Annotated in this window: 47 protein-coding genes and 2 tRNA genes (1 of these 49 only partly in view); 28 read left to right on the top strand and 21 right to left on the bottom strand. The window is 69.6% G+C overall.

The window, feature by feature from the left end; all coding sequences use genetic code 11:
- Positions 1-3: 3 nt before the first annotated feature.
- The 4 genes from VH569_RS05670 to VH569_RS05655 form a co-directional block, all read right to left on the bottom strand.
- Positions 4-79 (bottom strand) — tRNA-Glu (locus tag VH569_RS05670).
- A gap of 68 nt (positions 80-147) precedes the next feature.
- Positions 148-223, bottom strand: a tRNA-Glu gene (locus tag VH569_RS05665).
- Between the two features lie 55 nt (positions 224-278).
- Positions 279-1301, bottom strand: a complete 1023-nt coding sequence (locus VH569_RS05660; protein ID WP_423314515.1) for a threonine aldolase family protein — start codon at positions 1299-1301, stop codon at positions 279-281.
- A 27-nt stretch (positions 1302-1328) separates the two neighbouring features.
- Positions 1329-1646: a hypothetical protein gene (locus tag VH569_RS05655; RefSeq protein WP_098735696.1), complete on the bottom strand. Its 318-nt coding sequence runs from the start codon at positions 1644-1646 to the stop codon at positions 1329-1331.
- 64 nt (positions 1647-1710) lie between these two features.
- On the opposite strand from VH569_RS05655, the gene VH569_RS05650 reads away from it, so the two are divergent.
- The 4 genes from VH569_RS05650 to VH569_RS05635 all read left to right on the top strand — a co-directional run bounded on the left by VH569_RS05650 (position 1711) and on the right by VH569_RS05635 (position 5461).
- Positions 1711-2757, top strand: a complete 1047-nt coding sequence (locus VH569_RS05650) for an RluA family pseudouridine synthase (protein WP_423314506.1) — start codon at positions 1711-1713, stop codon at positions 2755-2757.
- Positions 2758-2918: 161 nt separating this feature from the next.
- The gene (gene rpoH, locus VH569_RS05645; protein ID WP_376966495.1) at positions 2919-3809 is read left to right on the top strand and encodes an RNA polymerase sigma factor RpoH; all 891 of its coding nucleotides are present in this window, start codon (positions 2919-2921) and stop codon (positions 3807-3809) included.
- 37 nt (positions 3810-3846) lie between these two features.
- Positions 3847-4368, top strand: coding sequence for a GNAT family N-acetyltransferase (locus VH569_RS05640; protein ID WP_423314505.1), 522 nt, complete (start codon positions 3847-3849; stop codon positions 4366-4368).
- Positions 4369-4441: 73 nt separating this feature from the next.
- The gene (locus VH569_RS05635; RefSeq protein ID WP_423314504.1) at positions 4442-5461 is read left to right on the top strand and encodes a GNAT family N-acetyltransferase; all 1020 of its coding nucleotides are present in this window, start codon (positions 4442-4444) and stop codon (positions 5459-5461) included.
- 22 nt (positions 5462-5483) lie between these two features.
- Here the strand turns inward: VH569_RS05635 and VH569_RS05630 are convergent, their stop codons facing one another.
- The 8 genes from VH569_RS05630 to VH569_RS05595 all read right to left on the bottom strand — a co-directional run bounded on the left by VH569_RS05630 (position 5484) and on the right by VH569_RS05595 (position 11089).
- Positions 5484-5828, bottom strand: coding sequence for a gamma-glutamylcyclotransferase family protein (locus tag VH569_RS05630; protein ID WP_423314503.1), 345 nt, complete (start codon positions 5826-5828; stop codon positions 5484-5486).
- Complete coding sequence (locus VH569_RS05625; RefSeq protein WP_423314502.1) at positions 5821-6207, bottom strand: bleomycin resistance protein; 387 nt, start codon at positions 6205-6207, stop codon at positions 5821-5823. The genes VH569_RS05630 and VH569_RS05625 overlap by 8 nt, the downstream gene beginning before the upstream one ends.
- Positions 6208-6214: 7 nt before the next feature.
- On the bottom strand, positions 6215-7021 hold the full coding sequence (locus VH569_RS05620) for a PhzF family phenazine biosynthesis protein (RefSeq protein WP_423314501.1): 807 nt from the start codon (positions 7019-7021) through the stop codon (positions 6215-6217).
- Positions 7022-7106: 85 nt separating this feature from the next.
- Positions 7107-8123, bottom strand: coding sequence for a threo-3-hydroxy-L-aspartate ammonia-lyase (locus VH569_RS05615; RefSeq protein ID WP_423314500.1), 1017 nt, complete (start codon positions 8121-8123; stop codon positions 7107-7109).
- Positions 8124-8167: 44 nt separating this feature from the next.
- Positions 8168-8602 (bottom strand): GNAT family N-acetyltransferase, encoded by a 435-nt coding sequence (locus tag VH569_RS05610; RefSeq protein WP_423314499.1) that lies wholly within the window; start codon positions 8600-8602, stop codon positions 8168-8170.
- Positions 8603-8606: 4 nt separating this feature from the next.
- Positions 8607-8858 (bottom strand): DUF1127 domain-containing protein, encoded by a 252-nt coding sequence (locus tag VH569_RS05605; RefSeq protein WP_244592324.1) that lies wholly within the window; start codon positions 8856-8858, stop codon positions 8607-8609.
- A gap of 345 nt (positions 8859-9203) precedes the next feature.
- Positions 9204-9869: a DedA family protein gene (locus VH569_RS05600; protein ID WP_423314498.1), complete on the bottom strand. Its 666-nt coding sequence runs from the start codon at positions 9867-9869 to the stop codon at positions 9204-9206.
- A 185-nt stretch (positions 9870-10054) separates the two neighbouring features.
- Positions 10055-11089, bottom strand: a complete 1035-nt coding sequence (locus VH569_RS05595; RefSeq protein ID WP_423314497.1) for an aldo/keto reductase — start codon at positions 11087-11089, stop codon at positions 10055-10057.
- A 142-nt stretch (positions 11090-11231) separates the two neighbouring features.
- Here VH569_RS05595 and VH569_RS05590 point away from each other — a divergent pair, with 142 nt between their 5' ends.
- Complete coding sequence (locus tag VH569_RS05590) at positions 11232-12149, top strand: LysR family transcriptional regulator (RefSeq protein ID WP_423314514.1); 918 nt, start codon at positions 11232-11234, stop codon at positions 12147-12149.
- Positions 12150-12211: 62 nt separating this feature from the next.
- Here the strand turns inward: VH569_RS05590 and VH569_RS05585 are convergent, their stop codons facing one another.
- Complete coding sequence (locus tag VH569_RS05585; protein WP_423314496.1) at positions 12212-13645, bottom strand: MFS transporter; 1434 nt, start codon at positions 13643-13645, stop codon at positions 12212-12214.
- 142 nt (positions 13646-13787) lie between these two features.
- Here VH569_RS05585 and VH569_RS05580 point away from each other — a divergent pair, with 142 nt between their 5' ends.
- Positions 13788-14702 carry a LysR family transcriptional regulator gene (locus VH569_RS05580; RefSeq protein WP_423314495.1) on the top strand — a complete coding sequence of 305 codons (915 nt, stop codon included), beginning with the start codon at positions 13788-13790 and terminating at the stop codon, positions 14700-14702.
- An 81-nt stretch (positions 14703-14783) separates the two neighbouring features.
- Positions 14784-15839, top strand: coding sequence for an L-glyceraldehyde 3-phosphate reductase (gene mgrA / locus VH569_RS05575; RefSeq protein WP_423314494.1), 1056 nt, complete (start codon positions 14784-14786; stop codon positions 15837-15839).
- Between the two features lie 60 nt (positions 15840-15899).
- Here mgrA and VH569_RS05570 read toward each other — a convergent pair whose 3' ends face one another.
- The 3 genes from VH569_RS05570 to VH569_RS05560 all read right to left on the bottom strand — a co-directional run bounded on the left by VH569_RS05570 (position 15900) and on the right by VH569_RS05560 (position 19781).
- Positions 15900-17015 carry an NADH:flavin oxidoreductase/NADH oxidase gene (locus VH569_RS05570; RefSeq protein ID WP_423314493.1) on the bottom strand — a complete coding sequence of 372 codons (1116 nt, stop codon included), beginning with the start codon at positions 17013-17015 and terminating at the stop codon, positions 15900-15902.
- 94 nt (positions 17016-17109) lie between these two features.
- Positions 17110-18510, bottom strand: a complete 1401-nt coding sequence (locus VH569_RS05565) for a M20/M25/M40 family metallo-hydrolase (RefSeq protein ID WP_423314492.1) — start codon at positions 18508-18510, stop codon at positions 17110-17112.
- A gap of 182 nt (positions 18511-18692) precedes the next feature.
- Entirely contained in the window at positions 18693-19781 is a 1089-nt protein-coding gene (locus VH569_RS05560; RefSeq protein WP_423314491.1) for a ParA family protein, read from the bottom strand.
- 233 nt (positions 19782-20014) lie between these two features.
- On the opposite strand from VH569_RS05560, the gene VH569_RS05555 reads away from it, so the two are divergent.
- The 3 genes from VH569_RS05555 to mmsB all read left to right on the top strand — a co-directional run bounded on the left by VH569_RS05555 (position 20015) and on the right by mmsB (position 23678).
- On the top strand, positions 20015-21514 hold the full coding sequence (locus VH569_RS05555) for a CoA-acylating methylmalonate-semialdehyde dehydrogenase (RefSeq protein ID WP_423314490.1): 1500 nt from the start codon (positions 20015-20017) through the stop codon (positions 21512-21514).
- Between the two features lie 57 nt (positions 21515-21571).
- Positions 21572-22717, top strand: coding sequence for an isobutyryl-CoA dehydrogenase (locus tag VH569_RS05550; RefSeq protein ID WP_423314489.1), 1146 nt, complete (start codon positions 21572-21574; stop codon positions 22715-22717).
- A gap of 79 nt (positions 22718-22796) precedes the next feature.
- Entirely contained in the window at positions 22797-23678 is an 882-nt protein-coding gene (gene mmsB / locus VH569_RS05545; protein WP_423314488.1) for a 3-hydroxyisobutyrate dehydrogenase, read from the top strand.
- A 13-nt stretch (positions 23679-23691) separates the two neighbouring features.
- Here the strand turns inward: mmsB and VH569_RS05540 are convergent, their stop codons facing one another.
- Positions 23692-24597 (bottom strand): LysR family transcriptional regulator, encoded by a 906-nt coding sequence (locus VH569_RS05540; protein ID WP_423314487.1) that lies wholly within the window; start codon positions 24595-24597, stop codon positions 23692-23694.
- Between the two features lie 297 nt (positions 24598-24894).
- On the opposite strand from VH569_RS05540, the gene VH569_RS05535 reads away from it, so the two are divergent.
- Positions 24895-25416: a hypothetical protein gene (locus tag VH569_RS05535; RefSeq protein WP_423314486.1), complete on the top strand. Its 522-nt coding sequence runs from the start codon at positions 24895-24897 to the stop codon at positions 25414-25416.
- 45 nt (positions 25417-25461) lie between these two features.
- On the opposite strand, the gene VH569_RS05530 is transcribed toward VH569_RS05535, so the two are convergent.
- A complete protein-coding gene (locus VH569_RS05530) occupies positions 25462-26205 on the bottom strand; it encodes a DUF3102 domain-containing protein (protein WP_423314485.1) in 744 nt (247 codons plus the stop codon).
- Between the two features lie 20 nt (positions 26206-26225).
- Complete coding sequence (locus tag VH569_RS05525; protein ID WP_423314484.1) at positions 26226-26978, bottom strand: ParA family protein; 753 nt, start codon at positions 26976-26978, stop codon at positions 26226-26228.
- A 366-nt stretch (positions 26979-27344) separates the two neighbouring features.
- Here VH569_RS05525 and VH569_RS05520 point away from each other — a divergent pair, with 366 nt between their 5' ends.
- The 16 genes from VH569_RS05520 to VH569_RS05445 all read left to right on the top strand — a co-directional run bounded on the left by VH569_RS05520 (position 27345) and on the right by VH569_RS05445 (position 52440).
- A complete protein-coding gene (locus tag VH569_RS05520; RefSeq protein WP_423314483.1) occupies positions 27345-32609 on the top strand; it encodes a filamentous hemagglutinin N-terminal domain-containing protein in 5265 nt (1754 codons plus the stop codon).
- A 129-nt stretch (positions 32610-32738) separates the two neighbouring features.
- The gene (gene hmgA, locus VH569_RS05515; protein WP_423314482.1) at positions 32739-34043 is read left to right on the top strand and encodes a homogentisate 1,2-dioxygenase; all 1305 of its coding nucleotides are present in this window, start codon (positions 32739-32741) and stop codon (positions 34041-34043) included.
- Between the two features lie 142 nt (positions 34044-34185).
- Positions 34186-34722 carry a class I SAM-dependent methyltransferase gene (locus VH569_RS05510; protein WP_423314481.1) on the top strand — a complete coding sequence of 179 codons (537 nt, stop codon included), beginning with the start codon at positions 34186-34188 and terminating at the stop codon, positions 34720-34722.
- Positions 34723-34861: 139 nt separating this feature from the next.
- Positions 34862-38005, top strand: coding sequence for an ABC transporter transmembrane domain-containing protein (locus VH569_RS05505; RefSeq protein WP_423314480.1), 3144 nt, complete (start codon positions 34862-34864; stop codon positions 38003-38005).
- A gap of 112 nt (positions 38006-38117) precedes the next feature.
- Positions 38118-39866: a dipeptide ABC transporter ATP-binding protein gene (locus tag VH569_RS05500; protein WP_423314479.1), complete on the top strand. Its 1749-nt coding sequence runs from the start codon at positions 38118-38120 to the stop codon at positions 39864-39866.
- Between the two features lie 293 nt (positions 39867-40159).
- On the top strand, positions 40160-42019 hold the full coding sequence (locus tag VH569_RS05495) for an ABC transporter substrate-binding protein (RefSeq protein ID WP_423314478.1): 1860 nt from the start codon (positions 40160-40162) through the stop codon (positions 42017-42019).
- A 5-nt stretch (positions 42020-42024) separates the two neighbouring features.
- Entirely contained in the window at positions 42025-43056 is a 1032-nt protein-coding gene (locus VH569_RS05490; protein ID WP_376966432.1) for an ABC transporter permease, read from the top strand.
- Between the two features lie 26 nt (positions 43057-43082).
- Positions 43083-44267: an ABC transporter permease gene (locus VH569_RS05485; protein WP_423314477.1), complete on the top strand. Its 1185-nt coding sequence runs from the start codon at positions 43083-43085 to the stop codon at positions 44265-44267.
- 268 nt (positions 44268-44535) lie between these two features.
- Complete coding sequence (locus VH569_RS05480; protein WP_423314476.1) at positions 44536-45849, top strand: glycosyltransferase family protein; 1314 nt, start codon at positions 44536-44538, stop codon at positions 45847-45849.
- Positions 45846-47156, top strand: coding sequence for a glycosyltransferase family 4 protein (locus tag VH569_RS05475; protein WP_423314475.1), 1311 nt, complete (start codon positions 45846-45848; stop codon positions 47154-47156). Before VH569_RS05480 ends, VH569_RS05475 begins: the two co-directional genes overlap by 4 nt.
- Positions 47153-48262: a glycosyltransferase family 4 protein gene (locus VH569_RS05470; RefSeq protein ID WP_423314474.1), complete on the top strand. Its 1110-nt coding sequence runs from the start codon at positions 47153-47155 to the stop codon at positions 48260-48262. The genes VH569_RS05475 and VH569_RS05470 overlap by 4 nt, the downstream gene beginning before the upstream one ends.
- Positions 48259-49014, top strand: a complete 756-nt coding sequence (locus tag VH569_RS05465) for a histidine phosphatase family protein (protein WP_423314473.1) — start codon at positions 48259-48261, stop codon at positions 49012-49014. Before VH569_RS05470 ends, VH569_RS05465 begins: the two co-directional genes overlap by 4 nt.
- Positions 49011-50168: a glycosyltransferase family protein gene (locus VH569_RS05460; protein WP_423314472.1), complete on the top strand. Its 1158-nt coding sequence runs from the start codon at positions 49011-49013 to the stop codon at positions 50166-50168. Before VH569_RS05465 ends, VH569_RS05460 begins: the two co-directional genes overlap by 4 nt.
- A complete protein-coding gene (locus tag VH569_RS05455) occupies positions 50165-50914 on the top strand; it encodes a polysaccharide deacetylase family protein (protein WP_423314471.1) in 750 nt (249 codons plus the stop codon). Before VH569_RS05460 ends, VH569_RS05455 begins: the two co-directional genes overlap by 4 nt.
- 121 nt (positions 50915-51035) lie before the next feature.
- The gene (locus VH569_RS05450) at positions 51036-51503 is read left to right on the top strand and encodes an HD domain-containing protein (protein WP_423314470.1); all 468 of its coding nucleotides are present in this window, start codon (positions 51036-51038) and stop codon (positions 51501-51503) included.
- 91 nt (positions 51504-51594) lie between these two features.
- Positions 51595-52440 (top strand): isocitrate lyase/PEP mutase family protein, encoded by an 846-nt coding sequence (locus VH569_RS05445; RefSeq protein ID WP_423314469.1) that lies wholly within the window; start codon positions 51595-51597, stop codon positions 52438-52440.
- Positions 52441-52523: 83 nt separating this feature from the next.
- Here VH569_RS05445 and VH569_RS05440 read toward each other — a convergent pair whose 3' ends face one another.
- The gene (locus tag VH569_RS05440) at positions 52524-54908 is read right to left on the bottom strand and encodes a cellulase family glycosylhydrolase (protein ID WP_423314468.1); all 2385 of its coding nucleotides are present in this window, start codon (positions 54906-54908) and stop codon (positions 52524-52526) included.
- 560 nt (positions 54909-55468) lie between these two features.
- Complete coding sequence (locus VH569_RS05435) at positions 55469-56092, bottom strand: FMN-binding negative transcriptional regulator (protein ID WP_423314467.1); 624 nt, start codon at positions 56090-56092, stop codon at positions 55469-55471.
- Between the two features lie 100 nt (positions 56093-56192).
- On the opposite strand from VH569_RS05435, the gene VH569_RS05430 reads away from it, so the two are divergent.
- Positions 56193-57671 carry the 5' portion of a PLP-dependent aminotransferase family protein gene (locus VH569_RS05430; protein WP_423314466.1) on the top strand. 36 nt of this gene lie beyond the right edge of the window, so the window shows 1479 of its 1515 coding nt (coding positions 1-1479); its start codon is at positions 56193-56195; the stop codon falls past the right edge of the window.

The following is a 57671-nucleotide window of genomic DNA, read 5'->3' as shown; positions in this document are numbered from 1 at the left end:
GGATGGCGTCCCCAAGGGGAGTCGAACCCCTGTTACCGCCGTGAGAGGGCGGTGTCCTAGGCCTCTAGACGATGGGGACGTCTGGTCCCGATGCATGGCTGCGGCGGTGGAGGCTGCCACCGGCCGCGCGACCCAACCCTGGAAGGTTGGCGTCCCCAAGGGGAGTCGAACCCCTGTTACCGCCGTGAGAGGGCGGTGTCCTAGGCCTCTAGACGATGGGGACGTCATCGGCGTGGGCGGGTTTCTAACCAAGCCAGCCCCGCCGATCAAGCCTTTTCTTAGAGTCGGCGCAAAATATCCAGCAGCCCGTCCACCACGGCCGCCGGCGTGTCGAACGCAGTCACGAACCGCGCCGTGCCGTCGTCCCAGCGGTAGAAGCCGTAGCCGGCCGCCTCCAGCGCCTCGGCATAGGGCACCGGCAGGCGGACGAACAGCTCGTTGGCCTCCACCGGATGGGCCAGCTCGACGCCGGGCAGCGCCGTCAGCCCGGCAGCCAGACGGTCGGCCATGGCGTTGGCGTGGGCGGCCAGCCGCAGCCACAGCCCGTCCTCCAGCCAGGCGTCGAGCTGCGCCGACAGGAAGCGCATCTTCGACACCAGATGGCCGCCGCGCTTGCGGCCGAAGCCGAAATCCTCGGCCATCGCCGGGTTGAAGAACACCACCGCCTCGGCGGCGAGGCAGCCGCCCTTGGTGCCGCCCAGCGTCAGCACGTCGACCCCGGCGCGCCACGTCACGTCGGCCGGCTTGCAGCCCAGCCGAGCGATGGCGTTGGCGAAGCGGGCGCCGTCCATATGCACGGCCATGCCGTTGGAATGGGCGACCTCGACCAGCGCCTCGACCTCCGCCGGGGTATAGACGGTGCCAGCCTCCGTCGCCTGGGTCAGGCTGAGGGCGGCGGGCTGGACGCGGTGGACGACGCCGACGCCGGCCTTCGCGATGTGGTGCTGCACCGCGTCCGGCGTCAGCTTGCCATGCGCGCCGGCCAGCGGGACCAGCTTGGCGCCGCCGGTGAAGAACTCCGGCGCACCGCATTCGTCGATGGTGATGTGCGCCTCGTCGTGGCACAGCACCGCGCCATAGGGCGGCACCAGCGCCGACAGCGCCAGCGAGTTGGCGGCCGTGCCGGTGGCGACCGGGAAGACGGCGACCTCGGTCTCGAAGATCGCGCACAGCCGCTCGGTCACCCGCGCGGTCCAGGGATCGTTGCCATAGGGCGACGCGGTGCCGGAGGACGCGGCGGCCAGTGCCGTCATCACCTGCGGGGCGGCACCGGCGACGTTGTCGCTGCGGAAATCATGCATCATCTGTGTCCGGATAGGGGAAAACGGTCACTTGCCGGCGGTCACCGTCGCGGTGACGGCGCCGTTGCGCGGGTCGATCAGATAGAGGCGGTCCGGCCCCTGCGGCAGGGTCACCTTGAACAGGACGCGGTTGCCGGCCACCAGCATCTCGCCGATGCGGGCGCCGGCCGGAACGTCCAGCGTCACCTCGGCCGGGCGCTCGGCCGGAACGGGCGCCGGGGCGGTGGCGGTCAGCGAGGCGCGGTTGGGATCCGACATCCGCTTGTACAGCTCCACCCCCAGAAAGGTGAAGCCGGCGAGGATGAGAACGCCCATGATGACGATGAGTGCCTTGAGGATCTGCACGGTTTGGGGTCCACTCCCGGACGATTGAAACAGGACGCGATGCGCGAAGCCGATGCCAGCCGATATGCCAGATGACCTGTCCGACGATTTCCTCGATGCGGACGACGACGCCGGCACCCCCGCCTACGCCGCTCCCCAACTGCTCGCCTACACCATCCCCGACGAGGCGGCGGGCCAGCGGCTGGACAAGGCGTTGGCAGCGGGCCTGCCGGACCTGTCGCGGTCGCGCGTGCAGGCCCTGCTGGAACAGGGCTGCGTGCGCGGCGACGGCCGGACGATAACGGACGCGTCCCTGAGGGTCAAACCCGGCCAGACCTTCGAGGTGCAGGTTCCCGGCGCGGAGGCCGCCGAACCGGTGGCGCAGGACATCCCGCTCGACGTGGTCTATGAGGACGCCGACGTGCTGGTGATCGACAAGCCGGCCGGGCTGGTGGTGCATCCCGCCGCCGGCAATCCCGACGGCACGCTGGTCAACGCCCTGCTCGCCCATTGCGGCGACAGCCTGTCCGGCATCGGCGGGGTGCGGCGGCCCGGCATCGTCCACCGGCTGGACAAGGACACCAGCGGCCTGATGGTGGTGGCCAAGAACGACCGCGCCCACCATGGCCTGTCGGACCAGTTCGCCGACCGCACGCTGAGCCGCACCTATCTGGCGCTGGTCTGGGGCGTGCCTAACCCGACGCAGGGCCGGATCGAGGGCAACATCGGCCGCAGCAGTGCCGACCGCAAGAAGATGGCGGTGGTCACCGGCGGCGGGAAGCCGGCCGGCACCAAATACCGGGTGGTCAAGAGCTTCGGCATGGCCGCCTCGCTGGTCGAATGCGTGCTGGAGACCGGGCGCACCCACCAGATCCGCGTCCACCTGACCCACATCGGCCATCCGCTGGTCGGCGATCCGCTCTATGGCCGCGGGCGGTCGGGGCGGCCGGGTGGCAAATTCGCCTCGCTGCTGGATGAGCCGGTGCGGTCCAGCCTTGTCGGGTTTCCGCGCCAGGCGCTGCATGCCGCGGCCCTGACCTTCCGTCATCCGGTTAGTGGCGAAATTGTGGCATTCCGCTCCTCAATTCCGGCGGATATTCATGAACTAATTGTCACCCTGGAGTCGGTTTAAAACGGTACACCGGGAAATCTTTCTTGGTTAGACTCAGCGTCAATGGCGAGGTTCCTTCGCCCGCTCATTGCGAGGGGCCTATGGAACCCGCGCTGAAGAGCGGCGGCGGTCCCTGAAATCCTTCGGATGGGAACGCCGGCTGTCAGGAGAGGGGTTTTACCATGGCGACGGCATCCAACCTTCCGGCGATCGGGTCCGAGAGCAATCTGTCCCGCTATCTCCAGGAGATCCGCAAGTTCCCGATGCTGGAGCCGCAGCAGGAATACATGCTGGCCAAGAGCTGGCAGCAGCATGAGGATTCCGGCGCCGCCCACCAGCTCGTCACCAGCCACCTGCGGCTGGTGGCCAAGATCGCCATGGGCTACCGCGGCTACGGCCTGCCATTGTCGGAGCTGATCTCCGAAGGCAATGTCGGCATGATGCAGGCGGTGAAGCGCTTCGACCCCGACCGCGGCTTCCGGCTGGCGACCTACGCCATGTGGTGGATTCGCGCGGCGATCCAGGAATACATCCTGCACAGCTGGTCGCTGGTTAAGATGGGCACCACCGCCGCGCAGAAGAAGCTGTTCTTCAACCTGCGCCGGCTGAAGGGCCAGATGCAGGCCATCGAGGAGGGCGACCTGTCGCCCGAGCAGGTCCACGCCATCGCCACCAAGCTGGACGTGCCGGAGCAGGACGTCGTCAACATGAACCGGCGGCTTGCCAGCCCCGACCATTCGCTGAACGCGCCCTTGCGGGCGGAGAGCGAGGGCGAATGGCAGGATTTCCTCGTCGACGAGACCGCCAGCCAGGAAATCACGCTGGCCGACCGCGAGGAGTTGGGCAAGCGCCGCAAGCTGCTGGCGAACGCGATGACCGCGTTGAACGACCGCGAACGCGACATCCTGACCGAACGCCGCCTGCGCGAGGCGCCGACGACGCTGGAGGACCTGTCGCAGAAATACGGCATCAGCCGCGAGCGCGTCCGCCAGATCGAGGTCCGCGCCTTCGAAAAGCTGCAGAAGGCGATCAAGGCCGCCGCGGTCGAGCAGAAGATGGAGAGCGAGGCGTAAGGCGGGACCGGACCGCAAACGGCTCGAGCGCACGAAGATGCAGGATACCCAAGTCACGCTCGCGGTTGTCGAGCCGGGCGATCTGCCGGCCTTCAAGGTCGACATGGAGGCGTCCTTCGCGGTCGCCGTCATCGAGGCGTTCGGGTGCCTTCCCGACGATTCGATCCCACGCGGCAGCGATCTCGACGAGTCGATGGGCGCGCCGGGCACCGAGCTTCTGCATATCCTGTGCGAGGACGAAAGGGTCGGCGGCGCCGTCGTCGTGATCGACGAGGCGACGCAGCGCAATTCGCTGGACCTCTTCTTCCTGTCCCCGACACAGCATGGCCGGGGATTGGGCTTCAAGGCCTGGATGGCGATCGAGCAACGCTATCCCGAAACGCGGGTCTGGCAGACGCACACGCCCTATTTCGAGAAGCGCAACATCCACTTCTACGTCAACAAGTGCGGTTTCAGGATCGTCGAGTTCTTCGGCGCCCATCACCCGGACCCGCATTGGCCGGGGCCCTCCGGCCTGCCCGGCGGCGGCGAGATGTTCCGCTTCGAAAAGATCATGTGAGACCGGCCTGACGCCTTTACAGCCGCTCCCGGCCCGGACATAGTTGTATGATACAACCATGTCTGGAACCGCCATGGCTTCCCAGCCCTCCGTCTCAGCCCCCCTAGCCAATAGGGATGCCGTCCTGCCGATCCGCGACGCGTCGCGCCGGATCGTGCGCGAACTCGGCTTCATGAAGCCGACCCTTGCGGGAACGGAGCTGCCGGCCTCGGCGGTGCATGCGCTGATCGAGATCGGCAACCGGGGCGGCCTGACCGCGACGGAGCTGTGTGACCGGCTCAATCTGGAGAAATCGAGCGTCAGCCGGATGCTGCGCAAGCTCATCGACGGTGGGGATCTGGCCGAGGTGAGCAGCGATACGGACGGACGGTCGAAGCGTCTTACCCTGACCGCGCAGGGGCGGCGGACGCTGGCCGCCATCGACGCCTTCGCCCATGAACAGGTCGGCGGCGCCCTGGCCTGCCTGCCTGCCGCCGACCGTGCCATGGTGGTGGAGGGGCTGCGGCTGTACGCGGATGCGCTGCAAGCCCGCCGGGCCACACCGGGCACCGAATCGAAGGCGACGGCTCCCCTGGCCGTGCGCATCGAACCTGGCTACCGGCCCGGACTGATTGGCCGGGCCGTGGACATGCATGCGCAGTTCTACGCCCGTGCCCATGGCTTCGGCGCCGTCTTCGAAAGCAGGGTCGCCGCCGGGCTGGCGGAGTTCCTGCCACGGCTCGACCGTCCCTGCAACGCCGTCTGGACGGCGCTGGACGGCGACCGCATCGTCGGCACCATCGCCATCGACGGCGAGGACCTGTCCGGCGACGCTCACGGCGCCGGCTCCACTTCCCGTATTGCCCATCTGCGCTGGTTCATCGTCGAGGACGGGCGGCGCGGCGGCGGGCTGGGCCGGCGGCTGCTCGACGAAGCGTTGGCCTTCGCCGACCGCACCGGCTTCGCCGAAACCCGGCTCTGGACCTTCCGCGGGCTGGACGCCGCCCGGCGCCTCTACGAAGCCGCCGGCTTCGTCCTTGCCGACGAATCGCCGGGCAGCCAGTGGGGCACCGAGGTGACCGAGCAATCCTTCATCAGGCCGCGCCCGTCCTGACGGCCCTTCACGCCTTCACCCCTTACGCCTTCACATAGACCCAGGCATCCGCCCCCGACCTCAGCCGGACCATGACGCGCCTGTAATCCGCGACCTCGTAGGAATCGGCGGCGGCCAGTTCTTGCCTGGTGATCTCGAACAGGGTTCCGGCGACTTCGTCGGCCGGATCGCCGCTCTCGCTGACCACGGGATGGAAGCGCTTGCCGCTGGTGAGGATCACCTCGGGATCGGTGATCTCCAGCATGTCGCAGCGATAGCCCGGCAGGGCGTCCGCCCGCCCGGCGAGACGCCGGCCGAAGGACGCCAGCTGCACACTCTCCTGCTGCAAGGTGCCGTAGGAGAACAGAAGGACTCTATCGTCAGCCATCGACGCCCCTCCCCGTTTCCGAACCGACCCGCAGCAGGTTGCCGTCGGGATCGATGTGGGCGAACTCGCGCAGGCCATAGGGGGTGTCGGACACCGCCGTCAGCCGGCCGCCGGCTTCAGCGGCCTTCCACGCCGCATGGAGCGCGTCGGCGTCGCTGACATAGAGATAGCAGGCGACAACCGAGCGTTCGGGATCGAGGTCCGGAACGCGGGTCAGATGCAGGCCGACCCCACCCCAATCGAGGAAGCCGTAGACGGGATCCGCGGCCGCCTCGTCATAGGCAGTCACCGTGAAGCCGAGGCCCCGGTAATGGGCGAGCGCCGCGCGCACGTCGCGCACCGGCAGGATCGGCGCCACCCGGTTGAACTGGACGGTCATCGCAGCCTCACATCAGGATCGAGCCTTCGAGATACAGCACCGCCTGCCCGCCGATCTTCACCCGGTCGCCGGCCAGTTCGCACAGCAGCTCGCCGCCGCGGGCCGAGACCTGACGGGCCTTCAGCACGGTCTTGCCCAGCCGCTCCGCCCAATAGGGCGTCAGCATGCAGTGGGTGGAGCCGGTGACCGGGTCCTCCGGAATGCCCTGGGCGGGGGCGAACAGGCGCGACACGAAATCGACCCCGTCTTCTCCCGGCGCAGTGACGCAGACCGCCCACATGTCCAGCTTCGACAGCAGCGCCATATCCGGCGTCAGCGCCCGCACCGCGTCGGCCGAGTCGTAGACCACCAGATAGTCGCGCCCGCTCAGGATCGCGACCGGCGCCGGCCCGCCCAGAGCCGCCAGCAGCGTCGGGTCGGGGCTCTCCGCCGGCTTGGGCGGCCGGTTGGGGAAATCCAGCGTGTAGCGGTCGCCGTCGCGGGTGACCGTCAGCGTGCCGGCCTGCCGGGTGGCGAAGTCCATGCGCGCGCGGCCCGGCTCCAGGATGGTGGAGATGACGAAGGCGGTCGCCAGCGTGGCATGGCCGCACAGTTCGACCTCCACCGCCGGGGTGAACCAGCGCAGCTCGAACTCCGTGCCGCTGCGGATGAAGAAGGCGGTCTCCGCCAGATTGTTCTCCGCCGCGATGGCCTGGAGCTGCGCGTCGGACAGCCAGGACTCCAGCGGCACGACCGCCGCCGGGTTGCCGGCGAAGACGCGGTCGGTGAAGGCATCGACCTGATAAATGGGCAGGCGCATGGCTTTCCCGGTCATGAATGGGGATCCCTTACGTCTTGGGGGAGTCAGATCCCCTCTCCCCAGCGGGGAGAAGGAGATTTTCGCATCGCAAAAAGCTTCTTCAGCCCGCCTGGACCAGCGAGGCGAAGCGGGCGAGGTCGACGTTGCCGCCGGTGACGACGATGCCGACGCGCTTGCCGCGCACATCGAACTTGCCGGACATCACCGCGGCGGCGGCGAGGCAGCCGGTCGGCTCGACCATCATCTTCATCCGGCTGGCGAAGAAGCGCATGGACTCGACCAGCTGGTCGTCGGTGACGGTCACGATGTCGTCGACCAGCCGCTGGATCACCGGGAAGGTCAGCTGGCCGACCGCCCGGCTCTGGGCGCCGTCGGCGATGGTCTTGGGCGCGTCGATGCGGACGATGGCGCCGCTGCGCAGGCTCTGCTGGGCGTCGTTGCCGGCTTCCGGCTCGACACCGACGACGCGGCAGCCGGGATTCAGCGTCTTGGCGGCGATGACGCAGCCGGACAGCAGCCCGCCGCCGCCGGTCGGCACCACCAACAGGTCGAGCGGCCCGCCCGTCTGCCCCGCCTCCTCGATCAGCTCCTTGGCGACGGTGCCCTGGCCGGCCATCACATGCGGATGGTCGAAGGGCGGGATCAGCACGCCGCCCCGCTCCTCCAGCACGCGGGCGACGGCGGCGTCCGGCGGCTCGGCATAGCGGTCGTACAGCACCACGTCGGCGCCATAGCCGCGCGTCGCCGCCAGCTTGGCCGCCGGGGCGTCCTGCGGCATGACGATGGTGGACTTCACCTTCAGCATCGACGCCGCCAGCGCCAGCGCCTGGGCATGGTTGCCCGACGAATAGGCGACGACGCCCAGCGCGCGCTGGACCGGGGTGAAGCGCGACACCGCATTGTAGGCGCCGCGGATCTTGAAGGCGCCGGTGCGCTGGAAATTCTCGCACTTGAACAGCAGCTCGCCGCCGGTCAGCGTGTCGGCGGTGCGGCTGGTCAGCACCGGCGTGCGGTGGGCGACGCCGGCGATCCGCTCCGCCGCTCCCGCCACATCGGCATAGGAGATGGCGAGGCCAGTCGTATCGGCCACGGCGCTGTTGCTCATGATATCGGGCATGGCGGCGGTGCTCCCCCTCCCCCCGGTGTCTTGGCCCCGGGGTCTTATTCCAGATCGGTGAACAGGAAGGCCTGCTCGTGCCGCTTCAGCCCGGCCTGCTCGTAGAAGCTGATGGCCTTGGGCGCGGACAGCAGCAGGCACATGGTGCCCGGCCCCACCGCGTCGCGGGTGCGGCGCATCAGTTCCTTGCCGATGCCGTGCCCCTGAAGGGCACGGTCGACGGCGAGATCGGACAGGTAGCAGCAATAGACGAAGTCGGTGATCGAGCGGGCGACGCCGACCAGCCGGCCCTCGTGCCTTGCGGTGATGATCAGGCCGGCGTTGCGCAGCATCGCCTCCACCCGGGGACGGTCGCCCACGGGCCGGCGTTCGGCCAGCCCGGAGCGTTCCAGAACGTCGATGAACGCGTCCGCGCTCAGCTCCGGTTCGACCGCATAGTCGATTTGAACGGATTGTCCCTGAATGGATTGGTCGGCCATCGTCTCATCCCCGCCAGAACGGCTTCGACACCTCCTGCTCCGCCTCGGACCGGCTGATTCCGATGTCCTTCAGCAGATAGTCGTCGAGCCCCATCAATGCCTGACGTTGTTTGCGCCGTTCCATCGCGGAAAACAACACGTCGAGCAACCGCCAGAGGGGACGGCGGGCGACACGGGTGACGCGGTTGGCGGCCGGAACGGCGCTCTGGGCTGCCGTGTACAGGCCGGAACTGCGGGTCACATCGGTCTGGCGCATCGGATCCTCCATAATCTGGCGCACAACGCTCGAACAATCGAGACAATCAGGATTATGGAGACGAAATCAGCGGGGTCAAACGGAACATTGTCACCATTACATTTCCGATATCGGATGTATCTTTTCGGCCACAGCCCGACATGGCCCGCAAGACGGGGACAATGGAACAAGGACGGGGACAGTCAGGCAACGTGGCAGGACCGATGAAACGCCTGGGTTTTGACCGCATCCACCGGTGTCGGTTGGACGGCTGGGCACGGCGACGGAGCACTCATCGGCACAAGGGGTACAATCGGCCGGATCGAAATGAGTTGTCACTCCGAACAGTCAGCCCCTGCCAAACAGCTAGCAGCCCGTTCTTTCCGGCGAGCCCTCGACGGGCGGAGCGGGCGCGCAGGACCTCGCCGCCCCCTGCCCGATGCCGCCCTCCGCGGCCGGTGCGGGGCGGTCCCCCACGCCGCTCCTGTCGTAACCGGTCCAGGCGAGATGGCCCGGCGACATCAGCAGCGGCGCCCAGATCACGGCCGACAGGACGTTGAACGCCTGAAATTTCCGGTGGGGCATCGCCATCATGCCGGCCGTCGTCGGCACCACCGCACGCAGCGGGCCGATGAAGCGCGCCAGAAACACGCTCTTGCTGCCATGCCGGAGGAAGAAGGCTTCGCCACGGCCGCGCAGTTCGGGATGCCTGCTGAGGGGCCACAGCCGGAACATGCGCTCGCCATAGCGTCGGCCCAGCCAGTAGGACGTGGCGTCCCCCAGGATGGCGCCGCCCGCAATCGCCAGATAGACCGACCAGAAGTCGAGAACGCCCGCGGCGACAAGCGCGCCGCTCGCGGTCAGCATGACGACGCCGGGGATGAGAAGCCCGACGAGCGTCAGCCCCTCCGCGAAGGCCATCAGGAAGATGATGATCTCCGCCCAGTCCGCGTGCGTTTCGATGAAGCCCGCGAAGGCGGTTCCGTAGGCCGCGAAATCCAGGGCCGTGAAATCCGGAAGCCCCGTCAGCACGGCGTCCGCGCCCGCGTCGTCTCGCGCGTCGAAGGGGGCTGGCGGCCGGGGCGGGGCGGGGGCGGATCGATCATGACGAGGGCCTTATCGCGGGTTCGGGCGCTTCACAGCTGGGCCCGTCGCCATGGCCGTGCAAGACCGCGCCGTTCGGTTTGTGACGCGGGGGGCGGAAAGACCGGCACGCCTCAGACGGGCATCGGATTGAGCCGGGCGAAGCCCTCCTGCGTGCGGTACGGGTAATAGGGGTAGGCGGGCATCGCGTCGCTGGCCGCGTCGAGACGCGTGATCTGGCCGGGTTCGAGCGTCCAACCGACGGCCCCCAGATTGTCCCGCAGCTGCGCCTCGTTGCGGGCGCCGACGATCACTGAGGAGACGGTCGGCCGAGCCAGCAGCCAGGCGATGGCGACCTGGGGAACGCTGCGCCCGGTCTCGGCCGCCACGGCGTCGAGCGCGTCGACGATGCGGTAGAGGCGCTCCTCGTCGACGGGCGGCCCCCACTGGGCGGTGTCGTGGAGGCGGCTGCCCTCGGGGATCGGCTGGCCGCGGCGGATCCTTCCGGTCAGCCTGCCCCAGCCGAGCGGGCTCCAGACCAGCGCGCCGACCTTCTGGTCGAGGCCAAGCGGCATCAGCTCCCACTCATAGTCGCGCCCGGTCAGCGAATAATAGACCTGATGCACGACATGGCGCGGCCAGCCATGACGGTCGGCGACGGCGAGCGCCTTCATCAACTGCCAGCCCGCGAAGTTCGAGGCGCCGATGTAACGCACCTTCCCGGCGCGGACGAGCGTGTCCAGCGTGTGCAGCACCTCCTCCACCGGCGTGAAGGCATCGAAGGCGTGCAGCTGGAGCAGGTCGATATAATCCGTCCCGAGCCGCCGGAGCGCCGCCTCCACCGCACCGATCAGCCGGTGGCGGGAAAGACCGGCGTCGTTCGGCCCGTCGCCCATCGGCAAGCCGGTCTTGGTCGAGATCAGCAGCTTGTCGCGCCGCCCGCGGATGGCGGCGCCGAGCACCTCCTCCGAGCCACCGTCCGAATAGACGTCGGCGGTGTCGAAGAGGGTGACGCCGGCGTCGAGGCAGATGTCGATCAGCCGACGGGCATCCTCGACATCGCTGTTCCCCCAAGCCGAGAACAGCGGCCCCTTGCCGCCGAAGGTGCCGGTCCCAAAGCTGAGCGCGGGCACCTTGAGGCCCGATGCGCCGAGTGTCCGGTACTCCATGTCCTGTCCTTCCGTGATCGAGGCTGTCGCGGCCGCGCCGATGGCGACGGTCGATTGCCAAGGATATAGCCGATGGAGCAGCTGTGAATTAGGCTGCCTCCAGTCTCAGGACTTGTGACTTGGGGGCATCGTTGTGACGCGGATGGAGGTCAACCGGGCGGCCGAGATGGAGGTCTTCGCGCGGGTCGTCGATCTCGGCGGATTCACCGCGGCGGCCCGTGCCTGCGGCCTCACGCCATCGGGCGTCAGCAAGCTCATCACGCGGCTGGAGACACGGCTGGGCACGCGGCTTCTCCACCGGTCGACGCGACGCCTCAGCCTGACGCCGGAAGGTCAGGCCTTCCACGCCCGCGCGCTGCGGATCCTGGAAGAGATGGAGGAGGCCGAGCGGGAGGCCTCGGCCGGTGCGACGCCGCGCGGACACCTGCGCGTCAACAGCAACGTCCCCTTCGGCATGCGCCACCTGATCCCGCTGGTGCCCGAGTTCCTGGCCGCCCATCCCGGCGTCACCATCGACCTCGTGCTGTCGGATGCGGTGGTCGACCTGATGGAGGAGCGGGCCGATGTCGCGATCCGGACCGGCCCGCTGCGCGATTCCAGCCTGATGATCCGCAAGCTGGGAAGCACGCGCATGGTCGTGGTCGCCTCCCCCGCCTATCTGGAGCGGCATGGAACGCCGGGACATCCGGACGAGCTTGCCCGGCACAAGGGAATCGGCTGGACCTTCCCGCGGGCCATCGGCGGCTGGCCTTTCAGGACTGAAAACGGAAGCGACGAAGGGATCGAGGAGCATGTGCCGCCCATCGCCGCACGGGCGAGCGACGGGGACGCCGCGCGCCTGCTTGCCCTGGGCGGCGTCGGGCTGGCACGTCTGGCGCGCTTCCAGGTGGAGACCGACATCGCCGCCGGTGCGCTTGTGCCGGTGCTGGACCGAATGAACCCCGGCGGCAGCGAGGACATCCACGCCGTCTATCTCGGAGGTCCGGGCCCCCTGCCCGCCCGCGTCCGCGCCTTTGTGGACTTTATGGCAAGCCGCTGCCAACTGAGCGATGCCAGCTGACCGATGAGCGATGACCGATAAGCGATGACCGGGGCGCAATCGCGCTGCGCCCGGCCCAACCTTTACCGCCGCCCCGCCGTCCGGACGGCGAGGAGGAGCGCCACGGCGATCAGCCCGGCCGCGACGGCGAAAGTGGTCTGGGTGCCCGCCGCAACGGCCTCCGGCGCCGCGACGGCGACCTCCGTCCCCACCCCCAGCGTGAAGAGTGTCCCCATCACCGAGGCGCCGGTGATCAGCCCCAGGTTGCGCGACAGGTTCAGCACCCCCGACACCACGCCGCGGCGGTCCTTCTCCACATCGGCCATCACCGCCGTGTTGTTCGCGGTCTGGAACAGCGCATAGCCGGCGGTGACGACGACGAGCGGCCCGACATAGCCGGCCACGCCCAACGTCGCCGGCAGCAGCGCCAGCAACACGCAGCCGCCCGCCACCGCCCCCAGCCCGACGACCGTCATGCCGGCGGCACCGAAGCGGTCGACCAGCCGTCCGGCCGGCACGCCGGTCAGCGCCGCCACCAGCGGTCCGGCCGACATCACCATCCCGACCGCCGCCGCTCCCAGCCCCAGGGCACGGGCGAGATGGAACGGCCCCACCACCAGGGTCGCCATCAGCACCGTCGCCACCAGCATGCTCATCGTCAGGCGCCCGCGCAGCGTCCGGTCGCGCAGCATCTCCAGCCGCAGCAGCGGCGACGCCGTCCGCGACTCCACCGCCAGGAACAGCCCGGCCCCGCCGGCCGCCGCCAGCAGAAGCGTCAGGTCGGACCAGCCGAAGCCGCCGCGCCCGCCGGTCATCGCCAGCGCGTAAGTCCCCAGCGTCAGGGCCAGGATCAGCGTGCCGGGACCGTCGAAGCTCCCCCGCCCCGCTCCGCCTGCAGTCTCCACCCGGCGGTCGGCCGGCAGGCAGCGCCGCACCAGCAGGAAGGCCGCGACACCCGGCGGCACGGTGACCAGGAAGATCGCCGGCCAGCCGAAGGCGGCGATCAGCAGGCCGCCCAGCGTCGGGCCGAGCGCGGTGCCGACCGCCGACGTCGTTCCCATCAGCCCCATCGCCCGGCCGATCCGCTCCTTCGGCACCGCATCGCCGACGAAGGCGGTGGCGAGCGCCATCATCGCGGCGGCCCCCAGCCCTTGCACCGCGCGGGCCGCGACCAGCATCCACAGGCTGGACGCGGCGGCGGAGGCGGCGGAGCCCGCCGTGAACAGGGCGATCCCGGCCAGCAGCAGACGCCGCCGCCCGACGATGTCGCCCAGCCGCCCGACCCCGACGATCAGCGTGGTGATCGCCAGCAGATAAGCCAGCACCACCCACTGGACCTCGCGGAACGGCACGTCGAACGCCAGCGCCAGCGCCGGCAATCCGACATTGGCGATGCTGGTGCCGAGCGACGACAGCAGCATCGCCAGCGCCAGCCCCGCCAATCCCCCCTGCGCGACCAGCCCTCGCGCCGGTCCGCCCGCCGCCGCCGCGGCCTGCTCCGCAACCGCTTCCCTCATGACGCCTCTCCTTCCCGAATGACAGGCATCCAGGCTAGGGCGCGGGGTGACATGGCGGAACGCGCAGCATCCGCACTGTATTCGTGCATTTGACGCCATGTCCCGGCAGCGGCGGCGGCCGGCCCGTGCTACGCTCCGGCGCATGACCTCACCCGACCTCAACATGCTCGTCACCCTGGACGCCCTGCTGGCGGAAGGCAGCGTCGCCGGTGCGGCGCGCCGTCTGCGGCTCAGCCCGTCGGCGATGAGCCGGGCGCTGGCGCGGCTGCGCGAAGCGACCGGCGACCCGCTGCTGGTCCGGGCCGGGCGCGGCCTCGTCCCCACGCCGCGCGCGCTCGACCTGCGCGACCGCGTCCGCCTGCTGGTGCAGGAGGCGGAGGCGGCGCTGCGCCCGGCCGAAAATCTCGACATCGGCCGGCTGGCCCGGACCTTCACCCTGCGGACCAGCGACGGCTTCGTCGAAAGCTATGGCGCCGCCCTGCTCACCCTGGTCGCCGCCGAGGCGCCCGGCGTCCGCATCCGCTTTCTGCCCAAGCCGGACAAGGACAGCGGCCCGCTCCGCGACGGCTCGGTCGATCTGGAGACCGGCGTGGTCTCCGCCGGCAGCGGGCCGGAACTGCGCACCCAGGCCCTGTTCCACGACCGTTTCATCGGCGTCGTCCGCCCTGGCCACCCGCTGGCCGCGGGCGGGATCACCGCCGACCGCTTTGCCGCCGGCCGCCATGTGCTGGTGTCGCGGCGGGGCGACGACCGCGGGCTGGTGGACGAGGCGCTGGCGCGGCTCGGGCTTCGGCGCGACGTGGTCGCCACGGTCGGCGGCTTCGCCGCGGCGCTGGCGCTGGTGCGCGGCACCGACCTGGTCGTCAGCGTCCCCGAACGGCACACCGAGGGGCTGCGCGCCGGCCTCCACGGCTTCGCCCTGCCCTTCCCCGCCCCGGAGGTCACCGTCTCCCTGATCTGGCACCCGCGCCTCGACGCCGACCCGGCCCACCGCTGGCTGCGCGGCTGCGTGCGCAAGGTCTGCGCCTCGCCGTCCGGCCCGGAAAGCCGTGAGTGATATGACCGGCGGCGCCATTGCGCACCGGCGCACCGCCGCCCTATGCTGATATATCACTAAAAATCACATCGGGAGTTCGCCATGCAGCCGCCCTACCTCGCCGCCGATAAGCGCTATGGGAGCATGAGCTACCGCCGCACCGGCCGCAGCGGGCTCGACCTGCCGGCCATTTCGCTGGGGCTCTGGCAGAATTTCGGCGGCACCGACGTGTTCGCCACCGGGCGCGCCGTGCTGCGCCGGGCCTTCGACCGCGGCGTCACCCATTTCGACCTCGCCAACAATTACGGCCCGCCGCCCGGTTCGGCGGAGGAGAATTTCGGCCGCATCCTCGCCACCGATTTCCGGCCCTACCGCGACGAGATGGTGATCTCGACCAAGGCCGGCTATGAGATGTGGCCCGGCCCCTACGGCAACTGGGGCTCCCGCAAATATCTGGTCTCCAGCCTGGACCAGAGCCTGACGCGGATGGGCCTGGATTACGTCGACATCTTCTATTCGCACCGCGTCGATCCCCGCACCCCGCTGGAGGAGACGATGGGGGCGCTCGACCACATCGTCCGCCAGGGCAAGGCGCTCTATGTCGGCATCTCCTCCTACTCGCCGGAGATGACGCGGCGGGCGGTGGGCATCCTGAAGCAGCTGGGCACCCCCTGCCTGATCCACCAGCCCTCCTACTCGATGCTGAACCGCTGGGTGGAGGGCAATGGAGGGGGCGGGTTGCTCGACACGCTGGAGGATCTCGGCATGGGCTGCATCGCCTTCTCGCCGATGGCCCAGGGCATGCTGACCAACAAGTATCTGGGCGGCCAGCCTGCCGACGCCCGTGCCGCCAAGGGCGGCAGCCTGCGCGCCAATTTCCTGTCGCCGGAGAATCTGGAGCGCATCCGCGCGCTTGACGCCATCGCCAAGCGGCGCGGCCAGACGCTGGCGCAGATGGCCATCGCCTGGGTCCTGCGCGACCCGCGCGTCACCTCCGCCCTGATCGGCGCGCGGAACGTCGAACAGCTCGACAACTCGCTGGACGCGCTGAACAGCCTGTCCTTCAGCCCGGAGGAACTGGCGGAGATCGACACCCACGCCGTCGCCGACGCCGGCATCAATTTGTGGAGCGCCTCCTCCGCAGCCGAAGCGGGCTGACGCCGCAAAGAAAAACGGCCTGCGGTCATCCCGCAGGCCGTTTCCATTACACCGCCACCCTCAGTCCGCCGTGACGGTGTCGGTGGCCCGATACCGCTCCAGCCAGTGGGCGTAGGGCGCCGGCAGCACCCAGGACGGACGCTCGACGCCCAGCTCCTTGGCGGCACGGTAGGGATAATGCGGGTTGGCCAGATGGGCGCGGCCGACCATCACCAGATCCAGCTGCCCGTCGGCGACGGTGCGGTCGGCGATCTTCGGCGCGTCGATGCCCCAGGCCGCCGCCACCGGCAGCTCCGCCTCGCGCCGCACCCGCTCGGCGACCGGCGCCAGGAAGGCCGGCCCCCACGGCACCTGCGCGTCGGGGGTGGAGAAGCCGACGCTGACGCTCAGCAGGTCGAGCCCGCCGGCGCGGAAGTTGCGGGCGAGTTCGATCGACTCGGCCAGCGTCTGCTCGTCGCGCCCGTCATACTCGATCACGCCGAAGCGGGCGGTCAGCGGCAGGTTTTCCGGCCACACCTCGCGCACCGCCGCCAGCGTTTCCAGCAGGAAGCGGCTGCGCCCGGCAAGGTCGCCGCCATATTGGTCGGTGCGCTTGTTGGCATGGACCGAGAAGAAGCTCTGGCCCAGATAGCCATGGGCGAAATGCAGCTCCAGCCACTTGAAGCCGGCATCGCGGGCGCGCACGGCGGCGGCCACGAAATCGGCGCGGACGCGGGCGATGTCGTCCAGCGTCATCGCGTTGGGCACCTTGGGCAGGTGATGGCCGAAGGGCACCGCCGACGGCGAGATGGTGTCCCAGCCGCGCGGATCGCCCTCGGCGATGTGGTCGTCGCCTTCCCACGGGCGGTTGGCGCTGGCCTTGCGGCCGGCATGGCCGATCTGGATGCCGGGAACGGCACCGGCGGCGGCGATGGAGGCGGCGATGCGCGCCATCCCTTCCGCCTGGGCGTCGTTCCACAGCCCGGTGCAGCCCGGCGTGATGCGGCCCTCCGGCGACACCGCCGTCGCCTCGACGATCACCAGACCGGCGCCGCCGCGGGCAAGGCCGGGATAATGGGCGAAATGCCAGTCGTTGACGACGCCGTCGACGGCGCTGTACTGGCACATCGGCGGAACCGCGATGCGGTTGCGCAGGGTGACGTCCTTCAGCGTGAAGGGCGTGAACAGAGCGGACATGCGAATTCCCGTCTCGATCGTGTCGGTGGCGGCGGGAGACGAGAAGTCAGCCCTCCCCCGCCGCGGATCGGGGAGATTTAGGTCCGCCCAAGCCTCAGCCAACCCTCCCCGCCGCCAAACGCCCCACTATTGCCGCATGGCTGCGGATACCGTTGCGCAGGCATTTCAGCTCGAACTTCTCGTTCGGCGAATGGATGCGGTCGTCGTCCAGCCCGAAGCCGACCAGGATGGTGTCCAGCCCGAGATGCTCGCGGAACCAGCCGACGATGGGGATCGACCCGCCGCCGCCGATCAGCACGCCGTCGCGCCCCGTCGCCTCCTTCAGCCCGCCGCGCACCGCCTGCATCCACGGCGTGTCGGTCGGCACCTCGATGCCGGGCGACGCGCTGAAGCTGCGGAAGCCGACCGTGCAGTCCGCCGGCAGCCTTTCCTCGAAGAAGCGCCGGATCGACGCCTCGACGGCCGCCGGGTCCTGGCCGGGCACCAGACGGCAGCTCAGCTTGCAGGACGCCTTGGCCGGGATGACCGTCTTCGACCCCTCGCCGGTATAGCCGCCCCAGATGCCGTTGATGTCGCAGGTCGGCCGGGTCCAGATGCGCTCCAGCAGCGTCCGCCCGGCCTCGCCATGGCTGCGGGTCAGGCCGAGCGCCGCCAGGAACTGCGCCTCGTCCAGCGGCAAGGCGCGGATCTGCTCCCGCAGCTCCTCCGGCAGCTCGCGCACGCCGTCATAGAAGCCGTCGAAGCGCACCCGCCCGTCGGCATCGTGGATCTGGCCCAGGATGCCGCTCAGCACATTCAGCGGGTTGGGCACCGCGCCGCCGAACAGGCCGGAATGCAGGTCGTGGCTCGGGCCGGTGACGGTCGCTTCCAGATAGAGCAGCCCGCGCAGCCGGGTGGTGATCGCCGGGGTGTCGGCGTCCCAGGCGTTGGTGTCGGTGACGAGACAGAAGTCGGCGCGCAGTTCCTCGGCATGCTCCTTCAGGAAACGCGGCAGCGACGGGCTGCCGGTCTCCTCCTCGCCCTCCAGCAGCACGGTGGCGCGGATCGGGAGGGAACCGTGGACGGCGTGCCAGGCCTCGAAGGCTTCCATGAAGGTCATGGTCTGGCCCTTGTCGTCGGCGGCCCCGCGGGCGACGACACGGCGGCCCCGCTCGGCCTCGACGATCACCGGATCGAAGGGCGGGCTGGTCCACAGCTCCATCGGGTCGGCGGGCTGGACGTCGTAATGGCCGTAATAGAGCACATGCGGGGTCTTTACCCCGTCCGGCCCCGGATGATGGGCGACCAGGATCGGGTGACCGGGAGTGTCGTGGAGGGCGACGGTGAAGCCCATCGCCTTCAGCCTGTCGGCGCACCAGCGGGCGGCGCGGCGGACCTCGCCGGCATAGGCGGGATCGGTGCTGACCGAGGGAATGCGCAGCAGCTCGCAAAGCCGGCCGACCGACTCCTCGAAGGAGGAGTCGACCTTGCGCAGAACGGCATCGACAGGAAGCATGATGGCCTCACCTTAGAACATGGAATCCACCTTTTCCCCCTCTCCCCCCGGGGAGAGGGTCGGGGTGAGGGGGACGCACAGGGTGGAGTAAGTGGGGATCGGACAGTGCGCGATGCTTGAAAATCCTAGCCACGCATCCCCCTCACCCTAACCCTCTCCCCAAGGGGGGAGAGGGGAATCACTCATCCCCCAAGCCCCAGCAGCCTGCCCAGGATCGGCTGCCCGACGGCCGCCCCCAGCGCGAAGCCGCCGACCAGCCCGATCACCAGCCCCAAAAGCCCAAGGCCCATTCCACCGCGGCCGGAGGACTGCGCACGCTCCGCCTGCCGCGCCCCATTGCCCCCGCCGCCGCCGGGCTCGTCGCCCTCGTCGATGGAGGACGCGCGCCGCGCGCTGTAGGAGGTGTCGGTCGCCTCGTGCCAGGAGCGGATGCGCTCCAGCGCCGGCTTCAGCTGGGATTCGTCGGGGGCGGTGCCGCGGCCATGGACGATCTCCCAGGCCAGCGCCGCAAAGCGGCTGGTCGTCCGCGCTTCCGGCGTGAAGATCGCCGCTGGCATACGGCGGTATGTCGCCTTCACCACATCCACGTCATAGGGGAAGGCGGTGCGGAACATCTGTTCGGGGAACTCGTTGCGCAGCTGCGTCAGCGATTCGCGCCCGACCTCGTCGTTGGTGATCGACAGCATCAGGATGCCGGCCAGCGTCAGGCTGGGGTTCAGCCCGTTCTGGATATGCTCCACCACCTGCAAGGTGCGCCGCAGCCCGTCCAGCGCATAGCGGCCGGGGAAGACCGGCACGATCAGCCGGTCCGACGCCGCAAGCGCACCGGCCGCCAGATGGCCCAGTGCCGGCGGGCAGTCGATGACGACATAGTCCGGCGGGTTGCGCGAGAAATGCAGCGCCTTGCGCAAGCCCCGCTGCGAGCCGCCGCGGCTGTCCAGCGCATGCTCCAGCGAGTAGAGCTTGCGCGCGCCGACGATCATCGACAGCCCGTCGAAGGCGGTCGGGGTGATGGCGTCCTCGACGAAGGTTTCCTTGCGCAGCAGGTCGTTGATGCCGACCTTGGCCTTGTCGCGCAGCAGGAAGTTGCTGGTGGCACTGCTCTGCGGGTCGAAATCGATCAGCACGACGCTCTTGCCCAGCGCCGCCAGCGCGAGCGCGAGGTTCACCGACGTGGTCGTTTTGCCGACGCCGCCCTTCTGATTGTAGACCGACAGGATGGTCGGCTGCCGTGTCTCCGGCGTGTCGAAGACGTCTTCGTGGCTGGTCATGTCCATTCCGCTTCGCCGTTTCTGCGGCAATCCCCGCACGGCCCGGATCGGATTCCGGTCCGGACTGCGCGGGCGCACTATAAGCGGTGGGGTTTCAACTCTCCACACACCTTTGGGGACAGGCGCACACCCCTTGCCGCATTCCTGCACAACCGATGCGCAAAGTTTCGGGTCGCCCCGACGGGCCGCTCAGGTCCACATGGTGACAAACAATCCCGAGGGAGGACAATAGGATGACCACCGAACTTCAGCACCTGATCGGCGGCAAGCTGGTTTCCGGCACGTCCGGCCGGTTCGCCGACGTCTACTCCCCGATGACCGGCGAGGTGCGCGCCCGCGTGCCGCTGGCGAGCGTGGAGGAGATGCGCGCCGCGGTCGAGAACGCCAAGCAGGCGCAGCGCGGCTGGGCCGCCACCAACCCGCAGCGCCGCGCCCGCGTGCTGATGCGCTTCCTCGACCTCGTCCAGCGCGATTACGACGAGCTGGCTCTGCTGCTGTCGCTGGAGCATGGCAAGACCATCGTCGACGCCAAGGGCGACATCCAGCGCGGCCTGGAGGTGGTGGAGTTCGCCTGCGGCATCCCGCACCTGCTGAAGGGCGAGTTCACCGACGGCGCCGGCCCCGGCATCGACATCTATTCGATGCGCCAGCCGCTGGGCGTCGTCGCCGGCATCACGCCGTTCAACTTCCCCGCCATGATCCCGATGTGGAAGTTCGCCCCGGCAATCGCCTGCGGCAACGCCTTCATCCTGAAGCCGTCGGAGCGCACGCCGGGCGTGCCGGTCAAGCTGGCCGAACTCATGCTGGAGGCCGGCCTGCCGGCGGGCATCCTGAATGTCGTCCATGGCGACAAGGTGGCGGTGGACGCCATCCTCGACGACCGCGACATCAAGGCGGTCGGCTTCGTCGGCTCCACCCCGATCGCCGAATACATCTACAACCGCGGCTGTGCTGCCGGTAAGCGCGTGCAGTGCTTCGGCGGCGCCAAGAACCACGCGCTGGTGATGCCGGACGCCGACCTCGACCAGGCGACCGACGCGCTGATCGGCGCCGGCTTCGGCGCGGCGGGCGAGCGCTGCATGGCGATCTCCGTCGTCGTGCCGGTCGGCAAGAAGACCGCCGACGCCCTGATGGACCGCCTGATCCCGCGGGTGGAAAGCCTGAAGGTCGGCCCCTCGACCGACAGCAGCGCCGATTTCGGCCCGCTGGTGACGGCCGAGCATCTGGAGCGGGTGAAGTCCTACGTCGATCTCGGCGTCAAGGAAGGCGCCAAGCTGGCGGTCGACGGCCGCGAGTTCAAGATGCAGGGCTACGAGAACGGCTTCTACATGGGCGGCTGCCTGTTCGACGAGGTGAAGCCGGACATGCGCATCTACAAGGAGGAGATCTTCGGCCCGGTCCTCTCCGTCGTCCGCGCCGACAGCTATGAAGAAGCGCTGTCGCTGCCGAACGATCATGAGTACGGCAACGGCGTCGCCATCTTCACCCGCGACGGCGACGCCGCCCGCGACTTCGCGTCCCGTGTCGATGTCGGCATGGTCGGCATCAACGTTCCGATCCCGGTTCCGCTCGCCTACTACACCTTCGGCGGCTGGAAGCGTTCGGGATTCGGCGACCTGAACCAGCACGGCCCCGACGCGGTGCGCTTCTACACCAAGACCAAGACCGTCACCTCCCGCTGGCCCTCGGGCGTCAAGGAAGGCGCCAGCTTCGTCATCCCGACCATGGATTGATCGGCGTAACATTCCCCTTCCCGCCTCCGGCGGGAGGGGGGTTGCACGAGGTGACGCATGTCCTTTGAATTGACCGAAGACCAGGTCGCCATCCGCGACATGGCGCTGTCCTTCGCCCGCGACGAGCTGGCGCCCAACGCTGTCGAGTGGGACCAGAAGAAGCATTTCCCCGTCGACACGCTGCGCGCCGCCGGCGAGCTCGGCATGGGCGGCATCTATGTGTCGGAGGACCATGGCGGCTCGGCTCTCAGCCGCTTCGACGCCGTGGTGATCTTCGAGGCGCTGAGCCAGGGCTGCCCGACCATCGCCTCCTACATCTCCATCCACAACATGGTGGCGGGGATGGTGGACAATTTCGGCAGCGACGAGCAGAAGGCCCACTGGCTGCCGAAGCTCTGCACCATGGAATGGCTCGCCAGCTACTGCCTGACCGAGGCCAATGCCGGCTCCGACGCTGCCGCGCTGCGGACCAAAGCCGTGCGCGACGGCGACAGTTACGTCCTCAACGGCGCCAAGCAGTTCATTTCCGGTGCCGGCAGCTCCGACCTCTACCTCGTCATGGCCCGCACCGGCGAGGACGGCCCCGGCGGCATCAGCGCCTTCCTGGTGCCCAGGGACACCCCCGGCCTGTCCTTCGGCGCCAACGAGCACAAGATGGGCTGGAACGCCCAGCCGACCCGCGCCGTCATCCTGGAGGACGCCCGCATCCCCGCCACCGCCCTGCTGGATCAGGAGGGGATGGGCTTCAAGTTCGCCATGAAGGGGCTGGACGGCGGCCGCATCAACATCGCCGCCTGCTCCATCGGCGGCGCCCAGGCCGCACTCGACAAGGCGCTGACCTACATGAGCGAGCGCAAGGCCTTCGGCCAGACGCTCGACCGCTTCCAGGCGTTGCAATTCCGCATCGCCGACATGGCGACCGAACTTGAGGCCGCCCGCACCTTCGTCCACCGCGCCGCCTCGGCGCTGGATGCGAAGAACAAGGACGCCACACGCCTGTGTGCGATGGCGAAGCGCTTCGCCACCGACACCGGCTTCGAGGTGGCGAACAACGCGCTCCAGCTGTTCGGCGGCTACGGCTATCTGGCGGACTATGGCGTCGAGAAGATCGTGCGCGACCTGCGGGTCCACCAGATCCTCGAAGGCACCAACGAGATCATGCGCCTGATCGTCTCACGCAGCGAGATCGGGCGGATGGCCTGACCAAAACGACCCCTAGTCCCCTCTCCTCGGGGGGAGAGGGGGAAGCACCATAAAAACCAAAGGAACGGGAGACGCGACGATGGCGGTGATCGGTTTCATCGGATTGGGCAACATGGGCGGCCCGATGGCCGCGAACCTCGTGAAGGCGGGGCATCAGGTGGTTGGCTACGACCTCGTGCCCGCCGCCATCGAGGCGGCCAAGGCGGCCGGCGTCACCATCGGTGAGTCGCCCGCCGCCATCGCCGCGGCGGCCGAAGTGGTCATCACCATGCTGCCGGGCGGCAAGCATGTTCTGGGCGTCTATGGCGACATCGCGCCGGTGGCCCGGCCGGGCACGCTGCTGATCGACTGCTCCACCATCGACGTGGACTCCGCCCGCAAGGCGCATGCGCTGGCCGCCGACACGGGCGCCGCCTCGCTCGACGCGCCGGTGTCGGGCGGCGTCGGCGGCGCTGCCGCCGGCACCCTGACCTTCATGGCCGGCGGCGAAGCGGACGCCTTCGAGCGCGCCCGCCCGATCCTGGAGGCCATGGGCAAGAAGATCGTCCATTGCGGCGGCGCCGGTGCCGGCCAGGCGGCGAAGATCTGCAACAACATGATCCTCGGCATCTCGATGATCGGCGTCTGCGAGGCCTTCGTCTTGGCGGAGAAGCTCGGCCTGTCGCATCAGGCGCTGTTCGACGTGTCGTCGACCTCGTCGGGCCAGTGCTGGTCGCTGACCAGCTATTGCCCGGTCCCCGGCCCGGTCCCCGCCAGCCCGGCCAACCGCGATTACCAGCCCGGCTTCGCGGCGGCGCTGATGCTGAAGGACCTGAAGCTGGCCCAGGAAGCGGCCCAGGGCGCCGGTGCCCCCACCCCGCTGGGGGCCGCGGCGGCGCAGCTCTACGCCATGATGAACGCGCAAGGCGAAGGCGGCGCCGACTTCTCCGGCATCATCCGCATGCTGCGCGGCGAAGGCTGAACCACACGGTAAATCAAACGGTTGGCGGGGGCAGGAACAGCGCCTGCTCCCGCCGCACCAGATCGGCGATGTAGTCGGCGGTCATCGAAATCCGCGCCAGCGAGCGCAGATCCTCGTGTACGATCAGCCAGAAGGACCGGGTGATCGTCAGTTCGTCGGGCAGCACCGGCACCAGCTCCGGCTCGCCGGCCGCGATGAAGGCTGGCAGCATGCACAGGCCGGCTCCGGCCAGCGTCGCCTTCAGCTGGGCGACGAGGCTGCTGCTCTTGATGCGCGGCGCGACCTCGCCGATGGTCTCGACATAGTCCAGTTCCGGCGCGAAGATCAGGTCGTCGATATAGCCGATGAAGGAATGGCCGCGCAGGTCACTGCGGCTCCGGATATCCTGCCTTGCGTCGAGATAGCCGGCGGTGCCGTACAGCCCCAGCCGGTAATCGGTCAGTTTCCGCGCGAACAGCCGCCCTTCCTGCGGGCGCGACAGGCTGATGGCGATGTCGGCCTCGCGCTTCGACAGGCTGAAGACGCGCGGCATGGCGACCAGCTGCACCTCCAGCTCCGGATGACGTTCGCACAAGGCCCCGATGCGCGGCGCCAGGAAGCAGCTGCCGAAGCCGTCCGGCGCCCCGATCCGCACGGCACCGGCGAGCGCCAGATCGCCGTCGGCCACCATGCCCTGGGCCAGCAGGGCGGCACTCTCCATCACCTCCGCCGTCTGCTTCAGCCGTTCGCCCTGCGGCGTCAGGGTAAAGCCGCTGGGCCGCCGTTCGAACAGGGTGACGCGCAGCGCGTCCTCCAGCGCGGTGATGCGGCGGCTGACCGTGGTGTGGTCGGCGCGCAGCCGCTGGGCCGCGGTGGTCAGCGTGCCGGCCCGGGCCACCGCCAGGAAGAAGCGCAGGTCGTTCCAGTTGAAATCGGCCATGTCCGCCGGCGCGCCGTCCGTTCTTGCAAGGTGAATGAGGGGCCGGACTCTCCCATCAAGCCGCCCGCCTGACAAGAGCGCCAACCCGCCCCTGCGACAACGCCGCACACCAATGGAAGGTGTACGGCCGAAAGAGCCTGATCCGAAGGAGTACCGCATCTTCCGGGGCAGCGCCCCCATTTCGCGCGGACGAACAGGCGCCCTGTTGCGTTTATCTGTTAAGCGACGCGGATGCGACGGCCAAGAGGATACGGAATGCCGGGCGAAGGCCGGACGGTAAGAGGCAGCGGAGCGGTGATGGCGGCGGCACTTGCGGCCCTGCTCGTCATGCCTGCCGCAGTCCCGGCCGCGGCGGAACCGCTGCTGTCGGCGCCGGAGGTTCAGGAGGCCCACCAGCAGTCCGCCGCCCCCCTGCCCTCCCCCGCCCCGTCGAAGCCGCAGATGGACGCCTTCGATTGCTGGCGGCTCGATCCTGGCCGCCTGGAGCAGGCATCCGACCACGGGCTGTGCGGCGATGCCTTCGCCCGCGCGCCCGAAACCGCGGCGCTGCCGGAGGCCCCTCCCCCGCCGCTGGTCACGCCGTCACGCAAGCCGAAAGCGCCGGACCGCCGCGCCCGCAGCAGCGGCCGCAGCGTCGGCGGCCCGGAAAGCCACAGCATGGCCAGTTCGCCCATGCGCGTGTCGCGCGGCGGCGACGGCGACTTCTTCAGCAATTTCCAGCGGGACTTCCGGTCGCTGACCAACCTGCTGGGCGGCGGCAGCCCGCCGTCGCGCCGCGGCGACGACAGCCCCGCCTCCCACACCTCGCACAATCACTGAACGCTGGCACTGAACGCTGGCACTGAACGCCGGATCGCCCGGTCTTTACCGCCGGTCGTCCTCGGGGTCCGCCCTGATATCCTCCGCCTCGACATCGATGGTGACACCGGCCCGGCCGGAGCGGACATGATCGTCATGCTCCGGGTCGATGCCATGGTCGCGCCGCAGCTCGTCGCGGATTTCCGCCATGCGGACGCGCAGCCGGGCATAGTCCGCCAGCAGCTGCCGGCGCCGGTCGTTCGGCGTCACGTCCTTCGGCGGGCGCAGCGAGCGCTTGAAGTCGATCAGCTGGCGGCGGGTCACGTCGGGACGGATCAGCCCCTGGGCCTTGGCGCGTTCCAGCTCGTCCGGCGTCATGGTGACGATCTGGTAGGCGACGCTTTCCGCCCCCGGCAGCACATCCAGGGACAGCCGGCCGGTGTCCACCGCCTCCGCCACCGCGCGGAAGCGGAAGGCGGTCTCGACCGAGAACGGCATGTCGCTCTCGATCATCGCCTCGAAGTCGCCGTGCGGCAGGATTTCCTTGGCGCGGTTCAGGTACCGGCCGATCGACAGGAACTCCTTGCGGCTGCGGTTCCAGTGATAGCGGATTTCCTGGGCGAATTCCTGCCGGGTGTGGCAGGGCACGATGGCATCGCTGATGTCCGACGCCCGGCGGTCCGCCTTCGACGGCGCCACAGCAGACCCTGACCGCACAGGAGTAGACACTACCTCCGTCTTGGCATCCGGCGGCGGGGCGGCCTTGCCCTGCTCCGCCACCTTCTTCATGAAGGACTTCACATTGGCCATATTCAAATCCCCCCTGGGGTTCAGATCCCCAGCTCGTGCCGGATGAAGTACCAGGCGCCAAGGCATTCGTCGGCGCCATTCACCGCGCCGACATCGACGATGGAGCAGCCGACGTCGTCGACCCGGTGCATGTCCTCGATGTCCGGCACCTCGTGCGGCACCAGCCGGCCGACCCGGCCCAGCTCCAGCTTCGCCTCGCGCAGGCTGACCGACCGGCGCTTGACCCGGTTCAGCAGGAAGGCGGCGGGGCGGCCATAGTCGCGCAGGAACTCCATCCAGGGTATGACGCTCATCTTGTCGAAGCGGCCGACCCCGGTCGGCACCAGCACCAGATCGGCGCGGCGCAGCAGGATCTTGGTCGCCTCCGGATACAGCTCCACCGACGGCGGCGTATCGACGAAGACCACGTCGTAGCGGCCGGGATCGATCTGGGCCAGCGCCGCCTCGATGTCGTCCAGCGTCCCTTCGTAATGGTCGATGGACGCCACATCGTGCGGACGGCGCAGCTCGTGCCACTGCCCCAGCGTGCGCTGTGGGTCGAAATCCAGCGTCGCCACCCGCATGCCGTCCTTGGCCGCGGCCACGGCGGTGTTCTTGCAGCTGGTGGTCTTGCCGGTCCCGCCCTTCGGCGCACTGTACACCACCCAGCGCGCGGGCAGCGGCGCAGCCTTGTTTACCGCGCCGCCGGCGCCCTGGGCTGCCGACCTGCCGCTTGATTTACCTGTGGATTTGCCCGCGGATTTCCTTGTGGCGACGGCGGTCGGATCGGCCATCTGTTCCCCCTGCATCGCGTGCCAGTCGTCTGATGGCTTTCTTCTTAGCGGATCGTCCCGGTCCCCGAAAGGGCAAAGGCGGCACCTGCGCCATGGAAATAGGCGATCTCTGTACCGTCAAAGCCGTTACCGGTAACGCCTCGCCCCCATTTCCGTTACCGGTAACGCTTCCCCCTGCCCCGGTCCAACCGCCTCTGTTGCCACCACGAAACATTCTGTCACCACTTTCGGGATTTCCGTACCCGCGCCCCGTCGCTAAAATGTTACGCATTCCAGGGTTTTGAACAGCGTATTGCCTTCCCGCAAGAGTCGGGGGCGGCAATGGGGGTTGGGTCGGTGATGCGGGGATCGGGGCGGGAGTTGGATGTGCACGGCAGGACGGCGGTCCGCCGGGACGATGCACGGCGGCGGGCGGCATTGCGTCACAGCACGGCTCTGGCCGGGGCCGCACGTCTGGCGATCCTGACCGCCGTCCTCGCCCTGCCCCTCCCCGCACTCGCCAACCCCGAAGGCGGCGTGGTCACCGACGGTGCCGCGACCATCCATACGACCGCCCCCGGCCGGCTCGACATCATCCAGTCGACGCCGAAGGCGGTGATCGACTGGCAGCGCTTCGGCATCGCCGAGGGCGAGCACACCAACTTCCAGCAGCCCGACGCCAGCGCCATCACCCTCAACCGCGTCACCGGCTCCGACCCGTCGGCGATCCTGGGGCGGCTGACCGCGAACGGGCAGGTCTGGCTGGTCAACCCCAACGGCATCCTGTTCGGCCCGAACGCCCGGGTCGATGTCGGCGGGCTGGTCGCCACCACCCACGACATCCGCAACGCCGACTTCATGGCCGGCCGCTACAGTTTCGAGGGCCGCGCCGGCTCCACCGCGACGGTGGAGAACGAGGGCACGATCACGGTGGCCCAGGCCGGTCTGGCGGCACTGGTCGCCCCCGGCGTCGCCAACCGCGGCACCATCCAGGCCCGCATGGGCGAGGTGACGCTGGCCTCGGGCCGCCGCTTCGTCGTCGACCTCTTCGGCGACCAGAAGATCAACATCGCGGTGGACGCCAAAACGGACGCCCGTCCGGTCGGTGCCGACGGCAAGCCGGTCGACGCGCTGGTCAGCAACAGCGGCAAAATCTTCGCCGACGGCGGCCGGGTGCAGATGACGGCGAGCGCCGCCAAGGGGCTGGTCGACCGCGTCGTCAACATGTCCGGCACCGTCCAGGCCCGCCGGGTGGAGCAGCAGGGCGGCGACATCGTCCTGCTGGGCGACGGCGGCGAGGTCGAGGTGTCCGGCAGCATCGATGCCAGCGGCAGCGGCGCCGGTCAGAAGGGCGGTTCCGTCACCGTGTCGGGCAACCGCACGGCGCTGACCGCTACCGCCCGCATCACCGCCTCCGGTCCCGCCGGGGGCGGGGAGGTGCTGATCGGCGGCGACGTGCAGGGCGGCAAGGCGTCAGCCGCCACGCTGGCCGGCTACAACATCCGCCCGGCGCGCAAGCCGGTGCCGCCCTCCATCGAGACGGTGGTGGCGCAGGGCGCGACCATCGCCGCCGACGCCACCGACAACGGCAAGGGCGGCAAGGTGGTGGTGTGGGCCGACGGCAGCACCCGCTTCGACGGCACCGTGTCCGCCCGTGGCGGGGCGGCCGGCGGCAACGGCGGCTTCGTCGAAACGTCGGGCAAGCTGTCGCTGCACGTGCGCGGCAGCGTCGATGCCGGGGCCGGAACAGGGCAGGGGGTGGGGCAGGGGGCAGGGCAGGGGATGGTGGCCGGCGGCTTCTGGCTGCTCGACCCGACCGACATCACGGTGGCTGCCACCGGCGGCACCATCACCGCCGACAATATCCAGACCGCGCTGAACGGCGGAACCAGCGTCACGCTGCAAACCGAATCGACGGGGACCGATGCCGGCGACATCACGGTCGATCAGGCGATCCTGAAGACGGCCGGCGGAGATGCCTCGCTGACGCTGAAGGCCCACCGCAACATCGTCGTCAACCAGAGCATCGTGTCCAGCGCGGGCGCGCTCACCCTCACCCTGAACGCCGCGACCGGCTCCGGCAACGGGATCGTGCGGATGGCGGCGACCTCCGGCACCTCGCCCATCGCCATCACCACCAACGGCGGCGCCTTCATCGTCGGCGGCGGCTCCAACCCGGCGATGAAGCCCGCCACCGGCATCTCCGGCGGCTATTCGCCCAGCTCCGACCGGGTCGGCGTGGAATTCCACGACACAATCGTCTCGACCGGCGCCGGCTCCATCCTGATCAACGGCGACGGCGGCGAGAACAATGGGGACGGCAACCACGGCATCGCGCTGTACGACAGCCAGCTGACCACCGGGACCGGCTCGATCACGCTGAACGGGGCGGGCGGCAACGGCATCTATTACGGCGACAATGTCGGCGTGCTGCTGTCCTCCTCCGCGCTCCAGACCGGGGGCGGCGCCGTTTCCATCACCGGCACCGAGGGGCATGGCGAAAGCTCCCAAGGCAACGATACGATCCGCATCACCGACGACTCCTCCATCACGGTGCAGGGCAACGGGGCCATCGCCATCAGGGCGGGCGCCAACTCCAGCCGCGACATCCAGCTGAGCGGCGCCGTCATCCGCAACGGCGATGCCCCGATCACGGTGGAGTCGGGCGGCAATCTTTTTCTGGATTACGACACCAGCCTGACCTCCAGCGGCGCCGTGACGCTCAGGGCGGCGTCCGGCATCTCCCTGATGGACAGCCACATCGTCGCCGCCGACCGGCCGGTCACGCTGAACAGCAACCGCGGCGGCTATGGCGGCGCCATCAGCCTGGGCAGCAGCAGCATTGCCACCACCGGCGGCGACATCGTCCTGGGCGGCGGCAGCGATCCGGCCAGCATGGCGGCCAAGGCCGGCTACGACGACTGGGCCGGCGTGTCGATCGCCAACAGCTCGCTCTACACCGACCGCGGCTCCATCTCGATCCGCGGCGAGGGCGAGGGGTACAGCAACGGCACCCACGGCGTCCTGATCAACGGCAGCTCGACCATCGGCGCCGCCACCGGCAAGATCGCCATCCATGGCAAGACGACCTCCCAGTCCGACAGCCGCAACGCCGGCGTGCTGATCGAAAGCAACGACGACGGTGGGCCGACCGTCGTTGCCGGCTCCACCGCCGCCGACGCCATCCTGATCGACGGCGACGCCAGCGAGGCGGACTCCATCGAGTCCTGGGGCGTCATGCTCCAGGGCAGGGTGGGGCTGCTGTCGTCCGGCGGCGTCTCCATCGCCGGCAAGGGCGGCGCGTCGTCGGCCGATTTCGAGGTCGCCGGCATCGGGCTGGACGCCGAAAACGACGGCAACATCCAGATCGTGGCCGCCGCCGGAGAGGTGACCCTGCAAGGCACCGCCGGAACCGCCGGCCCCCACGGCACCGCCTCCGCCCTGTACAGGAACGGCGCCGTGACGGTCAGCAGCACGCCGGCTCCGCCGCCACCACCACCGCCGCCCCCACCGCCGCCACCTCCTCCGCCGCCGCCCCCGCCGGTAACGCCGCCGGTGACGGACCCGACGCCGACCGCACCGACGACGCCCACCACTCCGGGCACCGACACCGGAAGCGGTGGCGGATCCGATACGCCGTCCACAAGCACGCCCACCACGCCGACCACCACCACCCCGTCCACCGGGACGGACACGTCCGGGACCGGAACCACGGGCACGGGAACGACCGGCACTGGAACGACGGACACTGCGTCCTCGGGGACAGGAACGACCACGACCCCATCGACGAGCGGCAGCCAGTCCACCGCGTCCGCCTCCAGCTCCGTGCAGGCGGCGCTGCAAACGGTGGCGCAGATCGCCGCCAATCCGCCAACAACAACAACCGGCACCGGCTCGACCGCCGCCACGACGACGGGCAGCAGCGCCACGGCCCGCAGCAGCACCGGCGCGACCACCGGAACCACGGGCACCGGAACCACGGCCGGCGCGACCACGCCGCAGACCCTGCTGGCGACGCTGGAGCAAGGCACCGCCACCCGGACCGCAGAAGGGCAGGGCACCCAGTCCGCCGGAGGCAGTTCCGCCTCCAACGGCGCCCCGACCTCGCCGCCTCCACCGCCGCCGGGGCCGGCGACGGTCGTGCTCGCCTCCGGCCGCTCGGTCTCCTTCACGGCGGACGCGGCTGCTGCCTATTCCTCCGGCGCCACCCTGTCGCAGCCGGGGCCGCAGCTTCTGGCATCCCCGCAGGTGCAGGCGGCGGCCGGCACCCTCATCCAGGCGGCCGGCAACGGCGGCATGGTCCAGGCGGTGACGACCCTGGCGACCGGCGGCCTGTCGCTGCCTGAACAGCGCGCGGTGCTGGCCAGCGTGCCCGTACCCACCCTGATCGGCGGGCTGACCGCCAGCAGCGACCCGGTGGCGGTGCGCGTCGGCGGCATTCTGCAGAACAGCGCGGCGGGCCGGCCCGGCGGCTATGCCCAGGTGCGCGCCGCGGCGGCGCAGGCCAACCTGCCGCCCCAGGTCGCCCGCACCTATCTCGCCATGGTGCAGCGGGTGGAGCGCGAACAGCGCACCCAGGCCTTCTCCGGCGCGCTGCGCCAGCTGGTGGCGAACCCGTCGGCTGCGGACATGTTCGGCCGTCCGGCCGCCGCCTCGGCGCCGCCCAGCCTGCAGCAGGCGCGCGGCGGCCGCACCCGCGGCGGCACCATGACGCTGCGCGGCATCGTCGCCGACAGCGCCAATCTGGCCGAAGCGCGGGTGAACGGCCGCTGGGTCTTCATCGACGAACAGGGCCAGTTCCGCACCAGCATCCCGGTGGAGCCGGGGGCGAAGGAAGCCACCCTGACCATGACCGACGAGGCCGGCAAGACGACGGAGCAGCGCATCGCCATCGACAGCGCGACCTCCGCTCCCGACCCGGCCGCCCCGCCGAAGCCGCGCAAGATCGCCCTGATGATCGCCGTCGACAGCTACCGCGACGGCGCGATCCCGGCGCTCGCCACGCCCGACGCCGACATCAAGGCGGTGGGCAAGGCGCTGAACGACCAGCTCGGCTACGAGACGCGGGTGCTGCGCAACCCGACCAAGGCGCAGATCGGCGAGGCGCTGCGCAAGCTCGGCCGCGAGGTCGGCGAGCAGGACCAGGTGATGGTCTACTACGCCGGCCACGGCTATGAGCTGGCCGAGACCGGCACCGGCTATTGGCTGCCGGCCGATGCGGAGACGACCAGCGCCCGCAACTGGGTATCGAACAACGACATCGGCCGCTTCCTCAGCCGCATGCCGGCCAAGCATGTGATGGTGGTGTCCGACAGCTGCTATTCCGGCGCCTTTACCAAGGAGCAGAAGGTCGATGCCAGCCGCCTCGCCAACGAGACGGAGATCCGGCAGCGCCGCTCGGTCATGGCCCTGTCGTCGGGCGGCGACGAGCCGGTCGCCGACGGCGAGGTGAACTCCCCCTTCGCGGTGGCGCTGAAGAAGCGGGTGCTCGGCCTGCCGAAGGACAGCAGCGGCTACGCCCTCTATCAGGAGGTCCGCCAGGACGTGACCAGCGAGGCGCCGCAGACCCCGCAATACGGTGTGATCCGCACCGCCGGCTACGACGAGGGTGGCGACTTCCTGCTGGACCTGCCCGACCGCGCGATGAACTGAGGGAAGGGGGCGTCCGCAGCGGCACCCCCATTTTCCCCTGGCGCATAGTTTCAAAAGAAACTATATCAGCGGCAAATGGTCGCGCCCGGCGCCTGCCGCCGGCGCTCCTCGCAGAAGGGAGCAGCCCGCATGACGTCCTCCGCATTCACCTACCGGTCCGGCTTCGGCAACGAATTCGCGACCGAGGCGTTGCCCGGCGCCTTGCCCGTCGGCCGCAACTCGCCGCAGCGCCCGCCCTATGGCCTCTATGCCGAGCAGATCAGCGGCACCGCCTTCACCGCTCCCCGCGCCCACAACCGGCGCTCCTGGCTCTACCGCATCCGCCCGGCGGTGGTGCACGAGCCCTTCCGCCCGCTGGAGTCCGGCCGCCTGACCAGCCGCTTCGATGAGGTGCCGGCCCCGCCGACCCAGCTGCGCTGGAACCCGCCGCCGATGCCGGACGCCCCCACCGACTTCATCGCCGGCCTCGCCACCATGGGCGGCAATGGCGGGCCGCAGGCGCAGACCGGCTGCGGCATCCATCTCTACGCCGCCAACCGGTCGATGGAGGGCCGCTTCTTCTACGATGCCGACGGCGAGCTGCTGATCGTGCCGCAGCAGGGCCGCCTGCGCCTGTTCACCGAGCTCGGCGTGCTGGAGGTCGAGCCGCAGGAGATCGCGCTGATCCCCCGCGGCATCCGTTTCCGTGTCGAACTGCCGGACGGGACCGCGCGCGGCTATGTCTGCGAGAATTTCGGCGCGCCGTTCCGCCTGCCGGACCTCGGCCCCATCGGCTCCAACGGCCTTGCCAACCCGCGCGACTTCCTGACCCCCGACGCCTGGTACGAGGATGTCGACGGCGACTTCGAGCTGGTGGCGAAGTTCGACGGCGCTCTGTGGACCGCCCGCATCGACCACTCGCCGTTGGACGTGGTGGCGTGGCACGGCAACCACGCGCCCTGCAAATACGACCTGCGCCGCTTCAACGCCATCGGCTCGATCGGCTTCGACCATCCCGACCCGTCGATCTTCCTGGTACTGCACTCTCCCAGCGACACCCCCGGCGTCGACAGCATCGACTTCGTCATCTTCCCGCCGCGCTGGCTGGTGCAGGAGGACACCTTCCGTCCGCCCTGGTTCCACCGCAACGTCGCCAGCGAGTTCATGGGCCTGATCCATGGCGTCTACGACGCGAAGGAGGAGGGCTTCCTGCCCGGCGGGGCGTCTTTGCACAACTGCATGAGCGGCCACGGCCCCGATGCGGAGACCTTCGCCAAGGCGACAGCCGCCGACACCAGCCGGCCGCAGCGGGTCGCCGACACCATGGCCTTCATGGTCGAAACCCGCGCGGTGATCCGACCGACGCGGCACGCATTGGAAACCGCGGAGTTGCAGCACGATTATCACCGCTGCTGGCAGGGGCTGGCGAAGCGCTTCGACCCCAACCGTCCCTGAAGCAGGGCAGGCGAGGGCAGGCCAAAAAGGGCGGAAAACCGCCACCGGCACCCGATCGCGCGACAATTTGTCTCGACGGCGCGCTTGCGGACTTCCACACTGCACCCGTGCCGTTCGGGCGTTTGGCAAGGGGAGAGGGCCGATGGCGGCCGGTGCTGGTGGTGGCGAAAATGCGGGCAAGGCCGAGAGCCGGTCGCTGCTCGACCGGATGATCGACCGCATGACGGTGCAGCGCAACGCGCTGGCCTGGGCGGAGCGGGCCGTCGCCGGCCGCGACGGTCTGGTGCTGGAGGTCGGCCTGGGCAAGGGCCGCACCTTCGACCATCTGCGCCACCTGTTCCCGCCGCGCGACATCCTGGTCTTCGACATGTGGGTCCGCGTGCCGCCGGAGCTGACGCCCGACGAGGACCGCCTGTTCGTCGGCGATTTCAAGGAGACCATGCCGGCGGCGGCGGAGCGGTTCGGCCGCTGCGCCCGGCTGGCCCATGCCGATTTCGGCAGCACCGACCGCAACCATGACGCCGCGCAGGCGGCGTGGCTGGCGCCGCTGATCGATGCGCTGGTGCTGCCCGGCGGCGTCGTGCTGTCCGACCGGCCGCTGGACCGGCCCAACTGGACCCGGCTCGACCTGCCGGCCGACGAGCGCTGGACCTACCATGCCTGGAGGGTGGAAAGCTGAGCGAAGCGGGGAGGATGGCAAAAGCACCGTTGGAAAACGGACCGGGCCACGCCAATTTATTTCCCCTCATCCTCCGCAGCATGACAGGGGCGGCCGGCGACGGCTGCGACGCTGAAGGCCGCGACGCTGAAGGCCATTGATGAACCGCAACATTTTTCAGTTCATTTGGAAGCACAGCGGGCGGCAGCAGATCCTGCTCGCCCTGTTGACGGTCGCCTCCTTCCCGGTGCTCTACGCCTCGCTGGAACTGCCGAAGATCATCATCAACCGGGCCTTGTCGGATCCCCAGCCGGAACGCGAGATCTTCGGCGTCGCCATGGGGCCGGTGACCTACCTTCTGGTGCTTTGCTTCACCTTCCTGGCGCTGGTGCTCGCCAACGGCGCCTTCAAGATGCGGATCAACACCTTCAAGGGCGTGGTCGGTGAACGGCAGGTGCGGCGCCTGCGCTTCATCCTGCTCGACCGCATGCTGCGCTTCCCGCTGCCGCATTTCTCCAAGGTCAGCCAGGGGGAGCTGATCTCCACCGTCGCGTCGGAGACCGAGCCGCTGGCCGGCTTCATCGGCGACTCCTTCGCCCAGCCGCTCTACCAGGGCGGCACGATGCTCACCATCCTGCTGTTCCTGTTCATCCAGCAGCCGACCATCGGTCTGGTGTCGGTCGCCCTCATCCCGGTGCAGGCCTACATCATCCCGAAGCTCCAGCTGAAGGTGAAGCTGCTGGGCAAGGAGCGGGTGCGCAAGGTCCGCCAGCTGTCCGAGCGCATCGGCGAAAGCGTCGAGAACATCCGCGAGGTCCGCGTCAACGGCACCGTCCGCTACGTGCTGGCCGAATTCTCGCAGTTCCTCGGCAGCATCTACTGGATCAGGCTGGAGATCTACAAGCGCAAGTATTTCGTCAAGTTCCTGAATAACTTCATCAATCAGATCACGCCCTTCTTCCTGTTCTCCATCGGCGGCTATCTGGTCCTGCACGGCAACATGACCATCGGCGCCCTGGTGGCCGCGCTCTCCGCCTTCAAGGACCTGACGGCACCCTGGAAGGAGCTGCTCGACTATTACCAGAACATGATCGACGCCCAGATCAAGTACGAGCAGATCGCCGAGCAGTTCTCTCCCCCCTTCCTGTTCGACTGGGCCGCGCCGTCGCCCGCCACCCCTGCCGACCTGAAGGCGCCGCTGCGGCTGGAGGCGGTGACCTGGGCCAACGAATACGGCGACCGCATGCTGCAACGCCTGTCGCTGGAAGTGCCGCCGGGCGCCATCGTCGGCATCGCCGGCACCAACGCGCTGGCGCTGCGCCGTCTGGCCGAGGTGCTGGTGCGGCTGTCGCCGCCGACCTCCGGCCGGATCACCATCGGCGACCGCACACTGGACGAGCTGCCGCTGGATCTGCTGGGCCGCCGCATGGCCTATGCCAGCCCGGAACCGCGCATGTTCACCGGCAGCATGATGCAGAACATCACCTACGGCCTGCGCCACCGCCCGCCAGCCGACGATCCGGACAGCATGACCCCGGCCCGCCGCCGCGAGATCGTCGAGGCCGAGGCGTCGGGCAACTCCACCGACAGCATGGACGGGATCTGGACCGATTTCGGCATGATCGGCGCCACCGACTGGACCAGCCTGCGCCCCTGGTTCATGCAGTGTCTGGCCGCCACCGGCGGCGAGGGCGCGGTCTACCAGCGCGGCCTGCGCGAGGTGTTCGACCCCGACGATTACCCCTTCGTCGCCCAGCCGCTGCTGCGCGCCCGCCACTGGCTGCGCGACGCCATCAGCGAACGCGGGATGGACACGCTGCTGGCCCGCTTCGAGCGCGACCGCTTCAACCCCTATGCCAGCCTTGCCGAGAACATGCTGTTCGGCCTGCCCGACGGCAAGCGGCTGACGGTCGCCCGCATGGTCTGCAACCCCACCGTCCGCGCCCTGATGGAGGCGCACGGGCTGTGGGACGCCGCGGTGCGGACCGGCCGCCGCTTCGCCATGCGGGTGGTCGGCGTCTATCGCGACAGCGACGACGGCGACGTCATGATCATGCGCTACCCGCACATCGACGACGCCCTGTTCGAAGAGCTGGTTGAGGCGGTCACCCGGCTGAAGCGCCGGTCCGAACGGCCGCAGCGCCGCCATCAGGAGGCCGACACGCTGCTGTTCGCCACCATGTTCCTGATGATCGTGCCCAAGCGCGACGGCATGGACTTCGCTCCGCCGCAGGAGCGCGAGGCGATCATGGCGATCCGCCGCCGCCTGCTCGACGACATGCCGCACGAGCTGCGCGACAAGGTCGCCGTCTTCGACCCCGACCTCTACCACCCGCGCCTGAACGTGATGGACAACCTTCTGTTCGGCCGCATCACCACCGAGGATCCGCGCGCCATCACCCAGCTGCGGGCCTTGGTGGACGAGGCGCTGGAACGGACCGACGCGCGGGCCTTCGTGCTGATCCTGGTAGCGCTGGGCGAGGTCGGCATCGGCGGCTCGCTGCTGCCGATCAGCGTGCGCCAGCGCGTGCAGCTGATCCGCGGGCTGATGAAGAAGCCCGACATCTTCGTCATCTATCAGGCGCTCAACAGCTACGATCCGGAGGAGCGGCTGCGCATCTTCCAGGCCATGAAGGAGCTGCTGCCGACCATGACGCTGATCGTGCTGGAGGAACGGATTTCCGACAATCCCGCCTTCGACGCGCTCTACGATCTGGAGGAGGGCCGGCTGGTCCGGCGCGGCCAGAACGGCGCCGACCAGGACGAGGACACCGTGCCGGGGGACGGGGAGGGGACCGACGAGCCGGCGCTGCGCCTGCTGTCGCGCTCTCCCGTCTTCTCCGACCTGCCGGAAACGGTGCTGCGCCGGCTGCTGGCGGCGTCGGAATGGCGCACGGTGGCGGCCGGCGACTTCATCTACCGCAGCGGCGAATCGTCGGAATTCGCCTTCGTGCTGGCGGAAGGGGAGGTCGAGCAGGTGCGGCTGATGCCGGACGACCAGCCGCACCTGCACATCGCCTACATCAAGCCGCCGGAGGTGATCGGCGAGCTGGAGCTTCTGGCCGGCGTGCGGCGCTTCTCCAGCTTCCGGGCGCGCACCGACCTGCGGCTGCTGCGGCTGGACGGCGCCACCATGCTGCGCCTGCTGTCGGCGGCGCCGGACCTGCCGATGCGGGTGATCCAGCAGATCGGCAAGCGCCTGACCAGCGAAGCCCCGGCCGTCCCGCCTCCGGCTCCCCAAATCCCTCTCCCGCCCCGGGAGAGGGAAGGGGCCCAGGCGGAGCCTGGGAAGGGTGAGGGGTGAGGCAAGGATTGATGATCCATGTCCACTTTGCCCCTCACCCTCCCCACCGCTTTGCGGCGGGTCCCCTCCCTCTCCCGGGGCGGGAGAGGGCATTTCGCCTGGAGACGCAAAGATGCTGAAGGTTGAGGGCCTGACGATCCGCTTCCGCAACGCCCCCCATCCGGTGGTCGACGGCGTCGGCTTCTCCATCGGCGGCGGGCAGAGCGTGGCGCTGGTCGGCGAGTCCGGCTCGGGCAAGACGCTGACCTGCCGCAGCATCCTCGGCATCCTGCCGCGCGGGGCGACGGTCGCCGGCGGCTCGATCCTGTTCGGTCATGGTGCAGAGGCGGTCGACCTGCTGCGCCTGTCGCCGTCCGGCCTGCGCGACATCCGCGGCAGCCGCATCTCGATGATCTTCCAGGAACCGATGAGCGCGCTGTCGCCGCTCCACACCATCGGCGACCAGACGATGGAAGTGCTGCGGCTGCACGGCAACTGCAACCGGACGAGCGCCCGCGACCGCTGCCTCGCCATGTTCGAGCGGGTGGGCTTCCCCGATCCGGTCCGCGCCTTCCGTTCCTATCCGTTCCAGCTGTCGGGCGGCCTGCGCCAGCGCGCGATGATCGCCATGGCGATGGTCGCCCGCCCGCAGCTGCTGATCGCCGACGAACCGACCACCGCGCTGGACGTGACGCTCCAGGCCCAGGTGCTGGCCCTGATCAAGGAGTTGCAGGGCGAAACCGGCATGGCGGTGCTGCTGGTCACCCACGATCTGGGCGTCGTCGCCAACATGGCCGACGCCGTGGTGGTGATGCGCGCCGGCCGGGTGATGGAATCGGGATCTTGCGCCGACGTTCTCGGCCGGCCGCTGCACGGCTACACCCGCAAGCTGATGGCCGCCGCCCCCTCCATCCCGGAAACGACCTGCGCGCAAGGCAACGGCGCCGTGCACGACCCCATCCTGGAGTTCCACGGCGTCGCCAAGACCTACGAACGCGGCAATGTCCGCATCCGCGCCCTGGCCGGCGTCGACCTGTCGGTCGGCCGCGGCGAGACGCTGGCCATCGTCGGCGAGTCAGGATCGGGCAAGACGACGCTGGCGCGGCTGGCCATGCTGGCGGAGCGGCCGGATCCCGGTGGCCGCCTGCTGTTCCGGGCATCCGCCGGGGAACCGCCGCTCGACCTCCTTTCCGCCGCCGGGCCGGAGCTGACCGCCTACCGCCGCCGGGCCCAGATGGTGTTCCAGGACCCCTACGCCTCGCTCAGCCCCCGGATGAGCGTCGGCGAGATCATCGCCGAGCCGCTGGCGATCCACGGCGTCTGCGGCCGCGGCGAGGGCCGCGAGCGGGTGCGGGCGCTGATGGCGCAGGTCGGGCTCGATCCCGCCTGGGCCAACCGCTATCCGCACGCCTTCTCCGGCGGCCAGCGCCAGCGCATCGGCATCGCCCGCGCCCTGGCGCTCGACCCGCAGCTGCTGATCTGCGACGAGCCGACCTCGGCGCTCGACGTGTCGGTCCAGGCGCAGGTTCTCGACCTCTTGGAATCGATCAAGCAGCGGCTCGGCCTCAGCCTGATGTTCATCTCGCACGATCTGGCGGTGGTGGCGCGGCTGGCCGACCGTGTGGCGGTGATGCGCGCCGGCCGGGTGATGGAGGAGGCGCCGCCCGCCATCCTGTTCTCCGCCCCGCTGCATCCCTACACCCGCGCGCTGATCGCCGCCTCGCCGGAGCCGGACGTGAACCGTCCCATCGACGTCGCCACCGTGGCCTTGGGCGCCGGCCGCCCCGACCTGTGGCCCGAACCCTTCCGCCCCACCCCCGACGGCGCCCCGCCCCCGCTGGTGGAAGCGGCTCCCGGTCATTTCGTGAGGCGGGCGGCATGAGGACGCTCTTTCGCATGCCGCACCTGAATCGCCCTCTCCCGCCCCGGGAGAGGGGGGGGCCCCGCCGCTTCGCGGCGGGGTGGGTGAGGGGTATTCCAAGCATCCTGAACCGCATGGCCCCGAACCGAATGGCTTCGTGCCTAACCCCTCACCCTTCCCATGCTCCGCATGGGCCCCTTCCCTCTCCCGGGGCGGGAGAGGGAGTCCCAAGAGGGAAGTGGGCCTCACTCCTCACCCTCCTCATCCTCCTCATCACCACCCCGGCCGCCGCCTTCACGCCGCAGGATCCGCCGATGCTGCGCGATCAGGTGCGCTACGGCCTCATCCCCCCCGTCCGCCAGCGCATGCCGGACGAGCCGCTGATCGTCGATGTGGAGGGCAAGGGCCGCGACCTCGGCCTGTCCGGCGGCTGGATCCGCACCTTCATCACCCAGCGGCGCAACAGCCGCATCGCCGTGCTCTACGGCTATGCCCGGCTGGTCGGCTACACCGCCAAGCGGGAGATCGTGCCCGACATCCTGAAGGACGTGCAGGTCGTCGACGGCCGCGACTTCACCCTGACCCTGCGGGCCGGCCACCGCTGGTCCGACGGCGCCCCCTTCACCAGCGACGACATCCGCTACTGGTGGGAGGACATCGCCAACAACCCGATGCTGTCGCCCTCCGGCCCGCCGCGCTTCATGCTGGTGGACGGCAAGCCGCCTGAGGTCAGCTTCCCCGACGCCGTCACCGCCCGCTTCCACTGGGACGAGCCGAACCCCTATTTCCTGCCGACGCTGGCCGCCGCCCGGCCGCCCTTCATCTACCGGCCGGCCCATTACCTGAAGCGCTACCACGCCCGCTACACCAGCGAGGCGGAGCTGGCGCCGCTGCTCGCCAGATACAAGGTCCGCAACTGGGCGGCCCTGCACAACGCGCTGGACGACATGTTCCGGATGGAGAACCCGGACCAGCCGACGCTCCAGCCCTGGATGGCGGTCTCGAAGGGCACCGGCAACCACCTGCTGTTCCAGCGCAACCCCTACTACCACCGCTTCGACCGGCGCGGCGTGCAGCTTCCCTATGCCGACGGGCTGGACGTGACGGTGATGGGCGGCGGGCTGATCCCGGCCCAGGTCGCCACCGGCAAGGCCGACCTCCAGGCCGAGGGGCTGACCTTCTCGCAGGTGCCGGTGCTGGTGTCGGGGGAAAAGCAGGCCGACTACCGCACCCTGCTGTGGCCGGAGGGCAAGGCGGCGGAAATCGCCCTCTACCCCAACCTGAACTACAACGACCCGGTATGGCGCACCCTGCTGCGCGACGTGCGCTTCCGCCGCGCCCTGTCGATGGCGATCGACCGCCGCATCGTCAACCGCTCGCTCTTCTTCGGGCTGGCCCAGGAAAGCGGCGTCGACGTGCTGCCGGGCAGCCCGCTGTTCAAGCCGGAACGCAAGGGGGTGTGGACCGGCTACGACCCGAAACAGGCGTCGGCCCTGCTGGACGAGATCGGGCTGAAGCGCAAGCGCGGCGAGCTGTACCGCGAGCTGCCGGACGGCCGTCCGCTGGAGGTGATCGTCGAGACATCGGGCGAGAAGCCGGAAATCTCCGACGCGATGCAGATCATCGCGGAGACCTGGCGCGACATCGGCGTGCGGCTGCTGATGCGCACGGTCGACCGCGACGTGCTGCGCAACCGGGTCTATGCCGGCCAGACGATGATGGCGGTGTGGGGCGGCTGGGACAACGGCATCCCCGACCCCGACAGCAGTCCGGAGGAGCTGGCCCCGATGACGCAGGAGAATTTCAGCTGGCCGAAATGGGGGCAGTATTACCAGACCTCCGGCAGCGCCGGCGAACCCATCGACATGCCGATCCCGCAGGAGCTGATGGACATCGCCCGGCGCTGGCGCCACACCACCGACGAGACCGAGCGCCGCGCCCTGTGGTCGGCCCTGCTCGACATTCATGCCGACCAGATCTTCGCCATCGGCGTGGTGTCGAAGACGCCGCAGCCCATCGCGGTATCGAACCGCCTGCGCAACATCCCCGACAAGGGGCTGTGGCTGTGGGACCCCGGCGCCTATCTCGGCGTCTACCGCCCCGACGAGTTCTACTTCACCGACGCCCGCCCGGCCGATCCCGAGCCGGTCGGCATCCACCGCGGGGAGGACTGACGGCCATGCTGCGCTTCATCCTGCACCGCCTGCTGGTGATGGTGCCGACGCTGTTCGTGGTGTCGATGCTGATCTTCACCGTCATCAACCTGCCGCCCGGCGATTACCTGTCCAACCAGATCGCCGAGCTGCGCGCCACCGGCCAGGAGGCCGGGCTGGCGAAGGCGGAGTTCCTGCGCCACGAATATGCGCTCGACCGCCCGCTGGCCGAGCAGTACCTGATCTGGATCGGCGTCTGGCCGGGGCCGAACGGCTTCCACGGCCTGCTCCAGGGCGATCTCGGCTGGTCCTTCGAGTTCAACAAGCCGGTGGCCGCGGTGGTGGGGGAGACGCTGTGGTTCACCGTCATCCTCAACCTCGCCGCCGTGCTGTTCGTCTATCTGGTGTCCTTCCCGCTGGGGGCGCTGGCGGCGATCCGCGCCAACAGCTGGGTCGATTACCTCGCCGCCGCCGTCGGCTACATCGGGCTGGCGACGCCCAACTTCCTGCTGGCGCTGATCCTGCTCTATTACGGCCAGAAATGGCTCGGCCTGCCCATCGGCGGGCTGGTCGATGCGCAGTATGAGGACCAGCCGCTCAGCTGGGCCAAGGCCGGCTCGGTGCTGGAGCACCTGATCATCCCGACCATCGTCATCGGCCTGTCCGGCACCGCCGCCATGGTGCGCCGCCTGCGCGCCAATTTGCTGGACGAGCTGGGCAAGCCCTATGTCGTCACCGCCAAGGCCAAGGGCGTGCCGCCGCTGCGCCGGCTGACCCGCTATCCGCTGCGCATGGCGCTGAACCCCTTCGTCTCCGACATCGGCTCGCTGCTGCCCTCGCTGGTGTCGGGATCGGTGCTGATCTCCGTCGTGCTCAGCCTGCCGACCATCGGGCCGGCCCTGCTGGAGGCGCTGCGGGCGCAGGACATCTTCCTGTCCGGCTTCATCCTGATGTTCATCTCGCTCCTGGTGCTGGTCGGCATGCTGGTCTCCGACATCGCGCTCGCCCTGCTCGACCCCCGCATCCGCCTCGGCAAGGCGAGGAAGGCCCAGTCATGAAAGAGGGGGGCATGAAAGGCGAGGGCATGAAGGCTCCGGTCACGGGCGGCGGCACGGGCGGCAGTTGGGAGCATTACGTCGACGACCGGCCCTATCCCGATCCGGCCGCGGCGGACGCCCCGGCCACCCGCTTCGACGCCAACGCCTCGACCGGGCGGCTGATGCTGCGCCGTTTCCTGCGCCACCGGCTGGCGGTGCTGGGGGCGCTGTTCCTGGGCCTGTCCTATCTCAGCCTGCCCTTCGTCGATTTCCTGGCGCCCTACGGCGCCAACGAGCGCGACGTGGAGCATCTCTACGCCCCGCCCCAAGGCGTCCACCTGTTCCACGAGGGCCAGCTCATCGGCCCCTTCGTCTACCCGACCACCGGGCGGCCCGACCTGAAGGACTATCGCTGGCGCTACGAGACCGATGAGAGCCGGCCGATGCCGCTGCAATTCCTCTGCCCCGGCGCGCCCTACCGCTTCCTCGGTCTGGTCGAATCGCGGGTCCGGCTGGTCTGCGCGCCGCCGGGGGCCTCGCTGCATCTGCTGGGCACCGACCGGCTGGGACGCGACATGCTGTCACGGCTCGCCATCGGGGCGCAGCTGTCGCTGACCGTCGGGCTGCTGGGCATCGCGGTGTCCTTCGCCATCGGCATCACGCTGGGCGGCATGGCCGGCTATTTCGGCGGCTGGATCGACGCCGGGGTGCAGCGCCTGTCGGAAATCCTGAAATCCCTGCCGGAACTGCCGCTGTGGCTGGCGCTGTCCGCCGCGGTGCCGGCGCAATGGAGCCCGGTGACGGTGTTCCTCTGCATCTCCGTCATCCTCGGCCTGCTCGACTGGCCGTCGCTGGCACGCGCCGTGCGCTCGCGCTTCCTGGCTCTGCGCGAGGAGGATTTCGTCATGGCGGCGGAGCTGATGGGCGCCAGCCCGGCGCGCATCATCCGCCGCCATCTGCTGCCCAACTTCGCCAGCCACCTGCTCGCCAGCGCCACCCTGTCGATCCCGGCGATGATCCTCGGCGAAACGGCGCTGTCCTTCCTGGGGTTAGGCCTGCGCCCGCCGGCAACCAGCTGGGGGGTGATGCTGAACGACGCCCAGAACCTCATGGCCGTGGAAACCTATCCCTGGGTGTCATTGCCGATGCTCCCGGTGATCCTGGTGGTCTTGTCCTTCAACTTCTTCGGCGACGGCCTGCGCGACGCTCTGGATCCCTATCATGGCGACTGACCCGTCATCGCCGCTGCAAGCCGGCTGGCGGCCTGTCCGGCGCTCATATATATCACAGCGCATAGATGCGTTGCTCTTACCCGGCCGGAAGTCATATTGATGCGCGGCAAAATCCATGTGAGGGGTTCTTTCCAGGCTGGAGCCTTGCCGCCGGTGCCTGGACGACCCCGCAACCACCGGCGCCGAACCGGTTCCAAAGACAAGCACAGCGATCTGTTCCGCAACGGATTGTCGGTTCCGAAGCATTGCTGAAGCGGAGTGTCCGAGCATGCACCAGCCACAGCCGCCCCTTCGGTCCCTCCATCCCGACCGGACGCCGCCGCGCATCCTGCTCTACAGCCACGACACCTTCGGGCTCGGCCATCTGCGGCGGTCGCGGACGATTGCCCAGGCCCTGGTGTCGGCCTTTCCCGACGCCTCCGCGCTGATCCTCACCGGCTCGCCGGTCGCCGGCCGCTTCGACTTTCCGGAGCGGGTCGACCATGTGCGCCTGCCCGGCGTGGTGAAGCAGCCCGACGGCGGCTACACCGCCCGCAACCTCGGCCTGCCGATCGAGGAGACCACCGCGATCCGGGCGGAGATCATCCGCGCCACCGCCCGCGCCTTCCGCCCGACGCTGGCCATCGTCGACAAGGAGCCGACCGGCCTGCACGGCGAATTCCTGCCGGCGCTGGACGAGATGCGGGCCAGCGGCAACACCCGCATCGTGCTGGGCCTGCGCGACGTTCTGGACGCGCCCGAGGCTCTCCAGCCGGAGTGGGAGCGCAAGGAGGCGGTCGCCGCCATCGAACGCTATTACGACCAGCTCTGGATCTACGGCCTGCCGGAGGTCTACCGCCCGCTGGACGGTCTCGACCTGCCGGCGGAGATCGCGGCGCGGCTGCGCTACACCGGCTATCTGAAGCGCGAGCCGACGGAGGGCGGCGGCGCCGTCCAGGCCGCGGACTGCCCGATGACGGGCCCCTACGTGCTGGTGACGCCGGGCGGCGGCGGCGACGGGGCTGCCCTGGTCGACTGGACCATCGCCGCCTACGAGAGCGATCCGGACCTCGTCCCCCGCGCCCTGATCGTCTACGGCCCCTTCCTGGAGGACGCCCGCCGCCAGGAATTCGCCACCCGCATCCGCCAGCTGAAGGGCAGGGTGGAGACCATCAACTTCCATTCCCGCATGGAGGATCTCTATGCCGGCGCGGTCGGCGTGGTGGCGATGGGCGGCTACAACACCTTCTGCGAGATCCTGTCCTTCGACAAGCCGTCGGTGCTGGCCCCGCGCACCCGCCCCCGGCTGGAACAGCGCATCCGCGCCGAGGCGGCGGAGGCTCTCGGGCTGCTGCGCACGCTGGACAGCGACCGCGACGGCGCCGACCCGCGGGCGATGGCCGACGCCATCCGCGCGCTGCCCAACCAGCCGCCGCCCTCGGCCAGCCCGCTGCCCGGCCTGCTCGGCGGGCTGGAGCGCATCGTCGACCTGACACGCGAGGTGCTGGCGGCCGACTCGGTGCTCCCCCGCACCACCCCCGTCACCCCGATCCGCCGGGCGGCGGAACGGCTGTCCCGCGCCATGGCAGGCAAGCGCGCATGAATTCCGGACTGGGGAAGGACGGCCGCCCTGTGCCGTCCGGTGTGCTGTCCGGCGTGCCGACCCGTTTGCCGTTGAAAATCGCCGTGGTGGTGAAGGGCTATCCCCGACTGTCGGAGACCTTCATCGCGCAGGAGCTTCTGGCCCTCCAGCAGCGCGGCATCGATCTGGCGATCTGGTCGCTGCGCCACCCCACCGACAGCCGCCGCCACGCCCTGCACGACCGCATCACCGCCCCGGTCCATTACCTGCCGGAATATCTGCGCGACGAGCCGGCCCGCGTGCTGCGCGCACTCGGCCGCCTGATCCTGCGCCATCCGGCCGGCCTGCTGCGCACCGCGGCGGGGTGGCTGCGTGACCTGAAGCGCGACCGCACCGCCAACCGCGGACGCCGCTTCGGGCAGGCGCTGGTGCTGGCGGCGGAGCTGCCGGCCGACGTGCCCTTCCTCTACACCCATTTCCTGCACACCCCGGCCTCGGTCGGGCGCTATGCCGCGTCGATCCGCGGCATCGGCTGGGGTTTTTCCGCCCACGCCAAGGACATCTGGACGACGCCGGAGTGGGAGAAGCGCGAGAAGCTGGCCGACGCCCGCTTCGGCGCCACCTGCACCGCCGTCGGGGCCGCCCATCTGCGCGATCTCGCCGCCGACCCGTCACGCATCGACCTCGTCTATCACGGCCTCGACCTCTCGCGCTTCCCCGCCCCGCCGGACCGCAGCGACGCCGCGCAGCGCGACGGCTCCGCCCCCGACCGCGTGGTGGAGATCCTGTCGGTCGGCCGGCTGGTGGAGAAGAAGGGCTATGACCGGCTGCTCGACGCGCTGGCGACGCTGCCGGACGGGCTGCACTGGCGGCTGGTCCATATCGGCTCCGGCGACCTCAAGCAGGCCCTGCGCGCCCAGGCCGAGCGGCTGGGGGTGTCGGACCGCATCGAGTGGCGCGGCGCCCAGGACCAGGCGACGGTGATCCAGGCGCTGCGCCATGCCGACCTGTTCGTGCTGACCAGCGTGGTGGCCGGCGACGGCGACCGCGACGGCCTGCCCAACGTGCTTATGGAGGCGGCGAGCCAGCGCCTCGCCATCCTTTCCACCGCCGTTTCCGCCATCCCGGAATTCATCGCCGACGGCACCCACGGCCTGCTGACCGACGGCACCCCGCCCGCCATCGCCGCCGCGCTGGAACGGCTCGCCGGCGACCCGGCGCTGCGGCTGCGGCTGGCCGACGCCGCCTATGGCCGGCTCTGCGCCGAGTTCGGCATGACCGCCGGCATCGACCGCCTCGTCCGCCGGCTGGAGGAGGCCGCGGCGTGACCGCCCCGCAAAGCACCCTCCCGCGCATTGCCTTTTATGCCCCGCTGAAGCCGGTCGACCACCCGGTCCCCTCCGGCGACCGCCAGATGGCGCGGCTGATCCTGCGGGCGCTGGAGGCGACCGGACCGGTGGAGGTGGCGAGCGGGCTGCGGGTCTATGACGGTGCCGGCGACCCCGCCGCGCAGTCCCGCCTGACCGCCGCTGCCGCCGCCGAACGCGACCGGCTGCTGTCGCTCTACGCCGCCGAGCCGGAGCGGCGTCCGGCGCTGTGGCTCAGCTACCATGTCTATTACAAGGCGCCCGACCTGATCGGCCCGGCGATCGCCCGCCGCCTCGGCATCCCCTATGTCGTGGTGGAGGCGACGCGCGCCCGCAAGCGCCTGACCGGCCCCTGGTCCGCCTTCGCCGCCGCCGCCGAGGCCGCCATCGAGGCCGCCGCCCTCGTCCTCTGCGTCAGCGCCCGCGACCGGCAGGCGGTGGAGGCCTATGGCCCGCCCGGCCAGCGGGTGGCGATGCTGCCCCCCTTCCTCGACCTGCCGCCGGCCCCGGAGGCCCGAGAGCCGACCGTGACGCCCCGCCTGCTGACCGTCGCCATGATGCGGCCGGGCGACAAGCTGGCCTCCTACCGCCTGCTGGCCGACGCCCTCCAGCTCGTGGCGGCACGGCCCTGGACGCTCGACATCGTCGGCGCCGGCCCGGCGGCGGCGGAGGTGGCGGCGCTGTTCGCCCCCTTCGGCCCGCGGGTGACGCTGCACGGCGCCTGCGCCCCCGCCGACCTCGCCGGCCATTACCGCACCGCCGACCTGCTGGTCTGGCCCGGCCTGAACGAGGCCTTCGGCATGGTCTATCTGGAGGCGCAGGCCCAGGGCGTGCCCGTGCTCGCCATCGACAATGCCGGCACCGGCACCGTCATCCGCGACGGCGTCGGCGGCCGCCTGACCGGCCCGGCCCCGGAGGATTTCGCCGCCGCCCTGTCCGCCCTGCTGGCCGACCCAACCGCCCTGCGCGACCTCGGCCGCAGCGCCCGCGCCCATGTCGAGGCCCACCACGCCCTGACCGCCGCCGCCGAACGCCTGCGCGGCCTGCTGACCGGCCTTCTGTCATGATCCGCCTCGCTTTCCTGCGCCACGGCATCACCGCCTGGAACCGCGAGGGCCGCATCCAGGGCCGCACCGACATTCCCCTCGCCCCGGAAAGCCGCGAACAGCTCGCCGCCCTGACCCTGCCGCCGGACTGGCGCGACGCCACCCTGCACGCCAGCCCGCTGTCGCGCGCGGTGGAGACCGCCAGCCTTCTCGGCAAGGGCCGCCCCGTCCACACCGACCCGCGCCTGATCGAGATGGACTGGGGCGCCTGGGAGGGCCTGCATGGCCGCGACCTGCGCGCCGACCCCGCCAGCGGCTACCGCGACCTGGAGCAGTGGGGCTGGGACTTCCGCCCCCCCAACGGCGAAAGCCCCGCTGACGTGCGGGAACGCCTGACGGGGTGGTTGAACTCCCTCTCCCGCCCCGGGAGAGGGAAGGGGCCCATGCAGAGCATGGGAAGGGTGAGGGGTGATCCAAGAAACCATGCAGTCCCTGATTCTCGCCCCACCCCTCACCCTCCCCACGCCTCCGGCGCGGGGCCCCTCCCTCTCCCGGGGCGGGAGAGGGCGATTGTCGCTGCGGAGACACCTCCCCCCCACCTCATCGTCACCCACATCGGCGTGATGCGCGTCGCGCTGGCGCTCGCCTGGGGTTGGGACTTCCGCGGCCCGCCGCCGGTGCCGGTCAAGCGCAACCGCCTCTACGCCATGGCGCTGGCCGCCGACGGCACGCTCCGCCCGACCGGACCCACGGAGGGGGAGCGCCTGTCATGAGGCTGCTGATCGCCGTCACCCATCTGCTCGGCACCGGCCATCTCAGCCGCGCGCTGGCGTTGGCCGAGGCCTTCACCACCCGCGGCTGGCGCGTCGATGTCGCCAGCGGCGGCCGTCCCGCTCCGCATCTCGAAACCGGCACCGCCACCCTGCACCAGTTGCCGGCGCTGGCGAGCGACGGCGCCGACTTCGCCACCCTGCTGGGCGCCGACGGCACCCCCGCCGACGCCGGCCTGTTCGCCGCCCGGCGGGCGATGCTGACCGGCCTGCTCGACAGCCTCCGCCCCGACGTGCTGATCACCGAACTCTTCCCCTTCGGCCGCCGCGCGCTGGCCGCCGAGTTCGACGCCCTGCTGGAGCGTGCCCGCGCCCTGCCGCGCCCGCCGCTGACGCTGGCCTCGGTCCGCGACATCCTGGCCCCGCCCTCAAAGTCCAAGCGGGTGGCCGAGACCGAAGACCGTCTGCTGCGCCTCTATGACGGCGTGCTGGTCCATTCCGACCCCGCTTTGATCCCGCTGGAGGACAGCTGGCCGCTGACGCGAGCGATGATGCCGCTGCTGCGCTACACCGGCTTCGTCGTGCCGCCGCCGCCCGTTCCCGACGACGGCACGGACGGGCAGGGGGAGATCCTGGTCACCGCCGGCGGCGGCCCGGTCGGCCGCCCGGTCTTCGAGGCCGCAGCCCGATGTGCTGCCCTTTGTGCCGCCTCCGGCGCCCTGCCGCAGCGCTGGCGCCTCCTGGTGGCGAAGGGCGACGCGGCGCTGGCCGACCGGCTGCGCGCCCTGGCCCCGCCCGACCGCCTGCTGGTGGAGCCGGTGCGTCCCGACTTCCGCGCCCTGCTGGGCCGGGCCTCCGCCAGCGTCGGCCGCTGCGGCTACAACACCGCGCTCGATTGCCTGACGGCCGGCGTGCCCAGCGTCTTCTGTCCCTTCGAGGACGGCAAGGAGGTCGAGCAGACCATCCGCGCCACCATCCTGGCCCGCCAGCCCGGCATCGCCACCCTGCGCGAGGCCGACCTCACCCCCGACAGCCTCGCCCACGCGTTGCAGTCCGTGCTGGGCGTCCGCATCCCGCCGCTCAGCCCCGCCGCGCTGGCCGGTGCGGCACGCAGCGTCGAGATCGTCGAAGCCCTGCTGGCGGAGAAGACATCATGACGAGCTGGACCGCCGTAGACGAAGAACTCGCCCGCTGGACCGGCCTCGGCCGCCGCTGCCCGCTGTGGCTGCGCGACGACGACGCGGTCGCCGCCAGCCCGCAGCTCGACGGATTGCTGACCCGCTGCGCCCAGGCCGGCATCCCGCTCGGCCTCGCCGTCATCCCGGCCGATGCCGAACCGTCGCTCGCCGAGGCCCTTGCCGACCACGCGCACGTCACCCCGCTGGTCCATGGCTGGTCCCACACCGATCATGCCGCCCCCGGCCGGAAGAAATGCGAATTCGGCCCGGAGCGCCCGTCAGAGGTCCGGCAGGCCGAGGCCGGGCGCGGCCTCTCCACCCTGCGCGGCCTGTTCGGCGACCGCCTGCTGCCGCTGTTCGTCCCTCCCTGGAACCGCATGGCCGCCGACATGCCGGCCCGCCTGTCGGCATCCGGCTACCGCGCCGTCTCCGCCTTCGGCCCGTCGCCGGAACCCCGTGACGGCATCGCCTGGATCAACACCCACCTCGACCTGATCGACTGGCGCGGCAGCCGCTCCGCCGTGCCGGTCGACGCCCTGCTCGACCTGCTGTGCCGCGAACTGCGCGACCGCCGGGAAGGGCGCCGCATTCCCGCCGAGCCCATCGGCCTGCTGACCCACCACCGCGTCCACGACGCGGCGATCTGGGATCTGCTCGACCGCCTGCTCGACCGGCTGGCCGGCCATCCGGCGGTGGAATGGCCGGGCGTCGGCAGCTTGGGGTGAGGATATGGCAGAGGGCCGGAAAATCTTCTGGCTGATCGCACGTCCCGACCTCGCGTGAAGGCGAAAGCGTTTCAGCCCACTCTTCGTCTTTCGTTCTTCATCGCCGCAAAAGGGAGCAACCATGGCGCAGGACGAGATCTGGTTTCGCGAGACGCTGGAGTTCGCCAGGACCCTCCACCACGGTCAGGTCGACAAGGCCGGCGCCCCCTATTGGCTGCATCTGGAACGGGTGGCCCGCCGCTTGATCGAGCGGTTCCCCGACGCCACCAAGGCCCAGCTTCAGGCCGCCTTGCTCCATGACGCGATCGAGGATGCCGGCGCCACCGCGGACGATCTCCGCGACGCCGGCATCGAGGAGGAGGCCATCGCCGCCATCCGGCTCGTCAGCCGGAACCTCGATCCCGACGGAACCTATCTGGAGTGGATCGGACGGATCGCCGCCAGCGGCAACGTCACGGCGATCCGCGTCAAGCTGGCCGACAATCTGGACAACAGCGATCCCGCCCGCGTCGCCGCGATTGCCGCCGGCCCCCGGATGGTCGCGGAGAAATACGCGCCGGCACGGGCGATCCTCGAACGGGCGCTGTAGCCGGCCGGGCACCGCAGCCGGTCTGGCCGATGGACTGTGCCGGAGCGCCGCCTTACCCTGCACCCCGCCGCCGTTCCAGAGGAAGACAGCAATGACCGACCGCCAGCAGGCCCGCGCCGCCTTCGCCGACCTCCACAAGGACGGCTGCTTCGTCCTTCCCAACCCGTGGGATGTCGGCAGCGCCCTGATGCTGGAGCATCTCGGCTTTCCCGCGCTGGCCACCACCTCGGCGGGGTTCGCGTTCTCCTGCGGGCTTCCCGACACCGACTGGGCGGTGCCCTGCGCGGACATGCTGTCCCACATCGCCGGCATCGTCGGCGCGACCGGCCTGCCGGTGAATGCCGACTTCGAATCCGGCTATGCCCATGACCTCGACGGGCTGGCCCGCAACCTGCGGCTCTGCGCCGACACCGGCGTCGCCGGCCTGTCGGTGGAGGATGCCACCGGCGACCCGGCCAAGCCGCTCTACGAGTTCGATCTGGCCGTCGAGCGCATCGCCGCGGCGGCGGAGGCCCTGCGCGGAACGGGCGTCCTGCTGACCGCCCGCTGCGAAGCCGTGCTGGTCGACCATCCGGCCGCCATCGAGGAGGCGATGCGCCGGCTGCCGGCCTATGCGGCGGCGGGGGCCGACGTCCTCTATGCGCCGGGCCTGCGCACGCCGGAAACCATCCGGGCGGCGGTCGAGGCGGTGGGACCGAAGCCGCTCAACCTGCTGGTCTCGGCGCCGATCGGCCTGACGGTGGCGCAGATCGCCGATCTCGGCGTGCGGCGGATCAGCCTGGGCAGCGCGCTCAGCCGCGCCGCCTGGGGCGGCTTCCTGCGGGCGGCGCGGATGCTGGCCGACGAGGGCCGTTTCGACGCGCTGGCCGAAGCCGAGCCATTCGACGCCCTGAACGGCTTCTTCCGGACGCGGAACCGGGACGGTTGGATGAGCTGACAAACAAAAAAGCCGGCCCGCGTCAGTGACGACGCGGGCCGGCCCGATAGTGCGATGGAGGAGTGCGGTAGAAAGGCTGCGCCTTACGCCGCGTGATCGGTGATGAAGCCGGTGGCGGTGCCCAGGTTGGCGTTGTCGTGGGTCAGGTGCAGCAGGAAGTTCTCCGTGCCGTCATTGGTGTTGGTGCCGTTGATGTGGACGGAGACCGTCTTGGTGGTCTCGCCCGGCTGGAAGGTCAGGCTGCCATGGGCGGCGGTGTAGTCGGTGCCGGCCTTGGCGGTGCCGTCCTCGGTCGCATACTCGATGGTGGTGGCGGTGGTGACCGCCTTGGCCAGCTGCACGGTGAAGACCGCCTCGTCGCTGCCGGCGACGGTGCCGGAGTTGCCGGAGTTGGCGGCGAGGCCCGCCTTGATGATGTTCATCTTGGTCGGATCGACGGTCTTGTAGTCGTTCTCCAGCAGGCCGCCGACGTCGCCCGATTCCGGCGTCCAGGCCCAGTAGGTCCAGTTCATGCCCTGCTGGCCGGCCGCCAGATCGCTCTTGCCGTCCAGGTTCCAGTCGCCGTTCATGTACTTGATCAGCGTGCTGGCCCAGGTCTGCTCGGCGGCGCTGGTCATCTGGCCGCCGAACTCGCCGACCAGGATCGGGGCGATGTTGTTCTTGTAGATGTAGCCCCACATGCTGTCGTACTGGGCCGGCAGGTTGTCCGGATAGCTCGGATCCGACAGCCAGCTGAACTGCCCGACGCTCTGGCCGTAGGCGTGCGGCGAATAGACCAGCTTGTTGGGGGTGTCGAACTCGATGGGATGGGTCTTCACGCCGGCCAGCGTGCTGCTCCACTCCGTGCCCTCGACCAGCAGCAGCCAGTCCTTGTTGACGGTCTGGATCGAGTTGCCGATGCGCTCGGCCGCCGCGGCCCAGTCGGTGGCCTGATTGCCGTCACCCCAGGTGGCCGACACGCTCGGCTCGTTGTGCAGGTCGGCGCCGATCACCGCCTTGTTGCCGGCATAATGCTGGGCCAGCATCTTCCAGTCTTCGATGACCTTCGATTCCGGGTTGTTGTCGGTGTACCACAGCCCGTGCTCGTTGGTGCCGGCGCCGCCGTCGTTGCGGTGGTGGTCGAGGATCACCTTGATGCCGCTCTTGCCGGCATAGTCGATGACCTTGTCATAGACCTCCAGACGGGTCAGGCCCTTCAGGTCCGGGTTCTTCGAATAGTCGATGCCGTTGGTGACCGCGGTGCTGTCGAACATGTCGTCGGCCCAGGTCAGGCGGATGACGTTGAAGCCCAGGTCCTTCATGCTGTCGATGTGGTGCTGGTAGCTGTCGGCCCACAGGCCCGACGGCACGTAGTTGTAGCCCTCGCCGCCGAACCAGTTGACGCCGGTCAGGCGGACGTTGTTGCCGCTCTCGTCGACGATCTGGTTGCCGTTGGTGTGCAGGAAGCCGTTGATCGAGCTGCTGCTCTGCACCATGCCCGGATCGGCCACCGTGACGTTGCCGACCTTCAGCGACAGCGAGGTGTCGCCGCCCGTCGAACCGCCCGTCGTGCCGCCGGTGGACCCGCCGGTCGCGCCGCCCGTGGCGGTGCCGCCCTTGCCGGCATCGGTGGAACCGCCCGCCGAGCTGGTGGAGGCGGTGAAGTGGCTCGCATCCAGCTTGGCGGTCAGCGTGGCGTCCCAATAGAGGTCGGTGGTGGCGCCCAGATCGGCGCCGTCGGCGGTACGCTGGACCGACATGGCGGCGTCGGTGGCCGCCACGGTCTTGCCGTCGACGCTGACGCTGTGGACGTACAGGTTGCGGTCGGCGCCGTCGATCATGGCGTCGTTGTCGTACTTCACCTCGACCGCGTGGGCCGTGCCCTGCGTCAGGTCGGCGGTGAACTTGTAATCCTTGGCGTCGGTGCTGGTCGCCGTGCCTTCGCCGATGGCCTTGCCGTCGACCAGCACGGTGAAGTGCGCGCCCTCGCCGGCGGCGGCGCTGCCGGCGGCGTTCACGGTGATGACGTTCTGCGCGGTTCCGGCGGCCGGGGCGGCGGGGATGGCGGGAGCAGCCGGGGCGGCGGTCTGGGCGCCGCCATAGTAGTTGGCGGGGGTGCTGAAGGTCAGCGCGCCGTCCCACCACATGGCTTCCTGGCCGGCCTGCGTCGGCGCCGGGGCGGCATCGTCATGGCGCTCGTAGATGGCGTCGGTCGGCTTCAGTGTGTGGCCGTTGACCTCGATCGACTGGACGTAAAGGTCGCGAAAGGCGCCGGTCGCGGTGTCGTTGTCGTAAACGACCTGAATCTTGTGCGCTGTGTTGGCTGCAAGGTCGGCGGTGAAGCTGTATGCCTTCGACGAGGCGTCGGCCGCATTGGCCGAACCGACCTCCTGACCATCCACCAGCAGCTTGAAATGCGGTGCGACGCCATCCTGGGACTGGCCGTAGGCGTTGACGACAATCTTGCTCGGCGAGGTGGTCGTGCTCATGACTTCGATCCTATGTCCGTTGCGTTGAAGCCATGCTGGGGCTCCAATGGTTAACGAAACCTTTCCAAATCCGGTTAACTTTTCTCGAACCTTGTGGCAAATTTGGCCCAGATCGTCACAGGGGTGTTCAAGGGGGAGGGATCAGGTCAGCGCACTATATCCCATCATGGTCACAGGCTTCGCCATCATGACGACAGTCTTCTTTTAATAACGCCAATATCTACTTTGCCTTTGCTGATTTTGCACAGTTGATCTCAAAAGACATAGATGGAAGTATCCGATACACTTCCCACATATGCGCATCATTCTTTCAAAAATACCGCGAGATGATTGCAGATGTGATCCATAAATACTGACACATTCGGGCACTGGATTGATAGACACCTGTCAGGCGGAATTACAGCCTTGGGGGTAGGTCAAAATCGCAAACGGCCTTTTTTGCCTGCAAAAAAGTTAACATTCGTGAGGGCGCGGTGTCGCGCGACCGCGGCGTTAGACGATTTGTTAAAGGACTATATTCCTTTTTGGCCATGACGTCGTCCGGGCGGCGCAATCCGGCGTCACTCCGGGACAAGGGCGGCGGCCCGACGCTCCCGGTCGCATCCGCTCCTGGACAGTTCCGCCTTCACAGTCGCCCTGTCCGCCTCGCTGCGGTTCTGGCTCATCTTCCGCTTGGCGTCGATCCGGGCGATGGGCAGCCGCACACCGACGATGCCGCGCAGCTGCGCCCGGACGAAGTCGGGCGGAGCATCGCCGACGGCCCAGGGCTGCGGGCGCGAGGACTCGTGACGGTCGGTCAGCCGCGTGACGACATCGAGCAGCCGGTCGGCATCCTCGAAGAACTCGACCGGGCCATAGGCATGGACCGCGACATAGTTCCAGGTCGGAACGACCTTGCCGTCCCGGCTCTTGCCCTCGTACCAGGACGGGGTGACATAGGCGTCCGGCCCCATGAAGATCGCCAGGGCGTCGGCCGCCGGGGTCTCCCGCCATTGCGGATTCGCCTTCGCCACATGCCCATAGAGCGTGCCCATCCCGCCCTCGTCGGCGGCGAGGAACAGGGGCAGGGGGGTGCACAGCAGCCCGCCGGTCCCGGTCGTGACCAGATTGGCGAGCCCGGCGGCCCGCATCGTCTCATGGATGAAGGGCAGGTCGGTTTCGCGGAACGCGGCTGGGATATACATTGGGGCCTCCCTGTCGGGATAAGGTTTGTCGGGATGGAGTTTCCGCGAAAACTGGCCCACACTGAACGGCCAGTTTCCCTCTTTCTGACCGGTCCAGTCGATGCCCACGCTTCCGCAGCCGGATGGGGTCCGGACCATCGCCTCCCGGATCGTCAACGCGATCAGGGCCCAGATCGCCGACAGCGTTTATCCGCCCGGCTCGCGCCTGCCGTCGTCACGCGCGCTCGCCGCCGACCTCGGTGTGTCCCGCACGACGGTGACGGCCGTCTATGAGCAGCTCGCCGCCGAGGGCTATCTGGAGGTGAGGCAGGGCGCGAGGCCACAGGTCCCGGAAGGCCTGAGACTGGCTGGCCTGAGGCCCGATGGCTTGAAACGGGGTGACCTGAAGACGGTGTCGCCGGACACCGGCGCGCCTCCGCCCCGGCTCTCGCAGTTCGGGCGTCGGCTGGCCGGCCTGCCCATGCCCGATCCACCCGGAACCGGCGCCCCCATCATCGATTTCCGCTATGGCGAACTCGCCGCGTCGGACTTCCCGGTCCTTCCCTGGAAGCGGGCCGTCGATGCCGCCATCCTGTGCCGTCCCACCCGCCTGCGCTATGGCGATCCGTCCGGCTCGCCCGAACTCCGCTCGGCCTTGCAGGCCTATCTCTGGCGGGCGCGGGGGCTGCGCTGCGATCCCGACCAGATCGTCGTGGTGAACGGGTCGCAGCAGGGTCTCGACCTGTGCGTGCGGCTGCTGCTCGATCCCGGAGAGCCGGCGGTCGTCGAGGACCCGTGCTATGCGGCGGCGCGGGACATCCTCGCCGCCACCGGCGCCCGGCTGATCCCGCGGACGGTGGACCGGGAAGGCATGCGCACGGAACGGCTGCCGCCCGCCCGTCTGGCCTATGTGACGCCGTCCCACCAGTTCCCGCTCGGCAGCGTCATGTCCGTCAGCCGCCGCCGGGATCTGCTGGCCTGGGCGCAGTCCTGCGGGGCCATTGTCATCGAGGACGACTATGACGGCGAATACCGTTTCGACGTCGCCCCCATCCCCACCCTGCAAACGCTGGACAGGGCCCTGGATGGCGCAGGACGCGTCATCTATCTCGGCACGGTGTCGAAAACGCTCTCGCCGGCCTTGCGGCTCGGCTATCTCGTGGTTCCCCGGCCGTTGATCCAGCCCTTCCGCGCGGCGAAGCGGCTGGCGGACCGCCACACGCCGGCCCTGGAACAGAGCGCCCTGGCGAACCTGCTCGCCAGCGGCGCCTATGAACGGCACGTCCGCCGGGTGCGGCGGCGCAACGGCGAACGGCGCGCCGCTCTGCTGGCCGCCTTGCGGACAAGGTTCGGCGACGGGGTCAGGGTGGACGGCGCCGAGGCCGGACTGCATGTCGTCGCCTGGCTCACCCGCTTCCCGCTGGAGCGGGAGGCCATGATCGTGTCGGCGGCACGGGCGGCGGGTGTGGGCGTCTACCCCATCACCCCGCTCTACGACCCGTCATCCCTGTCCGGCCGCCCGGATTCCGACCGACCGGACCATCCCGGTCTGGTGATCGGCTATGCCGGCCTGGAGGACCATGAGATCGCCCAGGGGATC

Origin of the sequence: Azospirillum sp. 11R-A, from assembly GCF_049472615.1 — a bacterium.
Classification (GTDB): Bacteria; Pseudomonadota; Alphaproteobacteria; order Azospirillales; family Azospirillaceae; genus Azospirillum; species Azospirillum palustre.
This window is presented reverse-complemented; position numbering and strand designations above follow the sequence as displayed.

Coding starts and splice junctions, on each gene's coding strand:
- VH569_RS05565 (WP_423314492.1), bottom strand. CDS start 18,510: ATGCTTCCTGTCGATGCCGTTCTGCGCAAGGTCGACTCCTCCTTCGAG.
- VH569_RS05525 (WP_423314484.1), bottom strand. CDS start 26,978: ATGGCCGATCCGACCGCCGTCGCCACAAGGAAATCCGCGGGCAAATCC.
- VH569_RS05610 (WP_423314499.1), bottom strand. CDS start 8,602: ATGGCCGACCAATCCATTCAGGGACAATCCGTTCAAATCGACTATGCG.
- VH569_RS05440 (WP_423314468.1), bottom strand. CDS start 54,908: ATGAGCACGACCACCTCGCCGAGCAAGATTGTCGTCAACGCCTACGGC.
- mgrA (WP_423314494.1), top strand. CDS start 14,784: ATGCAGCCGCCCTACCTCGCCGCCGATAAGCGCTATGGGAGCATGAGC.
- VH569_RS05450 (WP_423314470.1), top strand. CDS start 51,036: ATGGCGCAGGACGAGATCTGGTTTCGCGAGACGCTGGAGTTCGCCAGG.
- VH569_RS05465 (WP_423314473.1), top strand. CDS start 48,259: ATGATCCGCCTCGCTTTCCTGCGCCACGGCATCACCGCCTGGAACCGC.
- VH569_RS05630 (WP_423314503.1), bottom strand. CDS start 5,828: ATGGCTGACGATAGAGTCCTTCTGTTCTCCTACGGCACCTTGCAGCAG.
- VH569_RS05625 (WP_423314502.1), bottom strand. CDS start 6,207: ATGACCGTCCAGTTCAACCGGGTGGCGCCGATCCTGCCGGTGCGCGAC.
- VH569_RS05460 (WP_423314472.1), top strand. CDS start 49,011: ATGAGGCTGCTGATCGCCGTCACCCATCTGCTCGGCACCGGCCATCTC.
- VH569_RS05530 (WP_423314485.1), bottom strand. CDS start 26,205: ATGGCCAATGTGAAGTCCTTCATGAAGAAGGTGGCGGAGCAGGGCAAG.
- VH569_RS05495 (WP_423314478.1), top strand. CDS start 40,160: ATGCTGCGCGATCAGGTGCGCTACGGCCTCATCCCCCCCGTCCGCCAG.
- VH569_RS05500 (WP_423314479.1), top strand. CDS start 38,118: ATGCTGAAGGTTGAGGGCCTGACGATCCGCTTCCGCAACGCCCCCCAT.
- VH569_RS05650 (WP_423314506.1), top strand. CDS start 1,711: ATGCCAGATGACCTGTCCGACGATTTCCTCGATGCGGACGACGACGCC.
- VH569_RS05445 (WP_423314469.1), top strand. CDS start 51,595: ATGACCGACCGCCAGCAGGCCCGCGCCGCCTTCGCCGACCTCCACAAG.
- hmgA (WP_423314482.1), top strand. CDS start 32,739: ATGACGTCCTCCGCATTCACCTACCGGTCCGGCTTCGGCAACGAATTC.
- VH569_RS05485 (WP_423314477.1), top strand. CDS start 43,083: ATGAAGGCTCCGGTCACGGGCGGCGGCACGGGCGGCAGTTGGGAGCAT.
- VH569_RS05490 (WP_376966432.1), top strand. CDS start 42,025: ATGCTGCGCTTCATCCTGCACCGCCTGCTGGTGATGGTGCCGACGCTG.
- VH569_RS05455 (WP_423314471.1), top strand. CDS start 50,165: ATGACGAGCTGGACCGCCGTAGACGAAGAACTCGCCCGCTGGACCGGC.
- VH569_RS05595 (WP_423314497.1), bottom strand. CDS start 11,089: ATGGAGTACCGGACACTCGGCGCATCGGGCCTCAAGGTGCCCGCGCTC.
- VH569_RS05560 (WP_423314491.1), bottom strand. CDS start 19,781: ATGACCAGCCACGAAGACGTCTTCGACACGCCGGAGACACGGCAGCCG.
- VH569_RS05535 (WP_423314486.1), top strand. CDS start 24,895: ATGGCGGCGGCACTTGCGGCCCTGCTCGTCATGCCTGCCGCAGTCCCG.
- VH569_RS05475 (WP_423314475.1), top strand. CDS start 45,846: ATGAATTCCGGACTGGGGAAGGACGGCCGCCCTGTGCCGTCCGGTGTG.
- VH569_RS05660 (WP_423314515.1), bottom strand. CDS start 1,301: ATGCATGATTTCCGCAGCGACAACGTCGCCGGTGCCGCCCCGCAGGTG.
- VH569_RS05635 (WP_423314504.1), top strand. CDS start 4,442: ATGGCTTCCCAGCCCTCCGTCTCAGCCCCCCTAGCCAATAGGGATGCC.
- VH569_RS05590 (WP_423314514.1), top strand. CDS start 11,232: ATGGAGGTCAACCGGGCGGCCGAGATGGAGGTCTTCGCGCGGGTCGTC.
- VH569_RS05435 (WP_423314467.1), bottom strand. CDS start 56,092: ATGTATATCCCAGCCGCGTTCCGCGAAACCGACCTGCCCTTCATCCAT.
- VH569_RS05585 (WP_423314496.1), bottom strand. CDS start 13,645: ATGAGGGAAGCGGTTGCGGAGCAGGCCGCGGCGGCGGCGGGCGGACCG.
- VH569_RS05605 (WP_244592324.1), bottom strand. CDS start 8,858: ATGCGCCAGACCGATGTGACCCGCAGTTCCGGCCTGTACACGGCAGCC.
- rpoH (WP_376966495.1), top strand. CDS start 2,919: ATGGCGACGGCATCCAACCTTCCGGCGATCGGGTCCGAGAGCAATCTG.
- VH569_RS05510 (WP_423314481.1), top strand. CDS start 34,186: ATGGCGGCCGGTGCTGGTGGTGGCGAAAATGCGGGCAAGGCCGAGAGC.
- mmsB (WP_423314488.1), top strand. CDS start 22,797: ATGGCGGTGATCGGTTTCATCGGATTGGGCAACATGGGCGGCCCGATG.
- VH569_RS05615 (WP_423314500.1), bottom strand. CDS start 8,123: ATGCCCGATATCATGAGCAACAGCGCCGTGGCCGATACGACTGGCCTC.
- VH569_RS05640 (WP_423314505.1), top strand. CDS start 3,847: ATGCAGGATACCCAAGTCACGCTCGCGGTTGTCGAGCCGGGCGATCTG.
- VH569_RS05480 (WP_423314476.1), top strand. CDS start 44,536: ATGCACCAGCCACAGCCGCCCCTTCGGTCCCTCCATCCCGACCGGACG.
- VH569_RS05540 (WP_423314487.1), bottom strand. CDS start 24,597: ATGGCCGATTTCAACTGGAACGACCTGCGCTTCTTCCTGGCGGTGGCC.
- VH569_RS05620 (WP_423314501.1), bottom strand. CDS start 7,021: ATGACCGGGAAAGCCATGCGCCTGCCCATTTATCAGGTCGATGCCTTC.
- VH569_RS05550 (WP_423314489.1), top strand. CDS start 21,572: ATGTCCTTTGAATTGACCGAAGACCAGGTCGCCATCCGCGACATGGCG.
- VH569_RS05580 (WP_423314495.1), top strand. CDS start 13,788: ATGACCTCACCCGACCTCAACATGCTCGTCACCCTGGACGCCCTGCTG.
- VH569_RS05555 (WP_423314490.1), top strand. CDS start 20,015: ATGACCACCGAACTTCAGCACCTGATCGGCGGCAAGCTGGTTTCCGGC.
- VH569_RS05570 (WP_423314493.1), bottom strand. CDS start 17,015: ATGTCCGCTCTGTTCACGCCCTTCACGCTGAAGGACGTCACCCTGCGC.
- VH569_RS05505 (WP_423314480.1), top strand. CDS start 34,862: ATGAACCGCAACATTTTTCAGTTCATTTGGAAGCACAGCGGGCGGCAG.